This is a genomic window from Alloalcanivorax balearicus MACL04 (assembly GCF_025532145.1).
Classification (GTDB): domain Bacteria; phylum Pseudomonadota; class Gammaproteobacteria; order Pseudomonadales; family Alcanivoracaceae; genus Alloalcanivorax; species Alloalcanivorax balearicus.
In genome coordinates this window covers 286913-344583 of the sequence record NZ_ARXS01000002.1, presented here as the reverse complement: position 1 = coordinate 344583, position 57671 = coordinate 286913, and the positions used below count along the sequence as shown (strand labels likewise).

At 60.6% G+C, this 57671-nt stretch carries 53 protein-coding genes, 1 tRNA gene and 1 riboswitch (1 of these 55 cut by a window edge); of the genes, 20 read left to right on the top strand and 34 right to left on the bottom strand.

What is annotated here, in order from left to right; genetic code table 11:
* Positions 1-353 precede the first annotated feature (353 nt).
* From MA04_RS03455 to MA04_RS03415, 9 genes are all read right to left on the bottom strand, one after another.
* Complete coding sequence (locus tag MA04_RS03455; RefSeq protein WP_262459456.1) at positions 354-1388, bottom strand: AlbA family DNA-binding domain-containing protein; 1035 nt, start codon at positions 1386-1388, stop codon at positions 354-356.
* Between the two features lie 136 nt (positions 1389-1524).
* Positions 1525-2418 (bottom strand): hypothetical protein, encoded by an 894-nt coding sequence (locus tag MA04_RS03450; protein WP_262459455.1) that lies wholly within the window; start codon positions 2416-2418, stop codon positions 1525-1527.
* 81 nt (positions 2419-2499) lie between these two features.
* Entirely contained in the window at positions 2500-4113 is a 1614-nt protein-coding gene (locus MA04_RS03445) for a TIGR04141 family sporadically distributed protein (RefSeq protein ID WP_262459454.1), read from the bottom strand.
* An 88-nt stretch (positions 4114-4201) separates the two neighbouring features.
* On the bottom strand, positions 4202-5071 hold the full coding sequence (locus MA04_RS03440; protein ID WP_262459453.1) for a hypothetical protein: 870 nt from the start codon (positions 5069-5071) through the stop codon (positions 4202-4204).
* A gap of 113 nt (positions 5072-5184) precedes the next feature.
* On the bottom strand, positions 5185-5835 hold the full coding sequence (locus tag MA04_RS03435; RefSeq protein ID WP_262459452.1) for an NADAR family protein: 651 nt from the start codon (positions 5833-5835) through the stop codon (positions 5185-5187).
* Entirely contained in the window at positions 5819-6862 is a 1044-nt protein-coding gene (locus MA04_RS03430; protein WP_262459451.1) for a phosphoribosyltransferase-like protein, read from the bottom strand. Before MA04_RS03430 ends, MA04_RS03435 begins: the two co-directional genes overlap by 17 nt.
* A gap of 174 nt (positions 6863-7036) precedes the next feature.
* Positions 7037-7234, bottom strand: coding sequence for a hypothetical protein (locus MA04_RS03425; protein ID WP_262459450.1), 198 nt, complete (start codon positions 7232-7234; stop codon positions 7037-7039).
* Positions 7235-7744: 510 nt separating this feature from the next.
* The gene (locus MA04_RS03420) at positions 7745-8317 is read right to left on the bottom strand and encodes a TetR/AcrR family transcriptional regulator (protein WP_262459449.1); all 573 of its coding nucleotides are present in this window, start codon (positions 8315-8317) and stop codon (positions 7745-7747) included.
* Positions 8318-8355: 38 nt separating this feature from the next.
* Entirely contained in the window at positions 8356-11928 is a 3573-nt protein-coding gene (locus tag MA04_RS03415) for an AAA domain-containing protein (protein ID WP_262459448.1), read from the bottom strand.
* A gap of 428 nt (positions 11929-12356) precedes the next feature.
* Between MA04_RS03415 and sul2 the strand changes: the two genes are divergently transcribed.
* Together sul2 and MA04_RS03405 are read left to right on the top strand one after the other, a co-directional pair.
* A complete protein-coding gene (sul2, locus tag MA04_RS03410; protein ID WP_001043260.1) occupies positions 12357-13172 on the top strand; it encodes a sulfonamide-resistant dihydropteroate synthase Sul2 in 816 nt (271 codons plus the stop codon).
* An 86-nt stretch (positions 13173-13258) separates the two neighbouring features.
* Entirely contained in the window at positions 13259-13561 is a 303-nt protein-coding gene (locus MA04_RS03405; protein WP_000251875.1) for a phosphoglucosamine mutase, read from the top strand.
* 175 nt (positions 13562-13736) lie between these two features.
* Here the strand turns inward: MA04_RS03405 and MA04_RS03400 are convergent, their stop codons facing one another.
* From MA04_RS03400 to guaB, 3 genes are all read right to left on the bottom strand, one after another.
* Complete coding sequence (locus MA04_RS03400; RefSeq protein WP_001120888.1) at positions 13737-15230, bottom strand: IS91-like element ISCR2 family transposase; 1494 nt, start codon at positions 15228-15230, stop codon at positions 13737-13739.
* 111 nt (positions 15231-15341) lie between these two features.
* Entirely contained in the window at positions 15342-16913 is a 1572-nt protein-coding gene (gene guaA / locus MA04_RS03395) for a glutamine-hydrolyzing GMP synthase (protein ID WP_262459432.1), read from the bottom strand.
* Between the two features lie 135 nt (positions 16914-17048).
* The gene (gene guaB, locus MA04_RS03390; RefSeq protein ID WP_262459431.1) at positions 17049-18518 is read right to left on the bottom strand and encodes an IMP dehydrogenase; all 1470 of its coding nucleotides are present in this window, start codon (positions 18516-18518) and stop codon (positions 17049-17051) included.
* A gap of 293 nt (positions 18519-18811) precedes the next feature.
* Between guaB and xseA the strand changes: the two genes are divergently transcribed.
* Positions 18812-20164 carry an exodeoxyribonuclease VII large subunit gene (gene xseA, locus MA04_RS03385; protein ID WP_262459430.1) on the top strand — a complete coding sequence of 451 codons (1353 nt, stop codon included), beginning with the start codon at positions 18812-18814 and terminating at the stop codon, positions 20162-20164.
* Here xseA and MA04_RS03380 read toward each other — a convergent pair.
* From MA04_RS03380 to ndk, 12 genes are all read right to left on the bottom strand, one after another.
* Positions 20130-22016 (bottom strand): ATP-binding protein, encoded by a 1887-nt coding sequence (locus MA04_RS03380; RefSeq protein WP_262459429.1) that lies wholly within the window; start codon positions 22014-22016, stop codon positions 20130-20132. The two genes, xseA and MA04_RS03380, sit on opposite strands and share 35 nt — an antisense overlap.
* A complete protein-coding gene (locus MA04_RS03375; RefSeq protein WP_163122433.1) occupies positions 22013-22867 on the bottom strand; it encodes a type 1 periplasmic-binding domain-containing protein in 855 nt (284 codons plus the stop codon). Before MA04_RS03375 ends, MA04_RS03380 begins: the two co-directional genes overlap by 4 nt.
* 94 nt (positions 22868-22961) lie before the next feature.
* The gene (locus MA04_RS03370; protein ID WP_262459428.1) at positions 22962-25064 is read right to left on the bottom strand and encodes a TonB-dependent receptor plug domain-containing protein; all 2103 of its coding nucleotides are present in this window, start codon (positions 25062-25064) and stop codon (positions 22962-22964) included.
* A gap of 101 nt (positions 25065-25165) precedes the next feature.
* Entirely contained in the window at positions 25166-26563 is a 1398-nt protein-coding gene (gene der / locus MA04_RS03365; protein WP_163122430.1) for a ribosome biogenesis GTPase Der, read from the bottom strand.
* Between the two features lie 210 nt (positions 26564-26773).
* The gene (gene bamB / locus MA04_RS03360; protein ID WP_163122427.1) at positions 26774-27970 is read right to left on the bottom strand and encodes an outer membrane protein assembly factor BamB; all 1197 of its coding nucleotides are present in this window, start codon (positions 27968-27970) and stop codon (positions 26774-26776) included.
* Between the two features lie 5 nt (positions 27971-27975).
* Positions 27976-28623, bottom strand: a complete 648-nt coding sequence (locus tag MA04_RS03355) for a YfgM family protein (RefSeq protein ID WP_262459427.1) — start codon at positions 28621-28623, stop codon at positions 27976-27978.
* Positions 28624-28635: 12 nt separating this feature from the next.
* Positions 28636-29916 (bottom strand): histidine--tRNA ligase, encoded by a 1281-nt coding sequence (gene hisS / locus MA04_RS03350; protein WP_262459426.1) that lies wholly within the window; start codon positions 29914-29916, stop codon positions 28636-28638.
* Between the two features lie 130 nt (positions 29917-30046).
* Positions 30047-31165, bottom strand: coding sequence for a flavodoxin-dependent (E)-4-hydroxy-3-methylbut-2-enyl-diphosphate synthase (ispG, locus tag MA04_RS03345; protein WP_163122421.1), 1119 nt, complete (start codon positions 31163-31165; stop codon positions 30047-30049).
* Positions 31166-31270: 105 nt separating this feature from the next.
* Positions 31271-32206, bottom strand: coding sequence for a RodZ domain-containing protein (locus MA04_RS03340; protein ID WP_262459425.1), 936 nt, complete (start codon positions 32204-32206; stop codon positions 31271-31273).
* Positions 32206-32982: a type IV pilus biogenesis/stability protein PilW gene (pilW, locus tag MA04_RS03335; protein ID WP_262459424.1), complete on the bottom strand. Its 777-nt coding sequence runs from the start codon at positions 32980-32982 to the stop codon at positions 32206-32208. The genes MA04_RS03340 and pilW overlap by 1 nt, the downstream gene beginning before the upstream one ends.
* A complete protein-coding gene (rlmN, locus tag MA04_RS03330; protein ID WP_014993555.1) occupies positions 32979-34121 on the bottom strand; it encodes a 23S rRNA (adenine(2503)-C(2))-methyltransferase RlmN in 1143 nt (380 codons plus the stop codon). Before rlmN ends, pilW begins: the two co-directional genes overlap by 4 nt.
* Before the next feature lie 58 nt (positions 34122-34179).
* Positions 34180-34611, bottom strand: coding sequence for a nucleoside-diphosphate kinase (ndk, locus tag MA04_RS03325; protein WP_163122412.1), 432 nt, complete (start codon positions 34609-34611; stop codon positions 34180-34182).
* Positions 34612-34894: 283 nt separating this feature from the next.
* Here ndk and sufB point away from each other — a divergent pair, with 283 nt between their 5' ends.
* The 7 genes from sufB to MA04_RS03290 all read left to right on the top strand — a co-directional run bounded on the left by sufB (position 34895) and on the right by MA04_RS03290 (position 41087).
* A complete protein-coding gene (gene sufB, locus MA04_RS03320) occupies positions 34895-36337 on the top strand; it encodes a Fe-S cluster assembly protein SufB (protein WP_262459423.1) in 1443 nt (480 codons plus the stop codon).
* Positions 36338-36447: 110 nt separating this feature from the next.
* On the top strand, positions 36448-37203 hold the full coding sequence (gene sufC / locus MA04_RS03315; protein WP_055100164.1) for a Fe-S cluster assembly ATPase SufC: 756 nt from the start codon (positions 36448-36450) through the stop codon (positions 37201-37203).
* Positions 37200-38456, top strand: coding sequence for a Fe-S cluster assembly protein SufD (sufD, locus tag MA04_RS03310; RefSeq protein WP_262459422.1), 1257 nt, complete (start codon positions 37200-37202; stop codon positions 38454-38456). Before sufC ends, sufD begins: the two co-directional genes overlap by 4 nt.
* Complete coding sequence (locus MA04_RS03305) at positions 38453-39667, top strand: aminotransferase class V-fold PLP-dependent enzyme (RefSeq protein ID WP_316252568.1); 1215 nt, start codon at positions 38453-38455, stop codon at positions 39665-39667. Before sufD ends, MA04_RS03305 begins: the two co-directional genes overlap by 4 nt.
* An 11-nt stretch (positions 39668-39678) precedes the next feature.
* Positions 39679-40038 (top strand): HesB/IscA family protein, encoded by a 360-nt coding sequence (locus MA04_RS03300; RefSeq protein ID WP_022995335.1) that lies wholly within the window; start codon positions 39679-39681, stop codon positions 40036-40038.
* A 5-nt stretch (positions 40039-40043) separates the two neighbouring features.
* On the top strand, positions 40044-40604 hold the full coding sequence (gene sufT / locus MA04_RS03295; RefSeq protein ID WP_262459421.1) for a putative Fe-S cluster assembly protein SufT: 561 nt from the start codon (positions 40044-40046) through the stop codon (positions 40602-40604).
* 27 nt (positions 40605-40631) lie between these two features.
* Positions 40632-41087: a SufE family protein gene (locus MA04_RS03290; protein ID WP_262459420.1), complete on the top strand. Its 456-nt coding sequence runs from the start codon at positions 40632-40634 to the stop codon at positions 41085-41087.
* Between the two features lie 10 nt (positions 41088-41097).
* Here the strand turns inward: MA04_RS03290 and MA04_RS03285 are convergent, their stop codons facing one another.
* The 3 genes from MA04_RS03285 to iscR form a co-directional block, all read right to left on the bottom strand.
* Complete coding sequence (locus MA04_RS03285; RefSeq protein WP_262459419.1) at positions 41098-41643, bottom strand: heme NO-binding domain-containing protein; 546 nt, start codon at positions 41641-41643, stop codon at positions 41098-41100.
* 83 nt (positions 41644-41726) lie between these two features.
* On the bottom strand, positions 41727-42887 hold the full coding sequence (locus tag MA04_RS03280; protein ID WP_262459418.1) for an IscS subfamily cysteine desulfurase: 1161 nt from the start codon (positions 42885-42887) through the stop codon (positions 41727-41729).
* A gap of 32 nt (positions 42888-42919) precedes the next feature.
* Complete coding sequence (gene iscR / locus MA04_RS03275; protein WP_163122387.1) at positions 42920-43393, bottom strand: Fe-S cluster assembly transcriptional regulator IscR; 474 nt, start codon at positions 43391-43393, stop codon at positions 42920-42922.
* Positions 43394-43599: 206 nt separating this feature from the next.
* Here iscR and MA04_RS03270 point away from each other — a divergent pair.
* Positions 43600-43676 (top strand) — tRNA-Met (locus MA04_RS03270).
* Positions 43677-43767: 91 nt separating this feature from the next.
* Here the strand turns inward: MA04_RS03270 and MA04_RS03265 are convergent.
* The 7 genes from MA04_RS03265 to MA04_RS03235 form a co-directional block, all read right to left on the bottom strand.
* Positions 43768-45006, bottom strand: a complete 1239-nt coding sequence (locus MA04_RS03265) for a type II toxin-antitoxin system HipA family toxin (protein WP_163122384.1) — start codon at positions 45004-45006, stop codon at positions 43768-43770.
* Positions 44999-45238: a helix-turn-helix domain-containing protein gene (locus MA04_RS03260; RefSeq protein WP_163122381.1), complete on the bottom strand. Its 240-nt coding sequence runs from the start codon at positions 45236-45238 to the stop codon at positions 44999-45001. Before MA04_RS03260 ends, MA04_RS03265 begins: the two co-directional genes overlap by 8 nt.
* 83 nt (positions 45239-45321) lie before the next feature.
* The gene (locus MA04_RS03255; protein ID WP_163122378.1) at positions 45322-45627 is read right to left on the bottom strand and encodes a hypothetical protein; all 306 of its coding nucleotides are present in this window, start codon (positions 45625-45627) and stop codon (positions 45322-45324) included.
* 24 nt (positions 45628-45651) lie between these two features.
* Entirely contained in the window at positions 45652-46263 is a 612-nt protein-coding gene (locus MA04_RS03250; protein WP_163122375.1) for a TPM domain-containing protein, read from the bottom strand.
* Complete coding sequence (locus MA04_RS03245; protein ID WP_163122372.1) at positions 46263-46997, bottom strand: TPM domain-containing protein; 735 nt, start codon at positions 46995-46997, stop codon at positions 46263-46265. The genes MA04_RS03250 and MA04_RS03245 overlap by 1 nt, the downstream gene beginning before the upstream one ends.
* Positions 46997-47587, bottom strand: coding sequence for a LemA family protein (locus MA04_RS03240; RefSeq protein ID WP_163122368.1), 591 nt, complete (start codon positions 47585-47587; stop codon positions 46997-46999). Before MA04_RS03240 ends, MA04_RS03245 begins: the two co-directional genes overlap by 1 nt.
* Positions 47584-47901 (bottom strand): GIY-YIG nuclease family protein, encoded by a 318-nt coding sequence (locus MA04_RS03235; protein ID WP_163122365.1) that lies wholly within the window; start codon positions 47899-47901, stop codon positions 47584-47586. The genes MA04_RS03240 and MA04_RS03235 overlap by 4 nt, the downstream gene beginning before the upstream one ends.
* A gap of 101 nt (positions 47902-48002) precedes the next feature.
* Here MA04_RS03235 and MA04_RS03230 point away from each other — a divergent pair, with 101 nt between their 5' ends.
* The 9 genes from MA04_RS03230 to uca form a co-directional block, all read left to right on the top strand.
* Positions 48003-48470 (top strand): hypothetical protein, encoded by a 468-nt coding sequence (locus MA04_RS03230; protein WP_262459417.1) that lies wholly within the window; start codon positions 48003-48005, stop codon positions 48468-48470.
* A gap of 107 nt (positions 48471-48577) precedes the next feature.
* A complete protein-coding gene (locus MA04_RS03225) occupies positions 48578-48928 on the top strand; it encodes a hypothetical protein (RefSeq protein ID WP_163122359.1) in 351 nt (116 codons plus the stop codon).
* On the top strand, positions 48925-49695 hold the full coding sequence (locus tag MA04_RS03220) for a dienelactone hydrolase family protein (RefSeq protein ID WP_262459416.1): 771 nt from the start codon (positions 48925-48927) through the stop codon (positions 49693-49695). Before MA04_RS03225 ends, MA04_RS03220 begins: the two co-directional genes overlap by 4 nt.
* Positions 49696-49892: 197 nt before the next feature.
* Positions 49893-49992: riboswitch (guanidine-I (ykkC/yxkD leader) on the top strand.
* Between the two features lie 54 nt (positions 49993-50046).
* Entirely contained in the window at positions 50047-51093 is a 1047-nt protein-coding gene (locus MA04_RS03215) for a putative urea ABC transporter substrate-binding protein (RefSeq protein WP_262459415.1), read from the top strand.
* A 39-nt stretch (positions 51094-51132) separates the two neighbouring features.
* Positions 51133-51948, top strand: a complete 816-nt coding sequence (locus MA04_RS03210) for an ABC transporter permease (protein ID WP_022995320.1) — start codon at positions 51133-51135, stop codon at positions 51946-51948.
* A gap of 19 nt (positions 51949-51967) precedes the next feature.
* Positions 51968-52750 (top strand): ABC transporter ATP-binding protein, encoded by a 783-nt coding sequence (locus MA04_RS03205; protein ID WP_262459414.1) that lies wholly within the window; start codon positions 51968-51970, stop codon positions 52748-52750.
* Between the two features lie 38 nt (positions 52751-52788).
* The gene (locus MA04_RS03200) at positions 52789-53505 is read left to right on the top strand and encodes an urea amidolyase associated protein UAAP1 (RefSeq protein ID WP_163122331.1); all 717 of its coding nucleotides are present in this window, start codon (positions 52789-52791) and stop codon (positions 53503-53505) included.
* A 9-nt stretch (positions 53506-53514) separates the two neighbouring features.
* Positions 53515-54153 carry an urea amidolyase associated protein UAAP2 gene (locus MA04_RS03195; RefSeq protein WP_262459413.1) on the top strand — a complete coding sequence of 213 codons (639 nt, stop codon included), beginning with the start codon at positions 53515-53517 and terminating at the stop codon, positions 54151-54153.
* A gap of 85 nt (positions 54154-54238) precedes the next feature.
* Positions 54239-57671 carry the 5' portion of an urea carboxylase gene (gene uca, locus MA04_RS03190; protein ID WP_262459412.1) on the top strand. Its footprint extends 158 nt past the window's final position, so only the first 3433 of its 3591 coding nucleotides appear in the window; the start codon lies at positions 54239-54241; its stop codon lies off the right edge, out of view.

Genomic DNA, 57671 nt, shown 5'->3' with positions numbered 1-57671 from the left:
ATGACTATAAATCTACATACTATAAGTAGCACTTCTGCTCGCCCTCCTCTATGATGACTTTACGTATCACCGATACTCATGGAGGGAATCATGAAGAAGCGCAAGCCGAACATTGAGATCGGGCACTATCGTGGGAGCCGATACTGGGGAGTTTGGGTTGATTCTGAACTTTTAGCTGTAGTGTGTTACCGGAAGGGTGCGGAGGCGATAAAATCAGCATTACTGAATCATCAGAGTTTCAAACGGCAAACCGGCTAAGGAGTATTGCAGGTCCGGCTTTTTCTTTGTAATGCTGAGGTAACGGCCCGGTTTGTGGAGCAGCAGCGAAACATATCGGGCCGTTGACGCATTGGTTATTTTTTATCGGCTTTCTCGCTCCGCAAAACATTTACAATAAATTCAATAGCCTTATGGTTATAGATGCTTGGCGTGGCAACTGGGATAGTGCCATTTTTCTTAAATGCATCCTCCTGCCTTTTATTGCGAAAATTGTAAACGGAATAGTCTGGATTATTTTTTAAATCGTTCTCCGAAATACATGCCCAGACGTTCTGCTTTGAAGCGCCTGGCACCTGCTTGGTTACCTCGTCTGCCAGCTCCATTGCCGAATAGGGGTAGCTCCTAGTCAAGTTTTCCTTCACCCGCTGAATTACTTCCACTTTATCGACGGGAACGACGTCGCCAACCAGCTTGAGAGTTGGAGCACCTTCTTTTTCCTTAAACTCGCCCTCTTTAACAAACTTCACCTTTCCAGCAAGATCATCATCTAGAACCAGCACTTGCGAGTCATCACGCTCTATTAAGCCCCGTTCGGTATCCAATATCGCGGCGTTTTGCGGACCAGCGCGACCTATCTTCGCCATAAGGTTCAGCCAACTTTTGTTATTCTGCTCAATGCGATGATTGATAATACTTTCCAATTCAGAACCTTGAACTTTTTGTGTTCGTCCACCGTAACGGTAGTAGATCTCGCCGTTTTTGATAATCTGGTCTTTACCCTCATCTTTTCGTGCGATGACCGGCTTGGTATCAGATGGCCAAATATAGAACGCGCCACAAAACATCCCATCGATTTCGATACTTCCTTGAACCCACCTTATTTCAGAAGAAAATATTTCCAATAGATAACCAGTAATCTTCTCTGGATCTACCTTTTCAAACTGCTCTTTTGATTTCTCCGACAATCCTGATATTTCTCTTGGAGAGTCTTTAACCCCAAAAATTAAGAACCCTCCACGGTTGTTGGAAAAAGCAGCGAAATCTCTAAAGTAATCGGCCAAGGCCGCGAGATTGAATTGCTCCTTAAATTCCAGCTCTTGACCTTCACGGTGATAAAGCCTTTTACCATTTCTTTTGAGGCGTTCTTTTAATAATTCCTCAAACTCCATTCTTCGCCCTTTTCTCCCTTGGAACATAACGCCAATATTTAGCGGCGACCTTTGCGAAACGAAGCGGAGTAAAAGCCGATCGGTAGAAGCCCCGCAGGGCCGGAACGAAAATAAATAACTGGTTAGGCATAGCTTGTCAACCTGCTGAGGCCCAATAATAAAGGAGAACTATAAATCCGAATAATATACCAAGCAACCAAATCACACCGATGGAAACAATTCCAATTGCTCGCACCGGTGCTTGATCAGCATTCAACATCGAAACAGCTCCCGGCAACCACCGGATTAAAACCCCGCTCATAAGGTGTAGAGCAAGCCAGATCGAAGTACTAAAGCTGGTTGCAAAGATAACAAAAGCCAGGCTTCCAAACTGGGGCGGGAACTCCATAAATTGCAACCCGTAAAGCAAGAAGACTTGCAAAATCGCGCCATTTGGCTCGTCAGCACCATACTGAAATGCATATGAAAGGCCACTGTAGACGATCAAACCTAAGAAAAAAGCAAATATGACGCGGACAACTATCGTGGTGAAAGTGACATTAACCGCAACCTTGACTAACGGAGGTAAAGGTAGCCGGATTACCAGTCTCGTGCCCCATAATGATAGGTAATCTAGAATGCCGTTGAACGTCATACCAACAGCAACAAGGAGCAGAATCCAGAGCAATGCTCCCAAAAATGGGCCCTGACCAACCAGGTCTCCAATTTGCGTGACATCTACGGCAAGCGCGCCAGTTGCGACAATTAAAAACGCAAACAACAGACCGGAAACCGCCATGGATCGGCTAAAACAACGCCATGACAGATGTTTAGTCCCAAAAATTTCGGTAAAAATACTATCGAATGAAAACAGCCAATCTGCATCTCCAACCTTGACGCGTTTGAGCTGCCGCGTAATTTTGAGTCGGAATTCTGGAGCAAGATCTTCGTCGAAATCCTTGGTAACACGGCGAATGAAATAGCTGACTGCACAGATCGATGCGAGCCAACCAAGGACGTTCAGCCAATAATTATTGCTTAGAATTTCCACAGACCTCTACTTTTTCCTACCGCTATAGTTGAGGAGCGGCCAGACTGCAAAGCAGGCTGAACGGTCCAGTGCAACTGCTTGTTAAATCTTGTCTGGTGCTGCTGCATACGCTTTTAGCACCTTCCGCTTCTCCTCAACAGAAATCTTCGCAAGCATTGCAGTGAATCCCATAGCTTCAAGTCTAGAAATGCAATTCTTGAGACTGATCTTTGAGAAGAAAGGCACGGAGAGAGGATCGCTGCTCTCGCTAATCACTGCATAAACAACGCGATACTCTCCCGCCAAAGGCGATTTTTCTGGATCATCTATCTTGCGGTCGTCCGGCAGCTTGTCATTGACAATACTCCTATATTCCGCGTCCATTCTGAATAGTTCACCTGACACCAACCCTTGATTGAATAAATGACTGAGAACACTTGATCCACCATACCTTTTCACATGGATAAATTCTCTCTCATTGCGATATAGGTCGCATACCTCCACGCCTGATGCAGAACCGGGCACATAGGCAAGATCCCTATCCATAAGAACATACTGCGCCGGATCGTCGTTCGAAACACGGCTGTTGTAGGCGCCCTCGGATTCATCATCATAGCTGGGCAGCTGCCTGTCATAGCGCGTGATTGCGTCAAACTTCTTGTTAATTATGTCGGCGTATCTCCTTTCGACTTGATACCACTTCCCGTTATTCAGGAGGCACACTTCATTGTTTCTCTCCACCTCGGCATACAAGTAGTAGTACGCTGGCCGATCAAGGACCGGGTTGTCATCAGCATCCACACAATAAATCTTACGCTGCATCAATTTCTCTTGTGTGACTTTCCGGTCCTTAAATGTCTCCAAGAAATCAAGAACGCGAACGTCATAGACTCGCGGCTCACGTCTTCCCATGGAATACCTGAACCCCACCACACGGTTCCAGTCAATTATTTCCGGGACTGACATCCAGATCTTGTCGACCTCACGGCGATTGATACTGTCAATGAGTTGGTCATCCAGATCTTCTATAAGCTCTGGATCACGGATCTGGCCAATGTGGTCAATCCATGAAAATGGCCCGTTCTTGTATCCGTCACTTCGATACGCAACCAGGAGTCGTCCTAACAGGTCCGGCAAGTCCATCGGATCGATCTCCAAGCTCAAATGGATGGAATCTAACCCTGATACACGGCTGCCAAAGTATTCCTCAGTTGGTTTTCCTGTTACTGCTCGAAGCAAATCCCTTTCTACATCAATGCCAAAGTACTGAACTTCAGTTGCACGGCCAGATTGCTCTCGCAACTGCGTGGGCTGTGCTTCTAATGTGGATTTGTCAATGCTTCTTATGCTGGTGGGATCGAGAATATTCAGGGCGGCCCTCAGCCCAAATTCCGTTTCAATCTTTGCGCTATCGATATTGTGCCAACCCTGGCCAAATGAAATTAGGAAGGTTCGCTGTTGCCAAGGTATGGAGAGAAGGGCGCCGGTAGACGAATTCCGCCCGAATACTGACGCATCTACAAAATCTTGAAAGAATGTGACCCACTTCGGAGCATTAGAAGTCTGTTGCCTGACATAGAGCGTCGCTAGGCAGTTTTGTCCCAAGTCTAAAGTAGATTTTTTTAGTGTTCCGGCATTCTTTACGTTTTCGTCGGGGTTTGCCATGCCACCCTTGGCGAGATAAATGCTCAGGTCTATCTTTGGTTCCTTGGCCATGTCAGCTCCCCCTTCAAAGATCTAAAGTTTGGTTAACGGGCGGGCTTTAGCCCCCCCAGTGAGCGAAGCGAACGGTTTCAACCACTTGTTAGCGCTTCCCATCATTTCCGTGAGGAGAGGCTGATGCCGGTTTGGTACTCAGCGCCATGAGCCGCTTGAATAGCTTATCTTCGGCCTCAAGCCCTACCTGCATTTGTTGCTTTTCAAAGAAGGCGGCCAGGTAACCACATCCAGCGTGGAGAACTGTAATGAGGATTTCCTCCAACTGTCGAACCGTTCCAGCGACAAATGCCTCGGTGGTGCGTTCACCTTTGAGGTGGGCTGAATAAAAGAAGCTCGCGCCAAAGGGGGAACCGTGAATGACCTCTGACGAGAGTGAATAGATCAGTCCATATGCCGCGAGTAGTCGCGATCCAGCCTTACGCCCCGCAAGTTCACCTACCCGCCTGATACGACTTGGCATATCTAGGTTGGTCCAGCTCCCGTTTCCTTTACCTGTAAATTCGGGAAATTTGGAAGCGAGCGTTGACGCTGGATTAGGGTCTGAACGGCCTTCAATCGAATATCCGCCACTTCCAAATTTACGATTGTGTTGCCGCCACGCGGCGAATTCGATGTACCTAAAAGCTCGGTCTGCAACCGCATTTGACTCCGCCAGGAGGTAGCTTGCATTCACGAAAGACTCGACTGTCGATCGTGCGATTGGATAGGCGTCGCGGACGGAAATTCCGCGATGTTTAGCAATCTGTAAGAGGGATTCAACAGATTGCCCTTCCCCCATAGCTAGTAATGTGCTTATGCGCCGCTTTGCGTCCGGGAGGCTACAAGTCAACGTTTCGCCTTCATATGTGGTAGGGCCTTGGGATGCGACGAAGAGTGCAAGGCGCAAAAACTCTTGCTGAAGCATTGCCAAAACTCGCAAAGCATCCAGCAGTGGCAACTCCTCGTCTGCGACCATAAGTTGCTTTCCCTAACGCCCGGCTCACGCGCCGATTTGGAGCCGCGAAGCGGCGGAAAATCGGCCGCCGTGCAGCCGATTGTTAGGGCTCAGTAGCAGATAGGACGAAGCCATTAAAATAACTCCGGCTGTTTTTGGCCGTCGCCTGAACTCTTGGATGTGACTGTTCCGATCGGTTTACCTAGTAGCATGAAGTCGGGAATGCCAAGGGGTGGCACCGTCTTCAATACACCTTCCGTATCATCTTTTAGTTTCTCTCTTAATTCCATCAACAGCCTGCCTAGTACGTTCTGCCCGACCAGTTTACCGCCAGTATCGTCTACCAGCTTTACCCCCCAATAGTCATCCTTTCGTGACTGCTCGACGATAGGCTGATTACGCGTTGCAAGCAGCAGCCGACCGAATTCCTCATAGTTCTGCGCGAGCTTCACGCGCAGGCACCAACGCATAACCTTGTATCTGATCTCGTCCCAATCCGGCCTTGAGTGATTGCGATACGGCTTGCTCTTCATCTTGGCAGTCATCGGGCTGTTCTGCCCGATGATTTCACGTTGGACTGCCGGCATATGGGGGAAGCGGCAGGATTGATACAGGGCCTCTGTGGTCAAGATTCGAACACCGTTGATCTGCAAGGGGTAGCCCGATGCCATGTTGGAAAGGCCACCAAAGGCCTCCTTCGTCTTGTAGACAACGACAACCTCGCTGCGGACGTAGGTCCTCAAGAGGCTTTTCTCATATTGATCTAGGCTAGAGCGTGAGATCATCGAAGACATTCCTCGCGGACGAATAGCCCTCACGCTGTAGTAGCGGATACCAGTGCAGGGCCCCCGAAGTCGCCTCTGGGTCTCCCCACCACATTGCAAGTGGACAATTGTTTGGGCAATTACGGTAAGTGACGATCATCGATCCGAAACCCACACCGAACGGACTGAAGCCGAGAGGGCGCATAGACTGCTTCGGGTTGTCACTCATCGCCCTGATCTTAGCACCAGCGATAAGGAACTCGCTCTCCAGGACTTGGCGGCCCATTTCAGAGGAGAACGGATGGATGGCTGCTTCACTCGGCTGTCGAGGCTCAAAAGGGAACTTTACCGGCTGAGCAATGTAGTCCTGAACCTCCGCCACATCTGGGACCGCTGTGGGCCAAAGCACTCCTGAACTGTTCTTGAACCACTTCCGATTCTCAATTTCGAGGGCACGCCAATAGGTGACGGAGATGTTCTTGCCCGACTCTGCGATTACGTTCTTGAGTCTCTTATTGACCAGATACCACCAGCCTCCCGAGTGAAGAGCAGCGACGATGACATTGACCGTGGCCGATTGAGGCGCGTCATTTATAATCCACGGCTCAAGGTCATTCCCCACGCGGTTACCACTAAACATCACGTCATCAAGATAGATGAAGTCGCCACCATCTTCTCCGCAGCCATCTATATCGAGACCACATTCGTCCTCAAGGCACTTCGAGAAGAGCTTCAGCATCTCCCTCTGGCTCTGCCCGTTCCGTTGGATGTTCAAGAAGTTCGCATACGACCAGTACTCCGTGGGGTCAGCCCCAGCCAGCTTTGGATTGGTCACGAGGGCGCGGAGAAAGTCATTTACGTTCTTTCGTGTGAAGAAGGTCTGCTTGATAACGTGCTCAAACTCACGCAGGAACGGCAACTGCTGGGCGGGAGTGAACTGATGAAGCCAACGATCGACGTGCTCCGGTGTCGGCTCGGGGAGGTCCCTTTTTCGATAGGTCTTAATCTCGCTCGCGACGGAAGCGAGGAGGTCATCACGTTCGGTCATCTAGTATCCTCCTCCCAATTTACGAATCTTAAATCTTCTTTGTGTTTATTGCCAAGATCCGCACAATAATAAGCGCATTTGGATGTAGTAGGCGTACGCCCTAACACCCCTGTGCAGCGGCGAACGTAGCGAGTCCGGCGCCGACAGGCGCGAACTGCCACGGATTGTTAGGCTTTAGTTGAGCAACCATATACCAGCACCAAGCCCTATAGTAGCCAAAATGAGTTTTGAAATAGTTGCAGCTGCTATATTTGGCTCCACGCCAGCCGCGATAGCTTTCTGGTAATACCACTCGTTATTCGTGTGAATAAAGACAACCATGCCAATTGAATGGGCAGCCAAAATAAAAAATGCACCGCTAATCCAGTTCATTTTTCACCCCCTTTTCTGATATTGAAACCCCGACACCTATTACTACATTCCCAACCACATACACAATAGGGCCACCAACACACGCGTACAACAAATACGCAACGCCCTCTAAAATTTCAAACTCTCCAAATGAACTAAAACTCTCTCTGACTGCATACCCGAGAATGATCAGAATAACTAATCTGGAAAAATAACCTATTAACGATATCAGGGCGCCTAGTTTGTACATTTTGACTGCCTAACAGGTATTAGGACGCCGGCACGAATATCCAATAAACGCGCCGGCGTCATATCTCTTTTTCTAGCTTCCCCTGACGCAAAATAAGACCAGAAAAGCCAGCCACTGACAAACGCTTCAAACCGCCATTTCCCCGACATCTCGGCCAATCCTCTGCCCCAAAACAAAAAGACCGCCAACGCCCAAGCGCCAACGGCCCTTTAAGTAAGCCCTTACTAATCGGCCAGATCAAATCAATCGCAGATCAGCCACCCACGCTGCGGCAAGTCCGGCTAACCACCCTCCCCCGGCAACGGCAACCCAGCAATCCGCCTAGCCGTCTCTGGCGGCACACCCAGCGCCTGCAACACCATCTCCGCCGCAATACGGTCGGCATGCTCCACCTCGCCGTCTTCCACGAGCAGGTTCATGGCGCCCAGGGTGGCGGAGATCACCATGCTCATGGCCATTTCTTCGTGGGCGTAGTGGAAGTCGCCTTGGCGGCGGCCGGCTTGGAGGTCGGCGCGGAGGTAGGTGGCGAGGGTGGAGCGCATGCCTTCGGCGTAGCGGACCACGGTGATCAGGGCGCGGGTCCAGTCGGGGTCGGTGCGGGCTTTGTTCATGAAGGTACGTACGGCGATGCTGAGGCGTTCGGCGCCGCTGTCCACGGCTTCGCTGACGGTGAGGATCTGTTCGGAGAGCTGGACGGCGAGTTCCAGGCCCACGGCTTCGAGCACCTGTTCGCGAGAGCGGAAGCCGTTGTAGGTGGTGCCGTTGGAGACGCCGGCTTCTTCAGCGAGGGTGTTGAGGGCCAGGCTGCCAACACCGGCGCGGGCCGGGGCCAGTGATCTAGATGGGTCCGTCAACGTTCAGACGATACCTCAGCTCAGTCCGAGCTTTGCGATCAGGCCATGTCGGGATATTGCTGCCGAACGCGTGCTTCGAGCGCGTCAAGTTGAAGGGTAATTTCCGCTTTCAGGTCACCGCTATACAGCATGGATGTTTCCATGTTCTGGTATTTTCCCTCCCTCACGGCACTCGCCCAGTTGTAGGAACCCACACACAAAAAGTCATCGTCGGCCATGATGAGCTTGCTATGAACCTGACTGACTACCTTCACCGTCATACCGCGCTCGGCGAGCGCTTCACAGCACCGTTCGAAGCGGGACGTCTTCTGGGCATCCGTCTGGTTGCCGCTAGTGGTGTTGAAGTGATGATCGGCATAGACCGTGATATCGACACCTCGCGCGGCCGCTTTCTCTAGTGCTACCAGTAATCCACTCTCTTCTAGACGATCCAGCGAAATCCAAGGAGACACCACCGCGATCTCCGCACGCACACGCTCAAGCAGGTCTTTGATGCATTGATCATGTGCTTCGGCGTTGTTGATCAACCGTGGCTTTTGACACAGCGCGAGTAGATCAGGACGTGCCGCACTCGCTGTGAACAACAACTCATTGTGCTCATGGCTGAATAGATAACGGCCCAGCAGATATCGCGGTGTGCCGCGTGCCGCCGTCCCGATAACGTCCATATCGCCAAAGACGAGAAAGCTGTCCTTCGCGCGTGATACCGCCACGTTTAGAATCGACGGGTCGTTGTCGATAAAGCTGCCATCGTCGTGGCGCGAATATACTGCTGAAAACAGCACGACCGGGCGCTCTGCCCCCTGAAGGGCGTGCACCGTGCCCACCGTCATTTCCTCATTGCCCCCACCTACCCTGATATCGCGCGACAGGCACTCTTGCTCGATCAGATTGGCCTGGGCCTTGAAAGGCGTTACCACACCGACGATCTGTTCCAGCGGCTTGCCGTGCACGGTCTCCAGCCGTTCGCGTTGATCGGCCAGCCATTCAGCCACGGTGATGGCTTCCAGCCGGTTGATGCGACTTCCCGAAGGCGGGGTCTCGGCCCGGCCATCGACGTGCACATAGCCAAAGGGCGGGAGATCCGCATCGATAGCGGGCCTGTCACGCAGCGGCTGCAACAACCCGCGATAACAGAGATCGTTGCAATAGGCGATGATGTCGTTCAGGCAACGCCGATGTTCGCGCAGGAACATGCCCGGCTCGGCCTGTTCTAGATAGTGGTAGCGGCTCGCCATTTGAGCGATGCGCATCACGCTGCCATCCACCACCGAGCGCCCACTTTCACGCAGCCCCTCGTACTCGTCGATGGCCGTGAGCAGACCCTGATGCACCAAATTACCCACATCGACCGTCTGCGACTGCGTTGCGACCGGCTTGATTTGATGGACGTCACCAATCGCCAGTAGCCGCGTGGCCAGCGCCATGGAGGCGCCCGCGACATCTGGCCCGGCCTGACCGGCTTCGTCGACAATCAAGAGGTCGATCTCGTTGATCAGGTAATCGTCGCGGAACTGGTCCTCGCCTTCGAACACGCTGTGGGTCATGTGGGACGGCAGTGAGTGCAGCGTCGACACGATGCAGGGCGTCAGCATCATTCGCCGGCGCCAGCGGGGGCGTACCTTGGAAAGCCCCGGTTTCTCTTTCCCTTTGGCCGTCTGCTCGGCCAGCTCGTCAGCACGTTCAGCGCACGCCTCCAGCCAGCGCGCCTCCCAGTAATGCACCGCCAGTTGAAAGAGCTGAAAGCGAAGCGTGGTATCCAGTGCCTGATCGAAGGCGTCAAACGAGGTTGGTAGCGTATCAAGGCCCAACGCTTGATAGGCTGTCTGGAGCCTCGAAGTGAGCTGTTCGATCTCCTGCACGCTCTGCTGGCACTCGGCAATAAAGCCCTGTTTCTGGTTCAGCACCTCACGCTGCTGACCCAACCAGGCCTTCAACGCGACCTCGGTGGAATCTGCCAATGGAGATTGCTCGATCAGCCGACGCCCCTCGACACTCAGGTGCTCGCTGATGAACAGTTCACGCCGCATGCGGCGCTTTTTGGCCACCGGCGGCAGCACGGCAAGCAGTGAGAGCCACATCGGCTCGTCGGCGCAAAAGCGCTGCCACCGTTTGAGATCCGCCTCGATGCCCTCGAACTCGCCTTGCAGCGCGGCGACCACCGACTGTTCGCGAGCCAGCATCTCCTCGGGGGCGTCCCCCAGTTTCTCCGCGAGCTTGGCCTGAAGCGTTGCCCGTGTCGTCCAGTACTGGTACAGATCACGAAGTTGCGACTGGCGCTCGTTCAGCCGCAGATGAAGCCGAGAGCGAACGGTATCCACACGGGTGAGCGTTTCATCGTCGAGCGCCTGCCGAGCGCGCTGGAGAAAGGCCATCTCGGCGCGCTCGTGGTATTCCGGCGATTCGATCTCGCGATAGAACGACGGCGTCTGATAGTGCTTAGATGCCTCGCCTTCCCGACTACGCGCGCAGTAGTAGCCGCCGTAGCTGGTGATGTCGGGCAGCCAGCGCCCGCCGAAGGCATCCTGGGTTTCTTCGAACTCCTTGGCGAAGGCTTCAAGCACGTTGGTCACGGCCTGATTGTTGGTCGATGCCGCGACGATCAGCGGCGGCTCGGCCTCATCGAGCGCGGCCTTTACCCAGAGCGACGCGACCGCCGAGAGCACGAAGGTGGTCTTGCCCGTGCCCGGCGGGCCGTTGACCGCCAGCACCTCGCCTTCCGCCATCGCCATGACCTGCGCCAGCGCGTCGCGCTGGGCAATGGCCAGCGGGTACTGCGTATTGGCGTGGCCCAGACGGTGGGTCATGCCGGGCAGTGGCTTGACGCAGGACTGATACGACTCGATGTTCGACAGGGCGTAATTTTCCAGCAGTGGCAGCGCCTGATCCGTAGTGGAAAGCCAGTCGTAGAGCTTGACAATGTGGGTCGCGGCGCCTAGCTGATCGTCGACCCTGGAGATACGCGCCTCGTTGGCACTCACGAATACTTCTTTCAGCAGATCCTTGGGGCATAGAGTGTCAAACAGCCGCTGGGACAGATCGTAGTACGGCTGCCAGCATTCGCCGTGCGCCTCGAGGGCCGAATCCTCGAGCAGCGCCAGCGCCTGGCTTTCCGACCAGACCCGTGGCTCATGCTTGCTCAGAAAGACGTCCTGTTCCGCCACATCGGCCAGCGTAAAGCGGTCATCGGCCTGCGGCGCCAGCAGATCGCGGGGAATCACCGGTGGCTCGGCAGGGATCAAACGGCCATCACGAGCAACCCACAAACCGCAGATCAGCGGCGTGATGACATCGGGGTAAAGTGCCCGCTTTTTCGTCCCGTGCTCCTGCAATACCTTGTACACCGCCGGGCGCAGCGCCACCCGCACCACCTGGGTCGATTCCTCTTCTTCCGCGAAGAGTTTCTGGAGCACCGGGTGATCCGACGGCAGGCGGCCGTCGCGGTAGACCGTTCTTTCGAGATAGTCGGTCTGCCCCAGGGCCTTTTTGGTCAATGCCCCACGGCCGCTTTCGGCATCCGCCAGCGAGTTGCGCCAGTAGCGAAGCCACTGCCGGACCGTGGGCTGGGGGGACTCTGCTTGGCTCATGCCTTCGCCTTCTTCCTTGTCCACTTTTTCCTTTTTTCAGCGCCTGTGCCGCGCCATCTAATGCTTGATCGATTCCTGGCCTATTACTTCTCTAATTTCAAGGCTTACTGACCGCTTTCGGCATAGTTCTCAACTGAGAACAGCCCTATTCCCACTCTATTGTAAACAAGACATTTTTATCTTTTATATTCAATGGCTTATTTTCCTGCTAATTGGTAATACCATGAAAAATACCATGCTCAGAAAAGGCTTAACAATATTTTGAAAAATTGCCTACTGAGCGCTGCCGCACAGCTCCATAGGCCGCTTTCCTGGCTTTGCTTCCAGATGTATGCTCTTCTGCTCCTGCAGCTAATGGATCACCGCAAACAGGTTACTCGCCTGGGGATTCCCTTTCGACCCGAGCATCCGTATGAGACTCATGCTCGATTATTATTATTATAGAAGCCCCCATGAATAAATCGCTCATCATTTTCGGCATCGTCAACATAACCTCGGACAGTTTCTCCGATGGAGGCCGGTATCTGGCGCCAGACGCAGCCATTGCGCAGGCGCGTAAGCTGATGGCCGAGGGGGCAGATGTGATCGACCTCGGTCCGGCATCCAGCAATCCCGACGCCGCGCCTGTTTCGTCCGACACAGAAATCGCGCGTATCGCGCCGGTGCTGGACGCGCTCAAGGCAGATGGCATTCCCGTCTCGCTCGACAGTTATCAACCCGCGACGCAAGCCTATGCCTTGTCGCGTGGTGTGGCCTATCTCAATGATATTCGCGGTTTTCCAGACGCTGCGTTCTATCCGCAATTGGCGAAATCATCTGCCAAACTCGTCGTTATGCATTCGGTGCAAGACGGGCAGGCAGATCGGCGCGAGGCACCCGCTGGCGACATCATGGATCACATTGCGGCGTTCTTTGACGCGCGCATCGCGGCGCTGACGGGTGCCGGTATCAAACGCAACCGCCTTGTCCTTGATCCCGGCATGGGGTTTTTTCTGGGGGCTGCTCCCGAAACCTCGCTCTCGGTGCTGGCGCGGTTCGATGAATTGCGGCTGCGCTTCGATTTGCCGGTGCTTCTGTCTGTTTCGCGCAAATCCTTTCTGCGCGCGCTCACAGGCCGTGGTCCGGGGGATGTCGGGGCCGCGACACTCGCTGCAGAGCTTGCCGCCGCCGCAGGTGGAGCTGACTTCATCCGCACACACGAGCCGCGCCCCTTGCGCGACGGGCTGGCGGTATTGGCGGCGCTGAAAGAAACCGCAAGAATTCGTTAACTGCACATTCGGGATATTTCTCTATATTCGCGGTTCAGCAGGCATGTCCCCTTTGAGGGCGACCCGACGACAGGATAATCGACCTTATGGTGCGCAAATATTTCGGCACAGACGGTATTCGTGGCAAAGCCAACGAAGGCGCGATGACGGCGGAAACCGCCTTGCGCGTCGGCATGGCGGCTGGCCGTGTCTTTCGTCGCGGTGACCACCGCCATCGTGTCGTGATCGGCAAGGATACGCGCCTGTCGGGCTATATGCTTGAACCCGCGCTCACAGCCGGTTTCACCTCGATGGGCATGGACGTATTCCTTTTTGGCCCGCTGCCGACAACGTATAGGAAGAATAAACGCCCTTTTCACCCAAGTCCAACAGCTTTGGACCGCAGTTGACTCTTTCGACACCCCTGCGATGCAACCCAATCCGGCTGACGGGGAGCCAGCAACGCTGAAAATTTACCCTCCTCTTTCCCACTAGCGGCTCCTTTTCCGACAACCAGCACGGCGGATCCCTGCCGCGGCGCTGTGAACGCAGCATTTTGATTGGTATCGTTGGCCTTCAGGCTCGTCAGTCAAACAGACCCAGGAGCAGCTCAGCCGGTGGCGCCCGGCTTTCGGGTAACGCCCTGGTCCCGCTGGTTTCGGCTTTGTGCTTCAGGTGATCAAGGATCTGCTTGATCACTATAGGGTCTTCAATGCAGGCGATGACTTTCATGGCGCCGCCGCAGCCGCTGCAGGTCTCGATGTCGATATTGAAAACACGCTTGAGCCGTTGCGCCCATGTCATCGACGCTCGCCGTTGTGCTGGTGTTGCCGGTTCATCAGCCACCCTGACCTTGTTGCCCCTGCCCCGTTTTGCCGGCGTGACCAACGCCCGGTGCCGACTGTTGGGTGCGAACACCCCGTGGAAGCGGGTTAGGTTGACTCTGGGCTTCGGTACCAGGGCGGCCAGCCTTGCAATGAAATCCAATGGTTCGAAAATGACGTGCGTGGTGCCGTCCCGGTACGGCGTCTTGAGCTGGTAGCGCACGTTGCCGCCTCGTGTTAACGACAGCCGCTTCTCGGATACCGCCGGGCGGCTGATGTACCGGCACAGCCGTTCGAGCTTCTTGCGTTCATCGGCCCTGGCCGCCACGCCGGCGTGCAGGCTGGACCCGGCTACCTTGCCAATCCCGTCACCGAACGGATCACCACTGGTCGGCAGAGTTTGCAAAGTGAACACCTTTCGCCCCGCCTGTGAACCGACAGCGATACGGTAAGTGATCGAGTGCCCCAGCAGGGGTGTCATCGGGTCGTCATCCACCGCATCCGAGGCCAGATAGCTGTTTTCGACATCCCGTTCCAGCAGGCCTTGCCGTTCCAGATAGCGACCCACCCGGTGGGCGATGGTGTGCGTCAGCTGGGTGAGCTCTGGGCTGGTCGGCGCCTTGACCCAGCGGAAACGCGCTGAGCCGTGGGATTGCTCGACATACACACCGTCGAGAAACAGCATGTGGAAGTGAACATTCAGATTGAGCGCCGATCCAAAACGCTGGATCAGGGTGACCGCGCCCGTCTTGGCCACTTGGTGGGTATGGCCCGCTTTCTTGACCAGGTGCGTGGCAATGACGCGGTAAACGATGCCCAGCACCCACCCCATGATCTCGGGCCGGCTGGCAAACAGGAAACGCAGCTGAAACGGGAAGCTCAACACCCACTGACGCATGGGTTGTTCAGGCAGTACTTCATCAACCAGCAAGGCGGCACTTTCGGCCATCCGCCGCGCCCCACAGCTCGGGCAGAAACCGCGACGCTTACAGCTGAAAGCGACCAGGTGCTCGGCGTGGCAAGACTCGCAGCGAACCCGTAGAAAGCCATGCTCCAGCCGCCCGCATTGGAGAAATTCTTCAAATTCCCGTTGCACATAGCCCGGCAATTCCTTTCCCTGCTCTGCCATAAGCGCAGCGAATGCCGGGTAATACTCGTCAACGATCTGATAGAGAAGGGTTTGCTCGGGTCGGTGGCTCTGGTAACGACCAGTATCCCGATCCCGGCTGGCCGTCCTGGCCGCCACATGAGGCATGTTCCGCGTCCTTGCAATACTGTGTTTACATACAGTCTATCGCTTAGCGGAAAGTTCTTTTACCCTCAGCCGAAATGCCTGCCGTTGCTAGACATTGCCAGCCAGTGCCCGTCACTCCCACTCAATCGTAGCCGGCGGCTTGGACGAGATGTCATACGTCACCCGGCTGATCCCCGGAATCTCGTTAATGATCCGGCTGGAGACCTTCTCCAGGAACTCGTACGGCAGGTGCGCCCAGCGGGCGGTCATGAAGTCGATGGTTTCGACGGCGCGCAGGGCCACGACGTATTCGTAGCGGCGGGCGTCGCCGACGACGCCGACGGATTTGACCGGGAGGAAGACGGCGAAGGCCTGGCTGGTTTTGTGGTAGAGGCCGTCGGCTTTAAGTTCTTCGATGAAGATGTGGTCCGCCAGGCGCAGGGTGTCGGCGTATTCCTTTTTCACTTCGCCGAGGATGCGCACGCCCAGGCCGGGGCCGGGGAAGGGGTGGCGGTAGACCATGTCGTAGGGCAGGCCGAGCTCGAGGCCGATTTTGCGCACTTCGTCCTTGAACAGCTCGCGCAGGGGTTCGACGAGCTTGAGCTTCATGTGCTCGGGAAGGCCGCCCACGTTGTGGTGGGATTTGATCACGTGGGCGCCGCCGGTTTTGGAGGCGGCGGATTCGATCACGTCCGGGTAGATGGTGCCCTGGGCCAGCCAGTTGGCGTTGGTGAGCTTGGCGGCTTCGGCGTCGAAGATGTCGATGAAGGTGTTGCCGATGATTTTGCGTTTCTTCTCCGGGTCGGCTTCGCCGGCCAGGCGGGAGAGGAAGTGGTCTTCGGCGTCCACGCGGATCACGCGCACACCCATGTGGTCGGCGAACATTTCCATGACCTGGTCGCCTTCCTGGTGGCGCAGCAGGCCGTTGTCGACGAACACACAGGTGAGCTGGTCGCCGATCGCCTTATGGAGTAGCGCGGCGACCACGGAGGAGTCAACACCACCGGAGAGGCCGAGGATGACGTCGTCGGTGCCGACCTGCTCTTTGATGGTGGTGATGGCGTCTTCGATGATGTTGGCCGGGGTCCACAGGGCTTCACAGCCGCACAGTTCGCGGATGAAGCGTTCCAACAGGCGGCCGCCTTGCAGGGTGTGGGTGACTTCCGGGTGGAACTGGACGCCGTAGAAGCGTTTTTCGTCGTTGGCCATGCCGGCGATGGGGCAGCTGCCGGTGGTGGCGGTAACGACGAAGCCTTCCGGTACCGCGCCGACGCGGTCGCCGTGGCTCATCCACACGTCCAGGTGCTCCTCGCCGCCTTCTTCGTGATCGACGATGCCGTCCAGCAGGGCGTTGCTTTCGGCTTTGGCGACGCGGGCGTAGCCGAATTCGTGTTTTTCACCGGCCACCACGGCGCCGCCCAGTTGCTCGGCCATGGTTTGCATGCCGTAGCAGATGCCCAGCACCGGCACACCCAGTTCGAACACCGCTTGTGGCGCGCGCGGGGTTTCGGCGGCGGTGACGGATTCCGGGCCACCGGAGAGGATGATGCCTTTGGGGTTGAATTCGGCGATGTCCTCGGCGCTGATATCGAAGGCACGGATTTCGCAGTAGACGCCGATTTCGCGCACGCGGCGGGCGATCAGCTGGGTGTACTGGGAGCCGAAGTCGAGGATCAGGAGGCGCTGGGCATGGATGTCTTGCATGGTCCGTTTCCGGTTAGGGCCGGCGGTTCGGGGCCGGCTTTAAATGCAAAGGCCGGCGGTTGGGCCGGCCAGTCATATCTCAATTGTGGGTAGCGGACACCACTTCGCGGGCAAGCCCGCTCCCACAGAGCCGAATTACCCGACGGGGTAATTCGGCGCTTCTTTGGTAATCGTCACGTCGTGTACATGGCTTTCTTTCATGCCCGCGTTGGTGACCTTGACGAATTCCGGCTTGGTGCGCATTTCGTCGATGCTGGCGCAGCCGGTGTAGCCCATGGAGGCGCGCAGGCCGCCCATCAGTTGGTGGACGATGGCGCTCATCGGGCCTTTGTAGGGTACGCGCCCTTCGATGCCTTCCGGTACCAGTTTCTCGACACCGGCGGCGGCGTCCTGGAAGTAGCGGTCGGAGGAACCGGTGGAGCCGGACATGGCGCCCAGGGAGCCCATGCCGCGGTAGGCTTTGTAGTAGCCGCCCTGGAACAGTTCCACTTCGCCCGGCGCTTCCTCGGTGCCGGCCAGCAGGGAGCCGATCATGATGGCGTGGGCGCCGGCGGCGACGGCCTTGGCGATGTCGCCGGAGAAGCGGATGCCGCCATCGGAGATCAGCGGTACGCCGGTGCCTTCCAGTTCGGCGGCAACGTCGGAGACCGCGGTGATTTGCGGTACGCCGATGCCGGCGACGATACGGGTGGTGCAGATGGAGCCCGGGCCGATGCCCACTTTCACCGCATCGGCGCCGGCTTCCACCAGGGCGCGGGCGGCGGCGGCGGTGGCGATGTTACCGCCGATCACCTGCACGTCCGGGAAGTTCTTTTTGACCCAGGCGACGCGGTCGATGACGCCCTGGGAGTGGCCGTGGGCGGTGTCGACCACGATCACGTCCACGCCGGCTTCCACCAGCGCGGCGACCCGTTCCTCGGTACCGGCGCCGGTGCCGACGGCGGCGCCCACGCGCAGGCGGCCCTGGCTGTCTTTACAGGCGTTGGGGTAGCGGGTGGCTTTCTCGATGTCCTTGACGGTGATCATGCCGCGCAGGGCGCCGGACTCGTTGACCACCAGGATTTTCTCGATGCGATGTTTGTGCAGCAGGCCTTGCACTTCGTCGGCGCTGGCGCCTTCCTTGACCGTCACCAGGCGCTCCTGGCGGGTCATGATGTCGGCCACGTGCTGGTCGTAGTCGGTGATGAAGCGGGTGTCACGGCTGGTGACGATGCCCACCACCTGCTCGCCTTCCACCACCGGCACGCCGGAGATGTTGTTGGCTTCGGTGAGGCGCAGCAGCTCCGCCACGGTGGCGTCCGGGCTGATAGTGATCGGATCCTTCACCACGCCGGATTCGTATTTCTTCACCGCGCGCACCTGACGGGCCTGGTCCTCCAGAGGCATGCTCTTGTGCAGGATACCGATGCCGCCTTCCTGGGCCATGGTAATGGCCAGGCGGTGTTCGGTAACGGTGTCCATGGCGGCGGAGACCAGCGGAATATTCAGTTCGATTTCCCGCGTCAGGCGCGACTTGAGGGACACATCCTTGGGCAGTACATCCGAGTGGGCAGGCAGGAGCAGAACGTCGTCAAACGTCAGGGCTTCTTGGGCAATTCTGAGCATATTGCACCGTGGGAGCTGGGGGAGATTCGGCCTGGCCGAAGATGCCGGGCGGCACCGGACGGTCATGGGGCGCCGCCACGTCAAACCGGACCAAAGGCTCCGTTAAATTAAGCGGGGCATTATACGGTATGGCGGTCCTTCGCGGCAATCGGGGATCGCGGTCCGTCCGCCGCGGGCGAATGCCACAATAATTGACAGATTCAGGGATTGGGAAGATTCGCCTGCGGGCAGGCTCCCACATCCATGGGCCGCGACGCTTGCGGCGGCGGCGGGGGGCGCTTACATTGCGCGGCATGACTTCATCACGCACCGAACCCTATTCCATCAGCCGTCTCAATCTGGAAGCCCAGGGACTGCTGGAAGGCAGTTTCCCGCTGATCTGGTTGCAGGGGGAGCTGTCCAATCTGTCCCGCCCCCGTTCCGGCCATTGGTATTTCAGCCTCAAGGACGACCGCGCCCAGGTGAACGGCGCCATGTTCCGCAATCGCAATCAGTTGCTGCGTTTCCAGCCCCGCGACGGCCAGCAGGTGCTGGTGCGCGCCCGGGTCACGCTGTATGTGCCGCGTGGCGGTTTCCAGCTGGTGGTGGAGCACATGGAAGAGGCCGGCGAAGGGGCGCTGCGGGCCCAGTTCGAGGCGCTCAAGGCGAAACTGGAGGCGGAAGGGCTGTTCGCCAGCGAACGCAAGCGCCCCCTGCCCCGCTGGCCGCGCCGCATCGGCGTGATCACCAGCCCCAGCGGCGCCGCGGTGCGCGATGTGGTGCAGGTGCTGAAACGCCGCTGTCCCGGCATTCCGGTGCTGGTCTACCCGGCGGCGGTACAGGGCGACGAAGCGCCGATGCAACTGTGCCGGGCGTTGGACCTGGCGGTGCGCCGGGCGGATTGCGACGTGCTGGTGATCGGCCGTGGCGGCGGTTCGCTGGAGGATCTGTGGGCGTTCAACGATGAAGCCCTGGTGCGGGCGGTGGCGGCCTGCCCGATTCCCATCGTCTCGGCGGTGGGCCATGAGGTAGATGTGGCGTTGACGGATTTCGCCGCTGATTTGCGCGCGCCCACGCCGTCGGCGGCGGCGGAGCTGGTGAGCCCGGACGGCGAGGCGATTCTGGCGCGGTTGGATCAGTTGCAGCGCCGCCAGCACCGGGCGGTGGCCGGCACGCTGCAATACCGCCGTCAACGGCTGAGCCAGCTGGCCCACCGGCTGCAGTTGCGCCACCCGCAACGGGAGCTGGAACAGCGCCGGCAGCAGGTGGACGAATACCAGGCCCGTCTGCAACGGGCGCTGCAGCACAAGCAGACGCTGCTGCAGGCGCGGCTGGATCGCTTGAAAGGGCGAGTGATGCAGCAGTCCCCGCGTCAGCGGCTGGCGCTGCAGCGGCAACGTCTGCTGGGTCTGCAACGGCGGCTGCCGGTGCCGTTGCTGCACCGGCGCAGCCAGTTGCAGCAGCGGCTCACCGGGCTGGGCCGGCGGCTGCACACCGCCAGTCCGCTGGCGACGCTGGACCGGGGTTATTCGCTGACGCTGGCCGAGGGCCAGCCGCTGCGTTCGGTGAAAACCCTGCGGGAAGGCCAGACCGTGGAATCGCGGCTGGCGGATGGCCGCTTCGAATCCAAAGTCACCCGGCTTCTGCCGTCTTCAGATAACGACTGAGCAACTTCGCCAGCAATTGCCGGCGGTAGGGTTTGGCCAGGTGGTCGTCCATGCCCGAGGCGAGGCAGCGTTCCCGTTCCTCTCCCAGGGCGTTGGCGGTGAGCGCGATGATCGGCACCGGCGAGCGGCCCGCCGCCCGTTCCCAGCGGCGGATCGCCCGGGTCGCTTCCAGGCCGTCCATCACCGGCATTTGCACGTCCATCAACACCACGTCGAAGTTTTCTCCCTGGATGGTGTTGAGCGCGGTTTCGCCGTCGCCGCAGCTGACCACTTCCAGCCCCAGATTTTCCAGCATGCGCGCCGCCACCATGCGGTTGACCAGGTTGTCTTCCACCAGCAGGGCGCGCCCGCGCAAGTGGCCGTCGTCAATGCGTGGGCCGTCGCTGGCCTGTTCCCCGGCGGCCCGGGCACGCACACGCAACCGCAGGGTGAAGCAACTGCCCTCCCCGGCCCGGCTTTTGACGGCCAGATCGCCACCGAGCATTTCCGCCAGGCGCCGGGCGATGGCCAGCCCCAGGCCGGTGCCGCCATAACGGCGTGACGGCGACGCGTCCAGTTGCGAGAAGGCCACGAACAGGCGGTCGCGCTGGGCGTCGGAGATGCCGATGCCGGTGTCGGTGACGGACAGCGACAGGTTCATCAGGCCGTGCTCGTCGGCAGCGGCCTGGATGGTCACCCGCACCCCGCCCTGCTCGGTGAATTTCACCGCGTTGGAGATCAGATTGCTGAGAATCTGCCGTAGCCGCGTGGGGTCGGAATACAGGTCATAGCCTTCCAGTTGCTCCAGCCCTTCCAGCTCCAGGTACAGGCCTTTGTGGCGCGCCACATAGCGGAACGTGCCGATGCAGTTTTCCAGCAGCGGGCCGGGGGCGAAGAAGGTCTGATCGATGTCCATGCGCCCGGCTTCGATGCGCGAGAAATCGAGAATGTCGTTGATCACTTCCAGCAGATGGCCGGTGGATTCCAGCGCCGCCTGGGTGTACTCGCGCTGCTCCTCGTTTTGCCGGGTGGTTTCCAGCAGCTGCAGCATGCCGAGCACGCCATTCATGGGGGTGCGCAGTTCATGGCTCATCATCGCCAGAAAATCGGTTTTCGCCTGGCTGGCCTGCTGCGCGCTGCGATGAGCCTGTCGCAATTCCCCCATGGCCCGTTGCTGATCGGCGCGGGCGCGCTCCAGACCGGAGGCCAGTTCGTTGATGTCCCGTTGCAGGTCCGACAGTTCCCCCTGCAGATGGTGGTCACCGCGAGCGCGGTAATCACCGCCGCGAATCACCCGCACCAGACCGGACAGATAGGACAGCGGCTCAGCGATGCGGCGGGCCAGATAGCCGGCGCTCACCAGGCCCACCATCATCGCCAGTAAGGCCGGCACCAGGCTGGCGGCGAGGATTTCCTTTTGCCGTGCCGCCAGCAGTTCCGGAGCCAGCCCCAGCACCACTTCGCCGACCCGGTCTCCGGGATCCACATAGCGCTCGGTTTCAGAGCCGGACAGCGGCTGCCGATAGATGCCCGCGCGGAATTCCAACAGTCCGCCGCGCCCGTCGCCAGTGGCCCGGCCCTCGCTCAACAACACCTGGCCGGTCTCGTCACGGAACGCCACGTAGTACACGTCCGGGCGTTGCAGCGCCATGTTGGCGTGACGGCGTAGCTCTGAAGTGTTGCCGGAGAGCACGCCGTACTCGACGGCGGCGGCCAGTTGGCGGGCCAGGAAACCACCCAGTTCACGCACTTCGTTGTCGGCGTCCTGCAGGCGCTGCCAGGTGAGTGTCACCAGCACCAGAACCAGCATGATCAGCGCCGGTATCACACCGAGCCAGCGCAACTGCCGGCGAATCCCCCCCTGGGCCATCATGGCTGTTCCTCCCATTTTCGTTGTAACGCCCGGGGTTCCCAAAGCGGCAGGTTATAGGCGCGTGCCACGTACTCATTGACGCTGATGCTGCTGTCCTCGACAAAATCCGGCGACGGCCAGTGCCCTTGTTGCCGCCATTGCTCGAGCCAGCGCAATGTCTGCCGTGCCAGCGCCGGCAAAGAAGAATGAACGCTGGCGACACTGCCGGCGTTAACGAAACCCTGACCAGGGCCGACCACGGGCACGCGTTGGCGGTAGCCGGAGAGTAGAATGAGTTTGGCGGTGCCGGCGTTGAACAGCGTCTCGTCTTCCGGCAGTAACAGCAAATCCCATTGCGGCAAGTGCCTTCTCAACAGCGGCCCGATGCCGGCGGCGGAGGAAACCGGCACCCAATCCAGTTGCAGCGAAGCGGTGGCCGCCGAAGGCAGCGGCTGCCAGGCGCTGTCGGGGCCATACAAAACGCCAACGCGGCTGACACCGGGAAAGAGGATTTCGATCAGGCGCAACTGCTGTTCCAGTGCCACCCCGCTCCAGATCGCGCTGCACTGGCATTCCCGGCGTCTGGCCTCATCGACCACCGCCGGCGGCACCGAAACACCCAGCACCGGCCCGCCCTCTTCCACGGCGCGTCGAAACGGAGCGGCGCCCAACGCCAGGGTAACGTCGGCACCACTTTCCACCAGACTCCAGGGCAATACGGGCGGCACCTGCTCCAGGGCCAGCAGAAAGGCGCCGCGCTGCTGCGGCTGGTCGCTGATCACGCGCACGCGCAGCGGGTCGTCGGCCGCCGCCGACAGGGAATATAACGCGAGGGTTGCGAGCAGAATCCGGGCCTTCCTTGACCAGCGCACGCTCAGTGACCTCCCCGCGGTGCGACACCAATCCGCTCCCCGCCGGTGAAGGCGAAGAGTCGGACGTTATGGAAAAGGCGTCGCTCCGTCATAGTCAGAACCGCAAAGCCAGGGTTAACCAGAACCGTTCATCGGCCCGGTAGCGATTTTCCGCGAACACCACCGGCTCGTTTTCCAGGAAGTGCTGCACCAGCAGGCTGGCCTCCAGGTGGGTGGGGCCCAGGGCACGGCGATAAGCCAGTTGCAGATCCAGGCGTTCGTAAGGGTGATTGTTGTAGTCCCGCGCCAGGTAATAACCGCTGGAAAGCCACCAGTTCCGCAGCGCATGCCATTCCCACAAGGCGCTGCCGCTGTCACGGGCGGCGAAGCGTAATTCCGTGGCACTGTTGCTGCGGGTATGAATGTGGGCACCGCTGAGACGTAGCCAGTGACGCGCGCCGGGCCGCCAGCTGAGCTGCGCTTCGGTGCCTCGATGAGTGACCTTCCCGCTGTTATCGGCGTCGAAGTTGACCGGGCTGATGGAACCGCTGATCAGATCCCAGAGCTCTTCCTGGAAGTAACGCACATCCAGTTCCACGTCACCGAAGTGGCCGTAGTAGCCCCACTCCCGGGAGCGGATGCGCTCCGGTTTGAGATTGCCATCGGCCTGTTCGCTGACGAAGAAGTAGGCCGGGTCCCAACCCAGCCAGTCGGCGGTGCGGTCACCGAAAGGCCCGTTGAGCCGGCTGATCGGCGCGTTGGAATGAGCCTGGTCCTCATAGACGTCCGGCGAGCGCAGGCCGCGGGCGTATACCCAGCGCAAATGGTGTCCGGGCATCAGTCGCCAGGACAGGCCGATGCGTGGTGTGAAGTGTTCACCGTTGAGATCATCGTATTCCCAGTACCCGCCCAGATTGGCGGTGAGCCGGGACAGCGGTTTCAGCGCCAGGTTGGCAAAAGCACGGCGGCTGACGTTATCGGCGGTCCCGCTGAGGTAGGTTTGCGAACTGGCCCGGTCGTAGCGCAGGTTAAGCCCCGCCACCAACCGCGCCCACTGACTGATCTGAATGGTGTCCTGGATCTCCAGATCGTAGCGCTGCTCGCGCACGTCCAGATAGCTGGTGCCACAAAAACGGTCGGCACCGCTGCTCAGCAAGGTGCCATAACGCTGCTGCACTGCCGGGTCATTGGACGCGGCAGCCAGCGTGGCTCCGATGTCGCCGTCGTTGGCCAAGTACAGATCCCGCATTTCCCTGGAGAAAAACAACCCGCCGCCGGCGCCGTGCTGTCCGGTGAGCGGATCGAAGTAGCACATGGTCAGCGGTAATTTTTCATCGGAATACTGGGTGTAACCCGAGACTTTCAGTTGATGCCAGTCGGACAGCTGGCGCTCCCACACCATGCCGGCGAAGGCATTGTCGTCACGCTGTATCGCCAAACGCTGGTAGTCGCCCAGCCCGCGAAGACTGCTTTCCGGTGCCCGTTCCAGTTTCGAACGGCTGCCGCCGAGGTAAAAGCTGAGCACATCGCCGTTATCCAGCTCCCACACTCCGCGACCGTTGACGGTGTTGGCCCGTTTGCCGTCACCATCCTCCATCGGCGGCAGACCGGCGTCGTAGCCATCGTCGCCGCGACTTTCCACGGAGATCCGGAAGGCGCCGTTGCCATGGTGCCAGCCGCTGCTGACGTAGGCGTCACGGATGCCGTTGTTGCCGGCGCGCAGGCGCGCTTCCTGGCCTTCGCTGTCGCGCGGATCGCGGCTGATGATATTGATCACCCCGGAAAAGGCGTTGGCGCCGTAGGCCGCGGCGGCCGGGCCACGAGTGACTTCAATGCGTTCCACATCTTCCAGAGCGATGGCAAGATCGTTCCAGTTGACCCGGGCCAGGCCTGGCCGGTAAACGCTGCGGCCGTCCAGCAACACCAGCATGCGGCGATGATCACGGGCCTGGGTACCGTGATAAGACACCGACGGTACATTGCCGTCGGCCTTGGCCACGCTCATGCCGGGTACCAGCCGCATGACCTGATACAGCTCCCGGGCGCCGCTGGCGCGGATCATGTCCTGGGTGATGATGGTGACGCTGGCGGGGACTTCGGAGAGAGGCTGATCGAGGCGGGCCGGGGTCAGCACCCGGGGAATATCCGGGCCGGCCATTTCCTGGGCATGGCTCAGCCCCACCGTACTAGCCAGTACGGCGGCGGACCAGAGCCGCATTCCACAGTGGTATCGCACCCCGTGCTTCCCCCCCCGCTTGATCCAGAACGCTGCCGTCCCCACGACGGCAGCGTCCTCCGTTTTTTCTATCAGAATCCGAGTTATTTCTTGATGTGCTTCATCATGCGCCGACGACGGCGGATTTGCCGATCGGTCAGCGGGTTCTTGCGCCCCTCGTAGGGGTTGTCGCCGGATTTCAGCTCCAGCCGGATCGGCGATCCCTCGATTTTCAGCAGTTCCCGGAACCGGTTCTCCAGATAACGCCGGTAACTGACGGGCAATGAATCAGTACGGTTACCGTGAATCACCACCACCGGCGGGTTCGAGCCGCCCAGGTGCGCATACCGCAGCTTGGCGCGAAAACGGCCGCTGCGGGGCGGCGGATGGGCATGGGTGATGTCTTCCAGCATGCGCGTCAGGGCATTGCTGCCAATCTTGATGAAAGCGGAATCCCAGGCCCGCTCCACCAGACCGAACAGGTCGCCAACGCCAGTGCCATGCAGGGCGGAGATGAATTTTATTTTGGCCCAGGGCACGAATTGCAGGCGGCGATCCAGTTGCTGCTTGACCCAGTCCTTGTGATCGCTTTCCAGGCCATCCCACTTGTTCATGGCGATCACCAGGGCGCGGCCGGCTTCCAGCACATAGCCCAACAGGTGCAGATCCTGGTCACTGATGCCGTCACGGGCATCCACCACCAGCAACACCACCTGAGCGGCGTCCACCGCCTGCAGCGCCTTGATCACGGAGAATTTTTCGATGGTCTCGTGGACTTTGCCCCGGCGGCGCACCCCGGCGGTGTCGATCAGCACATAAGGCCGGCCATTGCGTTCGAACGGCACTTCGATGGAGTCCCGGGTGGTGCCGGCCTGATCGAACACCACCACCCGCTCTTCACCGAGAATACGGTTGATCAGCGTGGATTTGCCCACATTGGGGCGGCCCAGCACCGCCACCCGCACGGTGTCCGGATCTTCCGGTTCTTCCTCTTCACCGGTTTCTTCCGGCTCGGGGAAGACGGCCAGTACCTCTTCCATCAGCGCGCGTACGCCACGCCCGTGGGCGGCGGCGATGGGCAGCACCTGGGTCAGCCCCAGAGCGTAGAAATCCGCCATGGCGGAATCCGGGTCCAGGCCATCGGTCTTGTTCACCACCAGGAACACCGGCTTGGGCAGCTTGCGCAACTCCGAGGCCACCTGTTGATCGGCGGCGGTCAGTCCGGCGCGGCCATCCACCAGGAACAGCACGGCGTCCGCTTCGCCCACGGCAAGCAGGGCCTGATCGGTCATCGGCCGGTCTATGCCCTCCTCGCTTTCGCCGATACCGCCGGTATCGACCACGATATAGGGCCGATCGCCCATGCGGCCGTCCCCGTACTTGCGGTCACGGGTGAGCCCGGGAAAATCCGCCACCAGGGCGTCCCGGGTACGGGTGAGGCGATTGAACAGGGTGGACTTGCCCACATTGGGGCGGCCCACCAGGGCGATAACCGGTTTCATGCGGCACTCTGACGGTATATTGGGGCGCTATGGTATTAACTTAGCGGGAAAGTTGCCAAATTAATCGGCAATGGCTGGGACGATGGTGTCGGAATGGCTTCGCCTTTCCTCAAACGCACCCTCTCCCCTCAAGGGAGAGGGGACCGAATAGAAAGGTCTGTCTTGTCTCCCCTCTCCCTTGAGGGGAGAGGGTGAAAAGAGCGTCCCGGATCAGTCCCGGGCTTCCAGGCGGTAGGCGGCCAGACGGCCCTCACTGCCAAGCACGTAGATGACGTCGTCGTGGCGGATCGGCGCGGACACAATGGGCTTGCCGCGATGGCGATAGCGGGCCACCAGCTTGCCGTCACTCTGATCCATCCAGTGCAGATAGCCTTCGTAGTCACCGACCACCACCAGGTCGTCCTGCACCGCGGTGCCGGTGAGGCGGCGGCCATAGAGCTTGTCCTGCTGCCACAGGAAGGTGCCGCTGCGCTGGTCGACGCCGCGCACCAGGCCCTGGTCATCACTGACGAACAGCGTGCCCAGATCGGAACTGAGGCGCTGGTGGCTGGAAATGTCCTTGGCCCAGTAGGGGCGGCCGTTTTCCCAGTCCAGCACCGCCACTTTGCCCTGGAACGTGGCGGTGAACACGCCGCCGTTCTCCACGATCAGACTGGTATTGATGTCCACCAGACGGTCCAGTTCGGAACGGCCGGTGGACTCGGCCACCCGGCGCTCCCAGATCGGCGAACCGGTCTGTTCGTCCAGGCACACCACCTTGCCGCCGGAAAACGCCGCGTAGACACGCCCGGCGGTGACCACCGGCTGTGTGCCGCCCAGCAGAATCAGATTGGGAATGGCGGTCTCGTATTCCCAGCGCGGCTCGCCGGTTTCACTATCGAGCGCCTGGATACGGCCGTCGATGGTCTGGTACAGCGCCAGGGAGCCGGTGCTGGTGGGCGCGGAAAGGATCTCGCTGCTTAACTGGCGGCGCCACAATTCGCTGCCGTCCTCGGCGGACAGCGCCACCGCTTCGCCTTCCCGGGTGCCGTAGTACACCTTGCCGTAGCCGGCGAAGAGACCGCCGGAGATGCGATCCTCGGTCTTTTTACGCCATTGCCGGTCGCCGTCTTCGCGATTGAACGCGTAGACCTGACCATGAACGTCGGCGGCGAACACCTGCTGGCTGGTCACCGCCGGGCTCAGTTTCATCGAGGTCTCGTCCATGCCGTCGCCGGCATTGGCTTTCCACAGCCGTTTGACCTTGTAGGCACTGTCGAAGTCCGGCAGATCATTGGGCTCGATGGCGTTGGGGTTGCTGCTGCATCCGGTCAGCACCAGCGCGCCCGCCACCAGGGCCACCAGGCCACGCGTGGTGAGGGAGCGGCGCAGACCGCCGGAGGCTTGGGAGGCTTTAAGAGGCTGCATAAATCTCACGATTGACGGTTCAGGTCATCCAGTTTCATTTGCACGCGGTCACTTCCCCCCTGGCCGCCCATGGCTTCCAGTGCGGAAGCATAAGCGTCCCGTGCTTCGTCCCATTGCTGCCTGGCCTTGGCGACGTCGCCTTTGAGTTCCAGGGCCTGCCCTTGCATGGACTCGGGCCAGGTACGGCCCAATTCCTTGCCGGCGGCATCCAGCTCGTTCTGGGCGATCAGCACGCGCACCAGGCGTAAACGGGCCACGTGTTCCAGTTCCTTGGTGGCGGGTTTGTCCACCACCAGACGCAGTTGGCTGGCGGCCTCGTCCAGATCACCGTCCTGCACCGCCAGTTTGGCCAGTGCCAGATGGGCGTAACCGGCGTAGCTGCCGCCGGCGAACTGGTCGATCAACGCCGCGGCGTTGGTTTTCACCGCGTCGGCATTGCCGTCGCCGGCGCCCGTCGGCATCGCGCCGATCATCTTCTCGTACAGGCCGGAGGCCTTGCCGGCTTCAACGCTTTGATGCTGCTGCCATTGCCGCCAGCCGATCATGGAACCCACCGCCAGTACGATCACCACTACCGTGGCCACGCCGTTTTTCTGCCACCAGTTGCGCAGACGCTCGGCTTGTTCTTCTTCGTCACGGATGTAATCGGCCACCCCTGTTTCTCCTTACGCTTGTGATCTTGCGAGACGTTCGGCCAGCCAGTCGGCCAGGTCGGTCTCGGGCAATTGCTGTTGTTCCGCGTCTTCACGCAGCGGTTTCACCGCCACTTCCCCGCGCGCCACTTCGTCCTCGCCGAGGATCAGCGCGTAGCGGGCGCCGCTGCGGTCGGCTTTTTTCATCTGGCTCTTGAAGCTGCCGCCACCACAGTGGGTGACGATACCGACGCCGGGGAACCGGTCCCGCAGGCGCTCGGCCAGGGCCAGAGCCTGGGACTGCACTTCGCCCATGGCAGCAATATAGAGTGCCACCGGCGCCGGCAGTTCCGGGTTTTGTTGTTCCAGCAGCAGAATCAGCCGCTCCAGCCCCATGGCGAAGCCCACCGCCGGGGTCGGCTTGCCGCCCAGTTGCGCCACCAGGCCGTCGTAACGGCCGCCGGCACACACCGTGCCCTGGGCGCCCAGAGCCTGGGTGGTCCATTCGAATACGGTTTTGCCGTAATAGTCCAGCCCGCGCACCAAATAAGGGTTGAGGCGGTATTCGATCCCGGCGGCCTCGAGCAACGCACACAGCTTGCTGAAGTGCTCACGGGCATCGTGGTTAAGAAATTCTTCCAGCCGCGGCGCCTGTTCCAGCACTTCACGGGTGCCGGCGTCCTTGCTGTCGAGCACGCGCAGCGGATTGCGTTCCAGCCGGCGGCGGGAGTCGTCATCCAGGCGCTCGCTGTGTTCGCGCAGGTAGGCCACCAGGGCATCACGGTAGCGGGCGCGGTCTTCGGCGTCTCCCAGGGAATTCAGTTCCAGGGTGACCTGATCGGATAAGCCCAGGGCTTTCCACAGGCGCGCGGAGAGCAGAATCACCTCGGCGTCGATGTCCGGTCCGTCCATGCCGAAGGTTTCCACGCCGATCTGGTGGAACTGGCGATAGCGGCCAGCCTGCGGCCGCTCATGGCGGAACATGGGCCCGGCGTACCAAAGCCGCTGGGTCTGGTTGTAGAGCAGACCGTGCTCCTCGGCGGCGCGCACGCAGCTGGCGGTGCCTTCCGGACGCAGGGTCAGGCTGTCGCCGTTGCGGTCCTCGAAGGTGTACATCTCCTTCTCGACAATATCGGTGACTTCACCGATACCGCGCTTGAACAGATCGGTCTGCTCCAGGATCGGCGTGCGGATCTCCTGGTAGCCATAGGCCGCCAGCACCCCGCGCACTTTATCTTCCAGCCACTGCCACAGCGGCGTCTGCTGCGGCAGGATGTCGTTCATCCCGCGAATGGAGGTGATCTTCTTACCCACCGGTTCTCCTTGTTAACGCTCGACGCCCGACGCTGCACGCCCGACGCTTGAAACCTGACCGGAAACAACAAACGCCGGAGACTTGCCGCTTTTCGGCGTCAAGCGTCCGGCGTTCGGCATCCGGCGTTCTTTATTCACTACGCGCGATAATACCCTTGGCTTCGTCATCGCGCATTTTTTGCACCTTGGCGCGCACCATCCGCTCCAGTTCACTCACCAGGTCTTCCTGCTTGACGTGGTGGCTTTTCTGGCCGTCCTCGTAGGACAGATTGTTAGGGGTGCCACCGGTGAGGCCGACATCGGCTTCCCGCGCTTCACCAGGGCCGTTGACCAGGCAGCCGATCACCGCCAGGTCCACCGACTCGTTGATGTCCTCCAGACGCGCCTCCAATTCGTTGACGGTCTGGATCACATCGAAGTTCTGCCGCGAACAGCTCGGGCAGGCGATGATGTTGACGCCTTTTTTGCGCAGGTTGAGGCTCTTGAGAATATCGAAACCGACGCGGATCTCCTCCACCGGATCGGTGGCCAGGGAAATACGGATGGTGTCGCCAATGCCTTCCAGCAGCAGACCGCCGAGCGCCACCGCGGATTTCACCGTGCCGGAGCGGAACGTGCCGGCCTCGGTGACGCCCAGGTGCAGGGGCTGCTCCACCTGGGTGGCCAGCTTGCGGTAGGCCTGCAGGGTCATGAAGACGTTGGAGGCCTTGACGCTGATCTTGAATTCCTGGAAATCGTAGCGGTCGAGGATCTCCACATGCCGCATGGCGGATTCCACCAGGGCGTCGCTGCAGGGTTCGCCGTATTTGCGTTGCAGCTCCTTTTCCAGCGAGCCGGCGTTGACCCCGATACGGATCGGAACTCCGTGGTCACGGGCGGACTGGATCACTGCCCGCACCCGGTCTTCGCGCCCGATATTACCCGGGTTGATGCGCAGGCAGTCGGCGCCTTCGTCGGCCACCTTCAGGGCGATCTTGTAATCGTAGTGGATGTCCGCCACCAGCGGCACCTGCACCTGTTTGCGGATCTTGCCGAAGGCCTCGGCGGCGTCCATGGTCGGCACCGAAACCCGCACGATATCGGCCCCCACCTCTTCCAGGCGGCGAATCTGCGCCACCGTGGCGTCCACGTCGCAGGTGTCGGTGTTGGTCATGCTCTGCACGGAGATCGGAGCGTCACCGCCAACGGGCACGGATCCCACATGAATCTGCCGGGATTTGCGGCGTTGAATGGAAATTTCCGGTTCCATACTGACTCCTGAAGAGCTGAAACGTCTGATCGACTCATCGCTGCCCGGCACCGGGCCGGGCATTCAACAGCGTTAGGCGGCCGCGGAGGCCACGGTAATACGGGGCTACGGTAAAGAGAAACGCAGCACCTGGCCGGATCCGCTGCCGGGCAGGGTTTCCGTCTTGCCGTTGAGCGTCATCTCGCTGACCGCGGCGGCGTCGCCGACGGTCAGCCGATAAGGCGCTTGGCCATTGAGGGACACACGATCACCAGCGCTTTGCACGCCTTCCACCAGACGCTTGCCGGTGGCGTCAACGACCCGGACCCAGCACTCGCGGGAAAAGGCCATTTCCAGCCGGTCGCCGCTGGCTTCCGCCATCGCGGCTCCGGTTTCGCTGTCCGCGCTGTCCGTAGCGGCCTCACCGGCCGGCTCCGGGGTCCCCGCCTGTGGCTCCACGGCTTCGGCCCCACTGTCCACGCCATTATCCTCCGTATTGGAAGACGGCTCCATGACAGGTTCCGGGGTCACCGTTCCGGAGTCCGGGAAGGGCTCCGACGGCGGGGTCGGAGTCAGGTCCGTATCGGACCCGGTATCGGCCGGCGCCGCCGGTGACGGCTCCGGCACCACGGATTCTTCCACCGTATCGGGGTGCGTGCCCACCGGCTCAGGCTCGCCGGCGGAGGGCCACAACCACCATGCCAGAGCCAGCAGCAACAGGATCAGCAACACCAGCAGCAACGGCCAGCGCCAGTCGCGTCCGCCGCTCAGCGGTTCGTGCACGGATTCGGTGGGCGCCGGCTCCCGGCGGTTCTGGTTCACATGCTGCTGAAAGCGGGACGCCAGCTCCTCGCCGGGCAGGCCAAGCAGCCGGGCGTAATTGCGCAAATACCCTTTAATAAAGGGCGGCTCGGGCAAACGCCCGTAGTCATCTTCCTCGAGAGCTTGAAGGTAGCTCATCGAAAGGTGCAGGTGTTCGGACACTTCCTCACGGGTCATACCCCGCTCTTCACGCACTCGACGCAACTCGGCGCCGGGCAGTTCCGTCCCTGACTCACTCATTAAGGTGCCTCCTGAGCGTCGCGCCACTCCTGCCAGAGCCGATATTCACGGGAGCCCCGGTGGAGATTCTGCAACGCAAGCTCATAACTGGATTGTTGGTCTTTACGGCCCAACGCGTGGGCCAGCCGCACCCCCAGCCACAACCCGGCGGGGTCCTGTCGACCCACCCGCTGGGTGTATTGTTGGTAATAGTCCCAGCCCAGATCGTAGCGCTGATCCTGATAATACAGCCGTGCCAGCTCCAGATTCGGTGTCACGGATCGCGGTTGCAGACGAAGCGCCTTGATAAAAGCTTCTTTCGCCTGCTCCGGCTGGTCCAGGCGCAGATGGCACAGGCCGATATTGCTATAGGCACTGCCCCGCCCTTCATAACCGGGGTCGTTGGCGACCCGGCCGAACAGCTTGAGTGCTTCCTGGTACCGACCCTGGCTGTACAGCAGGGTTCCGTAGTTGTTCAATGCCGGCGCGTAATCACCGTCGATCCGCAAGGCGCGCTTGTAGTGGCGCTCCTCATTCTCCGGATCGCGCTCGTAGTTATACAACAAGGCCATGGCATTGTGTGCCTTGGCACTGTTGTCATTGAGTGACAGAGCCCGGGAAAAATGTCGCCGGGCCTCGCTGGGATTGCCCTGTTGAAGATATTGAAGACCAGCGGCGACACGGCTGGTGACCGCATCATCCACCTTGACGTTGTTACGACTGCTCTCCACCGCGCAGCCGGACAGCCACAGGCCTCCGGCCAGTACCACAACCAAAGAAAAATGTCGTTTTATCATACAGACGCCGCATTGCCATCGGCCTGTTCGGTGCGGTGAAACACCGATTTTTTCCAACGTTCGGCACGACGGGTGCGATCCTGCACCGTGCCCACCAATTGTCCGCAGGCGGCGTCGATGTCGTCGCCCCGGGTGGTGCGTACCGTGGTCAGCAGGCCATGGTCATTAAGGAATTTATGGAACTCCAGGATGTCTTTTTTCCGGGAGCGCTCATAGCCAGCGTGGGGGAAGGGATTGAAGGGAATCAGGTTGACCTTCACCGGAATGCCGTTGAGCAGCTTGACCAGCTGCCGGGCGTGCTCCGGTTTGTCGTTCACGTCACGCAGCATCACGTATTCCATGGTGATGGTGTTGTGACGGTGAGTAATATTGTCGCTGTAGCGTTTGCAGGCGGCCATCAGTTCCGCCAGCGGGTATTTGCGATTGAGCGGCACCAGTTCGTTGCGCAGCTCATCGTTGGGCGCGTGCAGACTGACCGCCAGCGCCACATCCAGATCCCGGCTGAGCTGGTCGATCTTCGGCACCACGCCGGAAGTGGACAGGGTAATGCGCTTCTTGCCGATGCCGTAACCCAGATCGTCCTTCATGATGCGCATGGCGGTGAGCACGGCGTCGTAGTTCAGCATTGGCTCGCCCATGCCCATCATCACCACATTGGTAATCGGATGCTCGCCCAGATTACGGCGTGGACCAAACGCGCGGCCCGCCTGCCAGACCTGGCCGATGATCTCGGCGCTGGTCAGATCGCGCTGGAAACCCTGTTTACCGGTGGAGCAGAAGCCGCAATCCACGGCGCAGCCCACCTGGGAGGACACACACAGGGTGCCGCGGCGGCCATCGGGGATGAACACGGTTTCCACCGCGCCGCCGCCGTCGGCCTCGAACACCCACTTGCGGGTGCCATCCCGGGAAATACCTTCATGCAGCACTTTGGGGCCACGAATTTCCGCCACTTCGGTCAGCTTCTGGCGCAGCGCCTTGCCGACGTCGGTCATCTGGTCAAAATGGTCCGCCTGATGGTGATGGATCCACTTCATCACCTGCTGGGCACGGAATTTCTTCTCCCCCATTTCGAGGAAGAACGCTTCCATTTGCTCACGGCTGAAACCGAGCAGATTGACCTTTTGCGGGGCACTCATGGCTTCCTCCTGCGGCGGCGTCACGCCCCGCCCTGCGGCGAGGCGCTTACCCACCACCTTAGCGGGTGCGCGGGCAGATTTCTTCGTCGGAGAAGAAATAGCTCACTTCACGGGCGGCGGACTCGGTGGAGTCGGAGCCGTGTACCGCATTTTCGTCGATGGTTTCGGCGAAGTCGGCGCGAATGGTGCCGGCTTCCGCTTCTTTCGGGTTGGTGGCGCCCATCAGATCGCGGTTCTTGAGTACCGCGCCTTCGCCTTCCAGTGCCTGCACGATGACCGGGCCGCTGGTCATGAAGGCCACCAGATCACCGAAGAAAGGACGCTCCTTGTGCTCGGCGTAGAAGCCCTCTGCCTGCTCACGGCTCAGGTGCAGCATTTTCATGGCCACGACCTTCAGGCCCGCTTTTTCGAAACGGCCAACGATCTCACCGATGACGTTTTTGGCCACGGCGTCGGGCTTGATGATCGAGAGAGTACGCTCTACTGACATCGCTGTGTCTTCTCCAGAATTGCATGAATTTGCATTGCTTGTGTTGAATAGGCGCCCGCGCCATTCGGCCGGTCACGCCCGTGGACTCGGCCTGGGCGGTCCTCGCCGCGATCCGGGGGCCTGAAACCGGCGGATTATACGCATCCGGGGCTAAATATGATACCGTTGGCGCCGGTTTCAGGCCCTCGGGCCGCCGCCTATTGATCCCATCGCCACTCTGGATTCCACCCTGCCGTCGGATCCCGTATAATACCTGACTAAATTACTCTGGTATTCTGAGATTATGAGCAGCCAAGCCGAACTGGACAAAGTCATCCGCTCCGAGTACGAGGCCGGATTCACCACCCTGGTGGAGTCCGACACTCTGCCGCCGGGGCTCAGCGAAGACGTCATCCGCTTCATCTCCGCCAAGAAAGGAGAGCCGGAGTGGCTGCTGGAGTGGCGTCTGGAAGCCTATCGCAAATGGCGGGAAATGCCGGAGCCGGAATGGGCCCACTTGCATTATCCGAAAGTGGACTATGACGCCATCTCCTACTATTCCGCGCCGAAAAGCATGGAAGACCGGCCAAAAAGCCTGGATGAGGTGGACCCGGAACTGCTCGACACCTACAAGAAGCTCGGCATCCCCCTGCACGAACAGGAAATGCTCGCCGGGGTGGCGGTGGACGCGGTGTTCGACTCGGTTTCCATTGGCACCACCTTCAAGGAAAAGCTGGGTGAGGCCGGAGTGATCTTCTGCTCCATTTCCGAGGCGGTGCAGGAGCACCCCGAGCTGGTGCGGAAATATCTCGGCTCCGTAGTGCCCAAGAGCGACAACTTCTTCGCCGGGCTCAACTCCGCGGTATTCACCGACGGCTCCTTTGTTTACATCCCCAAGGGTGTGCGTTGCCCGATGGAGCTGTCCACGTACTTCCGCATCAACGAAGCCAACACCGGGCAGTTCGAGCGCACTCTGATCGTCGCCGACGAAGGCAGCTACGTCAGCTACCTGGAAGGCTGCACCGCGCCACAGCGTGATGAGAATCAGCTGCACGCGGCGGTGGTGGAGCTGGTGGCCCTGCCCGGCGCCGAGATCAAGTATTCCACGGTGCAGAACTGGTATCCCGGCGACGAGAACGGCAAGGGCGGTATTTACAACTTCGTCACCAAACGTGGCGTCGCCCATGACAACGCCAAGATCAGTTGGACCCAGGTGGAAACCGGCTCGGCCATCACCTGGAAATACCCGTCCGTGGTACTGCGTGGCGACAACGCCGTGGGCGAGTTCTATTCCGTGGCCCTGACCCGCCACGCGCAACAGGCGGACACCGGCACCAAGATGATCCACCTGGGCAAGAACACCAAGAGCACCATCGTTTCCAAAGGCATTTCCGCCGGCAAGAGCTCCAATGCTTATCGCGGCCTGGTACGGATGGGCCCACGCGCGGAGAACGCCCGCAACTTCACCCAGTGTGACTCGCTGCTGCTGGGCGATCGTTGCGGCGCCCACACTTTCCCGTACATCGAGTCCAAGCACCCCAGCGCCACGGTGGAACACGAGGCCACCACCTCCAAGGTGAGCGACGACCAGTTGTTCCTGTGCCGGCAGCGCGGCATCGATCCGGAGAAAGCGATTTCCATGATCGTGAACGGCTTCTGCAAGGAAGTGTTCAAGGAACTGCCGATGGAATTCGCGGTGGAGGCCGGCAAGCTACTGGAAGTGAGTCTGGAAGGGGCAGTTGGTTAGTTAACAGTTGATAGTTAACAGTTAATAGCGAAAACCGGCCCCAGGCCTCGTCCTCCGCAGCGAAGCGTTGTGGGAAAGTCTTAGACAGTTAATTTATAGGCGTTATTTACATGCTGGAAATTCGTGATCTGCACGCCGCCGTCAACGGCAAAGCCATTCTCAAGGGTCTGGATCTGACCGTGAACCCGGGCGAAGTACACGCCATCATGGGACCCAACGGCTCGGGCAAGTCCACCCTGGCCAATGTTCTGGCCGGCCGTGACAATTACGAGATCACCGGGGGCCAGGCCATTCTGGATGGTCACGACCTGGCGGAGCTGGAACCGGAGGAGCGCGCCCAGGCCGGCCTGTTCCTAGCGTTCCAGTACCCGGTGGAAATCCCCGGCGTGTCCAACATGGAATTTCTCAAAGCGGCTTTGGAAGCGGTGCGCAAGGCCCAGGGCAAGGAAGAGTGGGACTCGGTGACGCTGCTGCGCAAGGCCCGCGAAGCCTGCAAGCAGGTCAATCTGGACGCTCAGTTCCTCAAGCGCGGCGTTAACGAAGGCTTCTCCGGCGGCGAGAAGAAACGCAACGAGATCATGCAGATGCTGCTGATGGAGCCGCGTCTGGCCCTGCTCGACGAAACCGACTCCGGTCTCGATATCGATGCTCTGCAAACCGTGGCCCGGGGCGTCAACTCCCTGCGCAGCCCGGAGCGCGGCATCGTGCTGGTCACGCACTATCAGCGCCTGCTGGATTACATCGTGCCAGACCACGTCCATGTGCTTTCCGATGGCCGCATCATTAAATCCGGCGGCAAGGAACTGGCTCTGGAACTGGAACAGAAAGGCTACGGCTGGCTGACCGGCGAGGAAGAGTCCGCATGAGCCTCCCTTCGAAACAACAGGGCCTCGAACTGAAGACCCTGGCGATGGAAAACGCGCGCCGGTCCGAAGCCGGGGGCGCGCTGGCGCCGCTGCGCGGCGACAGCCTGATCGCCCTGGAGGCCGCCGTTTTCCCCGACCGTAAAACCGAGCAGTGGAAATACACTTCCCTGCATCCGCTCACCGACGGCCATCTGAGAACCGCCGCCGACGGCGCCCTGCCCGAGCCGCTGCCGAACCTGGCCGCTCATCGCCTGGTGATGAGCAACGGCCGCTTGCAGGAAGCCTTGAGCCAGTTGCCGGAAGGCGTGACGCTGCATCGCCAGGCCGGACAGCGTGACGAGTTGCTGACGCCGTTCGCACTCTACAACGGCGCGGCGCTGACGGACGCCATCACTCTGGAAGTGGCCGCCAACACCGAAGTCAGCGCGCCGCTGCACCTGCTGCTGCACGCCGCCAGCGATGCGCCCGCCCATTGCCAGACCCGGGTGGAAGTACTGTTGAATCCGGGCAGCAAGCTGACCCTGATCGAGCATTACATCGGCCAGGGCCCGGTGCTGAACAACGCGGTGACCGTGATCGAGGCCCGCGACAACGCCAGCCTCACCCACTACCGGCTGCAAAGCGAGCGGGAAGACACCCTGCACATCAGCACCTTGCTGTTCCGGCAGACCGGTGTCAGCCGCATCGACAGTTACCAGCTGATGGGCGGCAACCGGCTGCGCCGCAACGACGTACGTGCCCTGCTGGAAAAAAGCGGCGCCGAATTGAACATGCAGGGCGTGTTCGTGGCCCGTGGTCAAAGCCACATCGACAATCAGCTGTGCGTGGAACACCGCGCGCCACACTGCACCTCCAATCAGGTGTTCAAGGGTCTGGCCGGCGAAAAGGGCAAGGCGATCCTCAATGGCCGCATCCACATCCACGAGGGCGCCATGGGCACCCTGGCGGAACTGAGCAACAAGAACCTGCTGCTGAGCCCCGGCGCGGAGATCTACACCAAACCGGAACTGGAAATTTACAACGACGACGTGAAGTGCGCCCATGGCGCCACCGTCGGCCAACTCGACGCCGCCCAACAGTTCTATCTGCAATCCCGGGGCATCGCGCTGGCGGAAGCCAAGCGCATGCTGAGCCTGGGCTTCGTCAACGAACTGATCCTGGCGCTGCCGGACGAGAGCGTGGCGCAGTGGGTGCAGCCGTGGCTGGCGGGGGAATTGAGCCAATATCCCGGCGCCAACGAGGAAGCGGCATGACTCTGAACGTTTCCGCGCTGCGCGACGCCTTCCCGATTCTCCACCAGGAGGCCAACGGCAAACCGCTGGTGTACCTGGATAACGCCGCCACCACGCAAAAACCGCGGGCGGTGATCGACGCGATACGGGATTACTACCAGGGCACCAACAGCAACGTGCACCGGGGCGCTCATTACCTGAGTGACCGCGCCACCGCGGACTTCGAAGCGGCGCGGGATACCGTGGCGGCGTTCCTCAACGCCGATCGCGAGGAGATCATCTGGACCAAGGGCACCACCGAAGGCATCAATCTGGTGGCCCAGTGCATCGGCCGCGAGCGGCTCAAGCCCGGTGACGAAGTGCTGATCACCACCCTGGAACACCACGCCAACATCGTGCCCTGGCAGCAGGCCTGCCTGGCCACCGGCGCCAGCCTCAAAGTGGTTCCGCTGCGTGAGGATGGCAGTGTGGATACCGAGGCGTTCCACCAGCTGCTGAATGAGCGCACCCGCATAGTGGCGCTGTCCCATGTCTCCAACAGTCTGGGCTCGGTGACACCGGTGGCGGAGCTGATCGCCGCCGCCAGGGCCGCCGGTGCCATCACCCTGGTGGACGGCGCCCAGGCGGTGTCGCACTTCCCGGTGGACGTGCGCGCGCTGGACTGTGATTTCTACGCCTTCTCCGGCCATAAGCTGTTCGGCCCCACCGGCATCGGCGCCCTGTATGGCCGCCGTGAGTTACTGGAGGCCATGCCGCCTTACCAGACCGGCGGCGAGATGATCGAAGTGGTGACGTTCGAGAAAAGCACCTGGAATCAGTTGCCGTACAAATTCGAACCGGGCACGCCGAACATCGCCGGCGTGGTCGGCCTGGGTGCGGCCATCCGCTGGCTCCAGGGGCAGGCCCGGGACGCGCTGGCACGCCATGAGCGGGCCCTGTTGAGCGCCGCCCATGAGCAGGCGGAGGCGTTCCCGGGGTTGAAAATCATCGGTAACGCCGCCACCAAGGTCAGTGTATTGTCGTTCCTGCTGGACGGCGCCCACCCCGCCGATGTCGGCGTGTTGCTGGACAAGCAAGGCGTGGCGGTACGCACCGGGCATCATTGCTGCATGCCGCTGATGGACAGCCTCGGCATCCCCGGTACCGTGCGCGCCTCGTTTTCGATCTACAATACCCTTGATGAGGTGGACGTCCTGTTCCAGGCGCTCCACAAAGTACGTTCTTTTTTATAGGTGATGATGTCATGACGGTACAGACTTTCGTGCCCGGCCAGGCGCAAATTCACCTGACCGAATCCGCCCGCCGCCAGGCTCTCAAGGAGATCGAGCGCGCCGGGGCCGCCGGTATCCGCTTGAACCTGGATGAGTCCGGCTGCTCCGGTTACATGTACGTGCTCGACTTCGTCGACGAACCGCGCGAGGGCGACAAGCGCTTCGACATCGACGGCATTGCGCTCTATGTGCCGGAAAAATGGCTGGTGATGCTCAACGGTCTCGAAATCGATTACGTCACCGAGGGCGTCAACAGCCTGTTCAAGTTCCGCAACCCCAACGCCACCGGCGAATGCGGCTGCGGTGAAAGCTTCACCGTGCACGAGGTCTGAAGGTCTTGACCAGCGTACCCTCCACCTCAGAGCAACGCACCGTGGTGGTCAGCCGGGACGTACCCGCCCGGCTGGTTCCCAACGGCACCCGCATCACCATCAAAAAGAATACCTTCGTCAACCTGCGTCAGGCGCTGGGCGGCACTTATACGGTGACCGTGAACGGCAATATGGCGCGCATCGACGGTACCGACGCGGATGCCATCGGGCAGCAGCCGCTGGAGCTGGATTTCGACGCCGCCGAAGCGGACGGTACGGTGCGGGACGAGGATCTTCAGAAGACGCTGAAAACCATCTACGACCCGGAAATTCCGGTGAATGTGGTCGACCTGGGCCTGGTTTACGGCTGCGATGTGATTCGCAGGAACGATCAGAATGTGGTGCAGGTACGCATGACACTCACCGCCCCCACCTGCGGCATGGGCCCGGTCCTGGTGGGCGATGTGGAAGACCGGCTGGCCAAGGTGCCCAATGTGGACAAAGTGGAAGTGGCGCTGGTGTTCGACCCGCCCTGGAGTCGGGATATGATGACCGAAGAGGCCCAACTGGAACTGGGCCTGTTCTGACGGCAGTAATTGAGAAGGTGGTTCAACTTGTCTGATTTCGATATTCGCGCCATCACCCTCGGTGAGAACGTCACCGCCGAGGATGTCCGTGACGACCTGGAATTCCTGGACGACTGGGAAGAGCGCTACCGCTACATCATCGATCTCGGCAAGCAACTGCCGGAACTGCCGGACACCCTGCGCACCGAAGACCGCTTCGTGCGCGGCTGCCAGAGCCAGGTATGGCTGGTCACCGACTACGATGACAGTGAGGGCCGCCTGTATCTGGCGGTGGATTCCGACGCCATCATCGTGCGCGGGCTGGCGGCGATCGTGCTCACCGCCCTCAACCGCCGCTCGCCGGAACAGATCGCGGCGGTGGACATGGACGCCTTCTTCCAGGACATCGACCTGTTCGGCCATCTCAGCCCCACCCGTGGCAACGGCCTGCGTGCCATGGTCGCCCGCATCAAGCAGGAAGCGGCGGCTCTTCTGGCCGCCTGATCCCCGACGTTCAGGCGGCGGGTTCCAGGCGCACCACGAAGCGCCGCACGCCGCCGTCCACCTGGTCCGACTCCAATATCTCCACCTTCTCCCCGTAGAACGCCGCCACGCCGTGGACGCAGCCCAGCGCCAGCAGGCTCAGATCCCGGTGGGAACGGTATTCCACCTGCAGCACCCGCGGCTCCAGCTCACGGACATCAATGCGCGGCGGCGTCGCCTCCGGGTTCTTCAGACGAATGACCCGCTGGTGAATGCGTTCCTCCACGTTGAGCAGGAACGCCACCGCGTCCCATTCCCGTGGAATCATCGCCCGGTACATATTGATCAGGGGCGGGATCACCCAGGCGCCGAATTCCTCCAGCAAATCATCACGGTGCAGCCCGGTGACCGACTGCAGCGCCGCCACCAGGTCCTCCAGATGACTGTCCGGGTAAAGTTGAATCGGTACGTGCAGGCAGTCGGTCAGGCCCGCTCGGTGGTTGACGTCATCCCATACCGACGGACCATAGCGGTCGGTAACGAAATGACGCAGATGGGCAAGGATCACTCCGTGCATGGTTGGCTCCGTCCTTTGGTGTGACAACACCTAAGCAAGCAGCACGCCGGTTACGGAGCCTTCCGTCGGACAAAAAGAGCCGCTTATCCCCTTTGAGCAGCAGCGTCACGCAGCCGGGTGACCACCTGCGTCACATTCTGTATTACCGTGTCGATTTGCGTCTCATCGGTGAAGCGGCCCACCGAGAAACGCAGTGAGCCGTGCGCCAGCGAATCGGATACCCCCATCGCCTTGAGCACATAGGACGGCTCCAGCGACGCCGAGGTGCAGGCGGAACCGGTGGACACCGCCACGCCGGTCAGCGCGGTCAGCAGCATCTCCCCTTCCAACCCTTCGAACGCCACGTTCATATGGCCGGGTAATCGCGGCGCGCCGGCACCGTTGAGGGACACGCCGGGCAGCGTCCGGATGCCATCCCACAAGCGATCCCGCAACGCGGCGATACGCTCGTTCTCTTCATCCCGGCTGGCCATGGCTAATGACAGAGCTTCGCCCATGGCGACAATCTGGTGGGCGGGTAAGGTGCCCGACCGCATGCCGCGCTCATGGCCGCCGCCGTGGATCTGGGCGACGACCCGGACATCCGGATGGCGCCGCACATAGAGCGCGCCAATGCCTTTCGGGCCGTAGATCTTGTGGGCACACAGGGAGACCAGGTCCACCGCTGTTTCCCGAACATCCAACGGTAACTTGCCCATGGTCTGGGCGGCGTCGGTGTGAAACAGGACGCCACGCTCCCGGCACAAGGCGCCAATGGCACCGATGTCGTTGATCACCCCGGTTTCGTTGTTGGCGTGCATGATCGACACCAGCACGGTGTCCTCGCGCATGGCCTCTTCCACCGCCCGTGGGGTGATCCGGCCATCCGGCTCCGGCGCCAGATAGGTGACCTCGACGCCACGCCCTTCCAGCCAGCCGCAAGGGTCCAGCACCGCCTTGTGCTCGGTGGCGGAGGTGATCACATGTCCCCCGCCCCGCTGCTCCAGAACACCTTTGATGGCCAGATTGTTGGCCTCGGTGGCACCGCTGGTCCAGACGATTTCCCGGGGATCGGCGTTGAGCGCGTCCGCCACCTGACGACGGGCATTTTCCACCGCCTCCTCCGCCAGCCAGCCGTAAAGATGGCTGCGCGATGCCGGATTCCCGAAGGTGCCGTCCGGCCCGAGAAAACGCACCATCGCCTCCACCACCCGGGGGTCCACCGGGGTGGTGGCGGCGTAATCCAGATAAACCGCTTGCGACATGGACGTTGATTACTGTGTTGATGATGGAGGGATCAAAGCGTGCTGACCGGCACCCGGTTCAGTTGACTCTGCGTGACCTTCTGGCGCTCCGCCACCTGCCGGACCTCATTGCGGGAAACCAGTTCGCCCAGCGAGATGTGCGACAGGAAATCCTGGATCTGATCCGACAGATCACACCAGAGATGGTGTGTCAGACAAATGTGGCCATCCTGGCAGTCGCCATTGCCACCACAACGGGTGGCATCCACGGACTCGTCCACGGCGTCGATCACCGAGGCCACATCGATATCGTCGCTGTCCCGGCTCAGCCTGTAGCCGCCGCCCGGACCGCGCACACTGCTCACCAGATGCCGCCGGCGCAACTTGGCGAACAGCTGCTCCAGATAGGAAATGGAAATTCCCTGACGCTCGGAGATATCCGCCAGGGATACCGGGCCTTCATCCGCGTGAAGAGCCAGATCCAGCATCGCGGTCACCGCGTATCGGCCTTTGGTGGTTAATCGCATACCCACACCTTTGGTACGTGAATAGGAAGTCAGACTATAAAGACCAACCAAATCAGTCAAGTATTATCGGAGAATAATTGATAACCGTTCTCATGTAAAAAGGTCTGAACAAGAAATAGACGGTTGGTTCCCGAAATGGCCCGGATCGACTCCCTCGTTCTTGACAGCGCCCCGGAGCTCACGGACAATTCGCGGCCTTGAAACATGGCAAGGTAGCTCAGCTGGTTAGAGCACAGCACTCATAATGCTGGGGTCGGCGGTTCAAGTCCGCCCCTTGCTACCAATATTCAGAGAAGGCCGCTCCCTTGGAGCGGCCTTTTTTTGTTTCCAATGGCGCGAAGTGCTTATCAAGCACCAGGCAGGATGATAGCTCTCTAAACTCTCATCACCCTGGTGACTTTCTCGATATCCTCCGCCGAGACGCCAACGGCGCCAGCCACCGCATCCCACTGCTGGACTGCGTTGATCACATCACGGGCCGCGTTCTCCACCTTGCCGCGGGGCAGTTTGAAGATGCGGCCATTCGCCAGGGCCTCCGTTGGGGTTGGCGGGTAAGGTTGGTACTGGTAGCTGGCGGCATGGTGCATATTCACCGTAAGGCTGGGCACCAGGTCATAAGCAGGCGCCAGATGGTAGCCGTGTTTGCCGTGCATCAGGCTGAAATTGCGTTCGTGGTCATCGGTATTGTTGATGGCACGGTTGAAGAGCATCAGCTTGAGTAGCTGGACAAGGTCCTCTTCAACCTGACAGGAATACTTCCTGATCAGATCAGCGATATGGTCATAGCGGAACGCATGCCCCAGGTCCGTCTGGGAGGCGGGGTCCTTAAGCAAGCCATTCACCGTAATCAGATGTCGTCTTGCGGTACCGTCCATATCGAAACGATTCAATAGCAAGACTTCGCGCCCATTGATGCCCTCAATAATCTTTCCGTCACACATTTGGATGCCCGCGGCTTGGGCCATTCGCAGGCAGGCCAGCTCAACTCGGGCATTATTATAGCCATCCTGTGTCAGACGGTTGAACTTGGCCAGATAACAACCCGCTTCATCAAACAGCAGGGCTTTCGGACGGGCCCCGCCAATGCCGGTTCCCGCATTGGCCAGATACAGCAGGCTCATCTCATCGAGATCCACACCACCATATTCCAATTGATCCATTTTCTGCGCGGCCTGCTCCGCGGCACGAAGATGCTCGATGGAATAGCCAACATCGAATCGGGGCGCTTCTCCCTGTCGAACCAGACTCAGAGCACCGACGCGGCTGTTGCCCAACAGTGCCAAGGTGTCGATGACGCTATGGGCGTTGAGTTTTTGTTTGTTGCGCAGCAGAGCCAGTTGCACCAGTACCTTGCGGCCCCAGTTATCAGGCAAATAGTCATCCAGGAAAGCCGGGCTCGCCCCTCTGTGACACTCGAATTCCAATGGGGAACCGCGCAGGGGCAGTTGGGCAGGATCAAGAGGAAACGCCGTAGCCAGGCTCAGGTAGTCAGGGCGGTAGCGAAAACCGACCCGAACCAGGAAGCCGGATTCTTCCAGCAGCACCACATCGGCGGCATGAATAATGCCGGTTTCCTGGGTGTTGAGATAAAGGTCATAGCGCTGCCTAGTCATCGAACAGGCTCTGTCGCGGTTTCAGCAATTCATGGAAGGGCTCTTCCAGCCCCAACAGCTTTGCCGCCTGGAAATACTTGCCCAGAGAGACGCTGAGATCCCCTTTTTCCATTCTCTGAAGCGTTGCCCTGCCCACACCAATACGCAGAGCAAAGTCCTCCAGGGAATCCTTGGGATACGCCTTCCGGCGTGCTTCACGGAGATTGCGGCCAATCTGGCTTAGGGTTTCCATAAGTCGTATTTACTCATATTTGAGTAAAAAGACAAGAAAAAAGGAAAATTTACTCATATATGAGTAATCACCCTCTCCCTACTCTAACCGCGAGCGTTGCCCGGGACCCGGAAGGCCCGGATCAGGTGCAGAACGAAGGGGCAACAGATGACCCACCAGGTGGATAGCGCGTCAACCAACGGACCAGGTCGCCCCCAGAAGATCTGGATACCAGCATAACCGACATACCCGCATACGGTAGCCAGTACGGCGAACCAGAAGCGATGATACAGGCGTCGACGGAAAGCGACGGTATACCCTACGCTGAACAGCAACGGAAACAACGACCAGAACACCACCGCGAGGTAACCCCAGGAGGTTACCTCGATCTCGAACACAGCGCTTTCCATCTTCTTCCTTGTGATGCCGTCTTATTACAGCACGATCAAATGATTGGGCAGTTCATTCTTCTGCTCGGTGGCCGGCACGTGGGTGATCAACTCATCGCCGCAGCTCGCCACGCATTCCAGGAAGCCGTTCAAGGTGTCCCTGGCCTTCACGTGGGTGGTGAAGGTATCGACGATGGACTGCCAGCGTTCATTGGGCACATGGCGGGCGATGCCGTGGTCGGCCAGGATTTCCACGTAGTGCTCCGCTTCGCAGACGAAGATCAATACGCCGGTGCCGCCCCGGGTATGATGCAGCCCCTGGTCCAGAAACACCCGCCGGGCCAGGTCCGCGGCGCGGCGCTGTTTCACCGAGGCGGGCACCAGCCGCATCATCAACGGTGGCCAGCGGAACACCAGAGCCAGCACCACCAGGGTGGTCCACTGGGCCAGCAGCACTTCCAGCGGTGCCAGCCAGACCGGCGTGAAAGCGAGAATCAGCGGCACCAGCAGGGACAAAAGCGCCGCCCACATCATCGGGATATAGCGATAGTTGTCCGCCTGCCGGGCCAGCACCGTCACCAGCTCGGCGTCCGTGTCTTTTTCCACCGCGGCAATGGCGCGGGATACCCGGTTTTGGTTCTCTTCATTCAATAACATCACCAGCCTCCCGAGGCGCCACCGCCCCCAAAGCCACCGCCTCCACCACCGAAGCCGCCGCCGCCAAAACCACCACCACCGCCGCCGCCAAAGCCGCCCATTCCGCCAATGGCGATCGGTGCCAGCAGACCTCGCCCACGACGGCCACCGCCGCGTCCGCCGCCGCCGAAGGTCAGCAGCATGGTCAACACCACCAATACGATCAGATAGATCAATGCCTGGAGGTTGCTGCCCTTATTGGCTTTCCTGGCCGGTGCGGTGTATTCGCCGTCGATGGCGGCAAGAATGGCCGCGGCCCCCTGTTCGATCCCGGTGAAGTAGTCCCCTTGACGGAACGCGGGCTGGATTTCGTTCTGAATAATAGCGTGGGACAACGCATCGGTGAGCACACCTTCAAGGCCGTAGCCCACCTCGATGCGAATCTTGCGCTCTTTGGGAGCGATGATCAGCAAGGCGCCGTTGTCATGTTCGGCCTGACCGATCCCCCAGGCCCGCCCCAATTGATAACCGTAATCCTCGATGGCGTAGCCCTGCAGATCCGGCAGGGTCACCACGACGACCTGGTTGGAGGTGCGGCTCTCGGCCTCGGCCAGGCGCTGTTCCAGTGCCTGTGCCTGTTGCGAAGAAAGCAGGCCGGCATTATCCACTACGCGGCCGGTCAGAGCGGGGAATTCCGGCGCCGCCCAGGCCGAGGGCAGCACCAGCATCAGCAGAGTACAGAGCAGTAGTCGCATCAGTTGAAGTTAACCTGGGGCGCTTGTTCCGCCCCTTCCGTGGTGGCTTCGAAGGAAGGCCGTATTTCCATCTCACTGTACAGCATGCTGTGCCAGATACGACCCGGGAAGGTGCGAATCTCGGTATTGTATTGCTGCACCGCGGTGATGTAGTCCCGGCGCGCCACGGCGATGCGGTTCTCGGTGCCTTCCAACTGCGATTGCAAGGCCAGGAAATTCTGGTTGGCCTTGAGATCCGGGTAGCGCTCCACCACCACCATCAGGCGCTGCAAAGCGGAGCCGAGTTGCTGCTGCGCCGCCTCGAACTGCTGCAGCTTCTGCGGGTCGTTGATGAGACTTTCATCGGCCTGAATGGAACCGACCTTGGCGCGGGCTTCGGTGACCTCCACCAGCACATCCCGCTCGTGTTCCATGTAACCCCGAACCGTGCTGACCAGGTTGGGCACCAGATCCGCGCGCCGCTGGTACTGGTTTTCCACCTGTCCCCAGGCGGCCTTCACCTGCTCATCATAGGTGGGAATGTTATTGATGCCGCAGCCGGTGACGCCGAACAGAATCGACAGCAACAGGACAAAACGCCAATGTTTCATTGCGGGGTCTCCCTATCCAAACCGAGGACGTCCAGCACTTCCTGAACATCGTTTGTATTGCTTTGCCCGATGGCCAGCAACCGCTCCTTGACGGTGCGCGGCTGCGCCTTGATGCGGGCTTCGAGCCGGCAGGCGCTGGCGCGATCCGCCACCGCCGCCCGCCAAACCAGGGTCACCGGCCGTCGTGCCCGAGTATAACGGGCACCACGGGGACCTTCATTGTGTTCCCGGTGACGGCGCTCCACATCGGTGGTGACGCCGGTATACAGTGAACCGTCCACGCAGCGCAGTATATAAACCCACCACTGTTGCATGGTTTTACATCTCCCGCGTCGACAGTTGCTATCATCAAAACATACCCAGATCCGCCAGCGAAGGCGGCGACACTACAATACAAGGATTTCCGGAGACACGCATGATTACTTACCTCTATTGGGTACTGGTTGCGATCCTGATTTTTCTCAGTCTGTTCCTGGTCGGTGCCCGCATGGGCAAGTGGAAACCGGCGGTGATCCTGGCGGTGCTGGTGTGGCTGGCGGGTACCGTGTTGTATTACTTCTGGCTTGAGCAGATCTTCGTCAAACGGCTGGGCGGCACCATGACGCTGAGCGTGCCGGCGGGGCAACAGCACATCGCCGCCACCTGGAAGGGCGATAATCTGTGGATCGAAAACTACGACCCGGAAACCAACCGCTGTATTTTCCGCGAATACTCCCGTGGCAATCTGCTGGAGGGCCAGGTGGTGATAGAAAACTGTCACCCTCTGCGTGCCGGTGGTGGTGGTGGTGGTGGTGGTGGTGGTGGTGGTGCCAACCATAGCGCCGACAACAGTGGCAGCGAGGACACCACCACCATCCCCAAACGTCCGCGAACCGCGCTGTAACCTCCGCCAGCCCCGGGAAATGCGCCACCGGCGTCTCTCGCCAGTGGCCTTCCCGCCGCCGCGCTGCTATCGTTGAAGGTCGTCCACGTCGATGATTCGCCGTCCCCATGAAAGTGCGTACCACCAAGGAACAGCAGCGCGAGCGACTGCGCCGGGATATGGAGCGTTTTTTGTCCCGAGGCGGGAGTATCAAGCGCGTGCCGCCCGGCACCAGCGGCGAGCCCCCGCAAGGTGCCCGGCCGTTATCCCCGTTCAGCCACACGCCCAGGCCCCAGCGCACTGATCTGTCACGGCTGGCCGCCACCATCGACGCCCGCAAGCATAAGCCCAAGGCCCGCCGCGCCAGATCCACCACGCCGCGCCGCCGGCTGATCTATGACGACTTCGGCGAGCCATTACGCTGGGTCTGGGAAGACGCCACCACCGCCCCCGACACTCCGGACAAGGAGAACTCATGAACCGCCTGATCGCGCTGAGCCTGCTGCTGCTCGGTTCCCTGGCCCAGGCCGACATCATTGAACAGAAAGTGAACCTCCCCGGTGGCGTCGGCACCGGCGTACTGTACATGGACGAGGATCAAGAGCGGCTCACCGCCGGGGTCATCGTGGTCCACGAATGGTGGGGTCTGAATAACTACATCCGTAACCGGAGCCGGCAACTGGCCGCGGAAGGCTACGTGGCGCTGGCCGTGGACATGTACAACGACAAAGTGGCGCAGCATCCCAAGGACGCCAAGACGTTCATGGAGCAGGCTCTGGCCGATCCGGAAAAGATGGCCGCCCGCTTCAACGCCGCCAAGACGCTGCTGCGCAAGATGCAGTATGTGGATGACAAGCGGGTTTATGCGGTGGGCTATTGTTTCGGCGGCGGCGTGGTGCTGGAGCAGGCCCGCGCCGGCAACGATCTGGCCGGCGTGGCCAGCTTCCACGGTACCCTGGCGACGCAAAATCCGGCGGGGCCCGGCGACATCAAGGCACGCATTCTGGTGGCCACCGGCCAGGCCGATCCCATGGTGCCGCCGGAGCAGGTCTCGGCACTGGTTGAGGAATTGAACAACGCCGGCGCGGAGTATCAGTTGCTCAGCTTCCCCGACGCCAAGCATGGCTTCACCAACCCCGAGGCGGATCAGTTTGGTCAACGTTTCGACATGCCCCTGGCCTACGACGCCGAGGCCGACCGGGAGAGCTGGCGGGCACTGACGGAGTTTCTCGACAGCACTCCCTGAAGCCCCTGGACGCACCACCTTTGGGCATGGCGCACCAAACTGGCGCCATGCCCGCCCCATCCGCAAGCCCTCCGCCCCGTTTTTTCTCCCCCGATCCCCCGCAATCCCTGGCCTGCACCGATTTGGCACCGCTCTTGCTGGTATACCAGCCTGAGGAATCGAATGGCCGGTGGCCATCCACACTCGACAATTTGCTTCCAATAGACCGCTAGGGTTCCGATCGGCGCCGCCGATGCCTGGTCCGAGAGCAGTCGACCTTCGCTGAAGGTTACACGGCGGGACAAAAGCCCGGGAGGACACGATGACAGCTGTCATTGGATTCCTCTTCGTCCGTAACCCAGGAGGTCCGACATGACCCGTTTGCTCACCACCGTCTGCACCACCGCCCTGCTCGCCCTGACGCTCGCCGCCCCTGTCCAGGCCCAGGCCCGGGACAGCTTCAAGGTCTGCTGGTCCATCTATGTGGGCTGGCTGCCCTGGGACTACGGCGCCGCCGAAGGCATCGTCGACAAATGGGCGGACAAGTACGACATCGACATCGAAGTAGTGCAGATCAACGACTACATCGAGTCCATCAATCAGTACACCGCCGGCCAGTTCGACGGCTGCACCATGACCAACATGGACGCCCTGACCATTCCCGCCGCCGGTGGCGTCGACAGCACCGCGCTGATCGTCGGTGACTTCTCCAACGGCAACGACGGCATCGTGCTCAAGGACGCCGACAACCTCGAGGCCATCAAGGGCCGCCGCGTCAATCTGGTGGAACTGTCCGTGTCCCACTACCTGCTGGCCCGGGCGCTGGACAGCGTGGGACTCAGCGAGCGCGACATCACCGTGGTCAATACCGCCGACGCCGATCTGGTGTCCGCCTTCAATACCTCCGACGTAACCGCCCTGGCCACCTGGAACCCGCTGCTGGGCACGATTAAAGAATCCCCGGAAGCCAATCTGGTGTTCGACTCCTCCAGCATCCCCGGCGAGATCATCGACCTGATGGTGGTGAACACCGACACCCTGAAAGCCAATCCAGCCCTGGGCAAAGCGCTCACCGGCGCCTGGTACGAAATCATGGGCCACCTGGACGACAGCGGCTTCCGTCAGCACCTGGCCAACGTCGCCGCCACCGACCTGGACGGCCTGCGGATGCAGCTCGACGCCACCCGCCTGTTCGACCAGGCCGAAGAAGCGGTGGCGTTCACCAACAGCCCGGCGCTGAAGGACACCATGCAGAAAGTGGCGGAATTCTCCTTCGATCACGGTCTGCTCGGCGAAGGCGCCCCGGATGCCGGCTTCGTTGGCGTGGCAACCCCCGCCGGCGTCTACGGCAACAGCGGCAATATCAAACTGCGCTTCGACCCGACCTACATGACGATGGCCGCCGAGGGTGAGCTGTAACCGGCCCTTCGTGCCTTGTCACCGCCCACAGGAGTCGCCATGAAGAAGTTGATCAACCGGCAACCCGGACGGGTCGCCACCTGGGCACTGGGGCTGCTGCCCTTCGCGCTGCTGCTGGTGGTGTACCTGCTGGCTTCCGATGCCCGCCTGGAAGCCAACCCCAACGACAAGCTGCTGCCGGCGTTCAGCGCCATGGGCGATGCCATCCAGCGCATGGCGTTCGAACCGAGCAAACGCAGCGGCGAGTATCTGTTGTGGGCGGATACCCTGGCCAGCCTCACCCGCCTGGCCATTGGCGTCGGCATCAGCGCCTTGATGGGACTGGTCTTCGGCATTGTCACCGGCACCCTGCCCTATGCCCGCGCCGGTCTGTCCCCGCTGATCACCGGGTTGTCGCTGGTGCCCCCCATGGCGATCCTGCCGATCCTGTTCATTCTGTTCGGGCTCGGCGAACTGGCCAAGGTGATGCTGATCATCATCGGCATCACGCCGTTCCTGATCCGCGACTTGCAGCAAAGGGCCCGGGAGATCCCCGCCGAGCAGGTGATCAAGATGCAAACGCTCGGCGCCAACACCTGGCAGATCATCCTGCGCCTGGTGTGGCCGCAAATCATGCCGCGCCTGATCAGCGCCGTGCGGCTGTCATTGGGCTCCGCCTGGCTGTTCCTGATCGCCGCCGAAGCCATCGCCGCCACCGAGGGGTTGGGCTATCGCATCTTCCTGGTGCGCCGCTACCTGTCCATGGACGTGATCCTGCCCTACGTGCTCTGGATCACCTTGCTGGCGTTCGCCATCGACTTCCTGCTGGCCCGCTATTCCCGCTGGCGTTACCCCTGGTTCCACGGCAGCCACTGAGCAAAGCGAGGAGAAGCCCATGGCTATCATCGAAATGAACAATCTGTGGAAGGAATACGGCGACCAGGTGGTGCTGGAACGCCTCAACGCCGAGGTGCAGGAAGGGGAATTCGTCACCCTGGTCGGCGCCTCCGGGTGCGGCAAGACCACCTTTCTGAAAATGCTGCTCGGTACCGAATCGCCTACCCGGGGCGAACTGCTGCTGGACGGCGCGCCGATCCCGGATCAGCCCGACGAGACCCGCGGCATCGTGTTCCAACGCTACTCGGTGCTGCCGCATCTGAGCGCGCTGGAAAACGTCATGCTGGCCGACGAGCTGCACCGCCACAAACTCATCGGCCGCGCCTTCGGCGGCAAACGCAAAGCCTTGAAGGACGCCGCCATGGCAATGCTGGAATCCGTGGGGCTGACCCAGGCCGCCGGCAAATTTCCCCACGAGCTGTCCGGTGGCATGCAGCAACGCCTGGCCATCGCCCAGGCATTGATGAAACGGCCGCGCATTTTGCTGCTGGACGAACCCTTCGGCGCGCTCGATCCCGGCATCCGCCGCGACATGCACCACCTGGTGCTGGATCTGTGGCGGGAACAAGGGCTGACCATCTTCATGGTCACCCACGATCTCGCCGAAGGCTTCTATCTCGGCACCCGGCTGTGGGTATTCGACAAGACCCGCCTGGACCCGCAAGCCCCCGGCGCCTACGGCGCGCGCATCACCTACGACCTGCCAGTGGGGGATTGCGACAAAGGCACGCTCACCGCCATTCAGGAGCAGGCGGACGCCACCGCCCGCACCATGGCCTAGTGCCTGTTCATGATTTGGAAACGTACAAGGAGACCTTCATGACCGAACTGCTGTACGACTACACCATGCCCGGTGGCGCCCATTGGTCGTTTCGCCTGCGTCGCGGCACCGCTCTGCGTCTTACCGATCTGGAAGGCGGCGCCAACGTCGGCATGCTGTTCTACAACCCGGAAGAAAAACTGGAGCGTTACAACGCCCCGGACACCCTCAAGGGTCAGCACACCTTCAAACTGACCCGGGGCAATTGTCTCTACTCCGACATGGGCCGGGTGTTCGCCTCCATCGTCGACGACAGCTTCGGCTGGCACGACACCGTCTGCGGCAACCTGGACGATGCCCGCCTGCTGGAGAAATACGGTGAGCACAATTACCAGCAATACCGCAACGACTGGACCCTGAGCGGCCACGCCAGTTTCCTCACCGAGTTGGCTAAATACGGCCTGGGAGAGCGAGACCTGGCCGCCAATCTCAATCTGTTCAGCAAGGTGGTCACCGACGATAACGGACAGCTGCGTTTCGACGCCGGCGCCGCCCGCGCCGGGGCACAAATTACCCTGCGTTTCGAGATGGACACGCTGGTGGTGATGCACACCTGCCCGCACCCGCTCAATCCCGCCAGCGACTATCCGCGCAAACCGGTGCGGGTGGAAATGCTCACCGCCGCGCCGGTGGCAAAGGACGACTACTGTCTGAATTTTCGTCCGGAAAACGCCCGTGCTTTCGAAAATAACCGCCTCTATCACCTGGGCCTTTAGGAGACCATCATGATTCGGGAAAGTCAGCTGAAGCCCACCGATGCTCATTTCCGCGACACCGTCCCCGCCGGCGATTACTTTCTTAAAGTGCTGAAGGAAGGCGAGACCCTGCGCATCCTCGATCTGGAAGGCAACCAGGCGGCGGACACGCTGTTTTTCAATGCCAAGGACACCGCCGAGCGCTACAGCGCCATGGACACCATCCGCGAACAAGGCAACGTCTTCCTCACCGCCGGCACCGTGCTGCGCTCCAACCGCAACCGGCCGATGCTGGAAATCACCGCCGACACCTGCGGCCGCCACGATACCCTCGGCGGCGCCTGCGCCACGGAAAGCAACACGGTGCGTTACGCGCTGGAAAAGCGCTGCATGCACGCCTGCCGGGACAGCTGGATGCGGGCCGTTAACGAGCATGAGGAATACGGGCTGAGCAAGCGCGACATCACCCACAACATCAATTTCTTCATGAACGTGCCGGTGACCGCCGAAGGCGGCCTTACCTTCGCCGACGGTATTTCCGCACCGGGCAAGTACGTGGAAATGAAAGCGCTGATGGACATCACCGTGCTGATCTCCAACTGCCCGCAACTCAATAACCCGTGCAATGGCTACAACCCCACGCCCATCGAAGTGCTGATCTGGCACTGACGATCAGAATCGAAGGCGCCGGGGACGACCCCGGAAGCCGGACGCTTACGGCGGGACGACCCGCCATCGCCGCAGAGCCAACATCATGTTCAAGAAGGTACTGATCGCCAACCGTGGCGCCATCGCCACTCGAATCATCCGTACCCTGAAAACCCTGGGCATCACCAGCGTCGCGGTCTACGCCGACGCGGACGCCGATTCCCGTCACGTGAGCCTGGCCGACGAGGCCTATTGCCTGGGCGACGGCAGCGCCGCCAGCACCTACCTGGACCAGGACAAATTACTGGTGCTGATGGCCGAGCATCAGGTCGACGCGGTGCATCCCGGCTATGGTTTTCTCAGCGAGAACCCGGATTTCGTCGAGCGTTGCGAAGCCCAAGGCATCGCCTTTATCGGCCCCACCCCCCAACAGATGCGGGACTTCGGCCTCAAACACACCGCCCGCCAACTGGCGGAAGACAATCAGGTACCGCTGCTGCCGGGTACCGGTCTGCTGACCGATCTGGAACAAGCTCTGGCCGCCGCCAACGACATCGGCTATCCGGTGATGTTGAAGAGCACCGCCGGCGGCGGTGGTATCGGCATACAGATTTGCCTCAATGACGAATCGCTGCGCAAAGCCTGGGATACGGTGCGCCGGCTCAGCGCCAACAACTTTTCCAACGACGGCGTGTTCCTGGAGAAATACATCGAGCGCGCCCGCCACATCGAAGTGCAGGTGTTCGGCGATGGAAAAGGCCAGGCGGTGACGCTCGGCGAGCGTGACTGCTCCGCCCAGCGCCGCCATCAAAAAGTGGTGGAGGAAACGCCGGCGCCCAATCTTCCCGAAGAGGTTCGGCGCACTTTGCACGACACCGCACGGCGTCTGATGGCGGCGGTGCAGTACCGCAACGCCGGGACCGTGGAATTCATTCTCGACCAGGATACCAACCGCTTTTACTTCCTGGAGGTGAACACTCGCCTGCAGGTGGAGCACGGCGTCACCGAGCAGGTTTACGGCGCCGACCTGGTGTCCTGGATGGTGCGGCTGGCCGCCGGCGAACTACCGCCGCTGGAACACCTGGCCAGCGATCTCACGCCGCACGGTCATTCGATCCAGGTGCGTCTCTATGCCGAGGATCCGAACAAGGATTTCCAACCCAGCGCCGGTCTGCTGACCACCGTGCGTTTTCCTGAAGCGGACGGCCAACGGCTGCGGCTGGACCATTGGATCGAAGCGGGACTGACCGTATCCCCGCTGTACGACCCGATGCTGGCCAAGGTCATCGTTCACGAGGATGATCGCGAGCGCGCTCTGGCTGCCCTGGAGCAAGCGCTCGGCGACACTCTGGTGGAAGGCATCGAAACCAACCGCGAGTATGTGCTGGCGATCCTCGCCGACCCGGCGTTTCGGCAAGGCCGCATGACCACTCGCTATCTGAACGACTTCCGCTACCAACCCGATACCCTGGATGTCCTTGCCGGCGGTACCCTGACCACCGTCCAGGATTATCCCGGGCGCGGCGGCTACTGGCCGGTGGGCGTGCCGCCGTCCGGCCCGTTCGACAGCCTCAGTTTCCGCCTCGGTAACCGGTTGCTGGGCAACGACGAGAATGCGGCCGGCCTGGAATGCACGCTCAATGGCCCGACCCTGCGCTTCAACCGCGACACCCGGATCGCGCTGACCGGCGCGGATATGGGCGCCACGCTCGACGGCGAGTCCGTGCCCCGCTACCAGGCGGTGACGGTGATCGCCGGCCAGACGCTGAAGCTGGGCAAGGTCAACGGCACCGGCGCCCGCGCTTACATAGCCGTGGACAGTGGCATTCAATGCGAAGCCTACCTGGGTTCACGCAGCACTTTTACGCTGGGTCAGTTTGGCGGTCACGGCGGCCGTGCTCTGCGTACCGGCGATGTGTTGCATCTAAGCCCGCACGGCGCGGTCCCGCAAGCCATCGAGGTGCCACCCGCGCTGATGCCGAAGCTGCGCGATACCTGGACACTGCGGGTCATCTACGGCCCCCATGGCGCACCGGACTTCTTCACCGACAACGACATCGCCACCTTCTTCAGCAGCGATTGGCAGGTGCATTACAACTCCAGCCGCACCGGCATACGCCTGGTGGGGCCGAAACCGGAATGGGCCCGCAGCGACGGCGGCGAAGCCGGCATGCACCCTTCCAACATCCACGATAACGCCTATGCGGTGGGTACCATTGATTTCACCGGCGATATGCCGGTGATTCTGGGCCCGGATGGTCCGTCGCTCGGTGGCTTTGTCTGTCCCGCCACGGTGATCAAAGCCGACCTGTGGAAACTGGGACAACTGAAAGCCGGGGATAAAGTCCGCTTTCAACCGGTCTCCCTGGAAGACGCCGACCGTCTGTGTGAAGAACAGGACCGCTGTCTGCAACACCTGAACGCACCCGAACTGGTAGTGAAGTCCGCCCCTGTGATCACCCCGGTACTGGACCGCCTGCCGGAGGAGGAAGCCGGTGTGGAGGTAGTCTACCGAGCCGCCGGTGACCGTTATGTGCTGGTGGAATACGGTCCACTGGAACTGGATTTGCGCCTGCGTTTCCGGGCTCACGCCCTGATGCTGTGGCTGGAGCAGCAGCGGATTGACGGCGTGCTGGAACTGACCCCCGGCATTCGTTCCCTGCAGATTCATTTCGATCCACGGCAGCTGCCGCGCAACACCTTGTTAACGCTATTGAAGGAAGCAGAACTGTCCTTGCAGCAACAGGATGATTTGCAAGTGCCGTCACGTATCGTTCATCTGCCACTGAGCTGGGACGACGAGGCCTGCCGGCTGGCGATCCAGAAATATATGCAATCGGTGCGCAAGGACGCGCCCTGGTGTCCGAGCAATATCGAATTCATCCGCCGCATCAATGGCCTCGACAGCATCGACGAGGTCAAACGGATTCTGTTCGAGGCCAGCTACGTGGTGATGGGGCTGGGCGATGTTTACCTGGGCGCCCCGGTGGCGACGCCTTACGATCCTCGTCACCGGCTGGTCACCACCAAATACAATCCGGCACGCACCTGGACCGCGGAAAACTCCGTCGGCATCGGCGGCTCTTATCTGTGCGTCTATGGCATGGAAGGCCCGGGGGGGTATCAGTTCGTCGGCCGTACCCTGCAAATGTGGAACCGCTATCGCACCACCGAGGCGTTCACCAAACCCTGGCTGTTACGGTTTTTCGATCAGATTCGTTTTTACGAAGTCAGCGCCGGGGAACTGCAACAAATCCGCCGGGACTTTCCCAAAGGCGACTACCCGCTGAAGGTGGAAGAGACCACGTTCAGCCTCAATGCTTATCAGGATTTTCTGCGGCGCAATGACGACAGCATCCGAGCCTTCACCGGGAAGCGGAACCGGGCCTTTGACGAGGAACTGCAACGCTGGGTGGAAAGCGGCCAGATTCATTTCGAGTCGCAACAGGATCTGGATGGCGACGACGGCGAAGGCCTGCCGGAAGGTACGCCGGTGGAATCTCCCACCGCCGGCAACATCTGGCAGCTCAACGTGGCCG

Coding starts and splice junctions, on each gene's coding strand:
- MA04_RS03455 (WP_262459456.1), bottom strand. CDS start 1,388: ATGGAGTTTGAGGAATTATTAAAAGAACGCCTCAAAAGAAATGGTAAA.
- MA04_RS03445 (WP_262459454.1), bottom strand. CDS start 4,113: ATGGCCAAGGAACCAAAGATAGACCTGAGCATTTATCTCGCCAAGGGT.
- MA04_RS03440 (WP_262459453.1), bottom strand. CDS start 5,071: ATGGTCGCAGACGAGGAGTTGCCACTGCTGGATGCTTTGCGAGTTTTG.
- MA04_RS03435 (WP_262459452.1), bottom strand. CDS start 5,835: ATGATCTCACGCTCTAGCCTAGATCAATATGAGAAAAGCCTCTTGAGG.
- MA04_RS03430 (WP_262459451.1), bottom strand. CDS start 6,862: ATGACCGAACGTGATGACCTCCTCGCTTCCGTCGCGAGCGAGATTAAG.
- MA04_RS03425 (WP_262459450.1), bottom strand. CDS start 7,234: ATGAACTGGATTAGCGGTGCATTTTTTATTTTGGCTGCCCATTCAATT.
- sul2 (WP_001043260.1), top strand. CDS start 12,357: ATGAATAAATCGCTCATCATTTTCGGCATCGTCAACATAACCTCGGAC.
- MA04_RS03405 (WP_000251875.1), top strand. CDS start 13,259: ATGGTGCGCAAATATTTCGGCACAGACGGTATTCGTGGCAAAGCCAAC.
- MA04_RS03400 (WP_001120888.1), bottom strand. CDS start 15,230: ATGCCTCATGTGGCGGCCAGGACGGCCAGCCGGGATCGGGATACTGGT.
- guaA (WP_262459432.1), bottom strand. CDS start 16,913: ATGCAAGACATCCATGCCCAGCGCCTCCTGATCCTCGACTTCGGCTCC.
- guaB (WP_262459431.1), bottom strand. CDS start 18,518: ATGCTCAGAATTGCCCAAGAAGCCCTGACGTTTGACGACGTTCTGCTC.
- xseA (WP_262459430.1), top strand. CDS start 18,812: ATGACTTCATCACGCACCGAACCCTATTCCATCAGCCGTCTCAATCTG.
- MA04_RS03380 (WP_262459429.1), bottom strand. CDS start 22,016: ATGATGGCCCAGGGGGGGATTCGCCGGCAGTTGCGCTGGCTCGGTGTG.
- MA04_RS03370 (WP_262459428.1), bottom strand. CDS start 25,064: ATGCGGCTCTGGTCCGCCGCCGTACTGGCTAGTACGGTGGGGCTGAGC.
- der (WP_163122430.1), bottom strand. CDS start 26,563: ATGAAACCGGTTATCGCCCTGGTGGGCCGCCCCAATGTGGGCAAGTCC.
- bamB (WP_163122427.1), bottom strand. CDS start 27,970: ATGCAGCCTCTTAAAGCCTCCCAAGCCTCCGGCGGTCTGCGCCGCTCC.
- ispG (WP_163122421.1), bottom strand. CDS start 31,165: ATGGAACCGGAAATTTCCATTCAACGCCGCAAATCCCGGCAGATTCAT.
- MA04_RS03340 (WP_262459425.1), bottom strand. CDS start 32,206: ATGAGTGAGTCAGGGACGGAACTGCCCGGCGCCGAGTTGCGTCGAGTG.
- pilW (WP_262459424.1), bottom strand. CDS start 32,982: ATGATAAAACGACATTTTTCTTTGGTTGTGGTACTGGCCGGAGGCCTG.
- rlmN (WP_014993555.1), bottom strand. CDS start 34,121: ATGAGTGCCCCGCAAAAGGTCAATCTGCTCGGTTTCAGCCGTGAGCAA.
- ndk (WP_163122412.1), bottom strand. CDS start 34,611: ATGTCAGTAGAGCGTACTCTCTCGATCATCAAGCCCGACGCCGTGGCC.
- sufB (WP_262459423.1), top strand. CDS start 34,895: ATGAGCAGCCAAGCCGAACTGGACAAAGTCATCCGCTCCGAGTACGAG.
- sufC (WP_055100164.1), top strand. CDS start 36,448: ATGCTGGAAATTCGTGATCTGCACGCCGCCGTCAACGGCAAAGCCATT.
- sufD (WP_262459422.1), top strand. CDS start 37,200: ATGAGCCTCCCTTCGAAACAACAGGGCCTCGAACTGAAGACCCTGGCG.
- MA04_RS03305 (WP_316252568.1), top strand. CDS start 38,453: ATGACTCTGAACGTTTCCGCGCTGCGCGACGCCTTCCCGATTCTCCAC.
- MA04_RS03300 (WP_022995335.1), top strand. CDS start 39,679: ATGACGGTACAGACTTTCGTGCCCGGCCAGGCGCAAATTCACCTGACC.
- MA04_RS03285 (WP_262459419.1), bottom strand. CDS start 41,643: ATGCACGGAGTGATCCTTGCCCATCTGCGTCATTTCGTTACCGACCGC.
- MA04_RS03280 (WP_262459418.1), bottom strand. CDS start 42,887: ATGTCGCAAGCGGTTTATCTGGATTACGCCGCCACCACCCCGGTGGAC.
- iscR (WP_163122387.1), bottom strand. CDS start 43,393: ATGCGATTAACCACCAAAGGCCGATACGCGGTGACCGCGATGCTGGAT.
- MA04_RS03265 (WP_163122384.1), bottom strand. CDS start 45,006: ATGACTAGGCAGCGCTATGACCTTTATCTCAACACCCAGGAAACCGGC.
- MA04_RS03260 (WP_163122381.1), bottom strand. CDS start 45,238: ATGGAAACCCTAAGCCAGATTGGCCGCAATCTCCGTGAAGCACGCCGG.
- MA04_RS03255 (WP_163122378.1), bottom strand. CDS start 45,627: ATGGAAAGCGCTGTGTTCGAGATCGAGGTAACCTCCTGGGGTTACCTC.
- MA04_RS03250 (WP_163122375.1), bottom strand. CDS start 46,263: ATGTTATTGAATGAAGAGAACCAAAACCGGGTATCCCGCGCCATTGCC.
- MA04_RS03245 (WP_163122372.1), bottom strand. CDS start 46,997: ATGCGACTACTGCTCTGTACTCTGCTGATGCTGGTGCTGCCCTCGGCC.
- MA04_RS03240 (WP_163122368.1), bottom strand. CDS start 47,587: ATGAAACATTGGCGTTTTGTCCTGTTGCTGTCGATTCTGTTCGGCGTC.
- MA04_RS03235 (WP_163122365.1), bottom strand. CDS start 47,901: ATGCAACAGTGGTGGGTTTATATACTGCGCTGCGTGGACGGTTCACTG.
- MA04_RS03230 (WP_262459417.1), top strand. CDS start 48,003: ATGATTACTTACCTCTATTGGGTACTGGTTGCGATCCTGATTTTTCTC.
- MA04_RS03225 (WP_163122359.1), top strand. CDS start 48,578: ATGAAAGTGCGTACCACCAAGGAACAGCAGCGCGAGCGACTGCGCCGG.
- MA04_RS03220 (WP_262459416.1), top strand. CDS start 48,925: ATGAACCGCCTGATCGCGCTGAGCCTGCTGCTGCTCGGTTCCCTGGCC.
- MA04_RS03215 (WP_262459415.1), top strand. CDS start 50,047: ATGACCCGTTTGCTCACCACCGTCTGCACCACCGCCCTGCTCGCCCTG.
- MA04_RS03210 (WP_022995320.1), top strand. CDS start 51,133: ATGAAGAAGTTGATCAACCGGCAACCCGGACGGGTCGCCACCTGGGCA.
- MA04_RS03205 (WP_262459414.1), top strand. CDS start 51,968: ATGGCTATCATCGAAATGAACAATCTGTGGAAGGAATACGGCGACCAG.
- MA04_RS03200 (WP_163122331.1), top strand. CDS start 52,789: ATGACCGAACTGCTGTACGACTACACCATGCCCGGTGGCGCCCATTGG.
- MA04_RS03195 (WP_262459413.1), top strand. CDS start 53,515: ATGATTCGGGAAAGTCAGCTGAAGCCCACCGATGCTCATTTCCGCGAC.